The following is a 55460-nucleotide window of genomic DNA, read 5'->3' on the forward strand; positions in this document are numbered from 1 at the left end:
AATTTTGTAGAGCAATTTCAAACAACTGGGTTTAATCAAAGGATCTGGGAAGTACTTCTTTACTGTATATTTACTGAAAATGACTGTGTTTTTGATACTTCATTCAATGCTCCAGATTTTAATTTATCCTATATAAATGGATTCAACAGCATACCATTCTCAATCGAGGCGACTACTGTCAATAAACCGGTAGATCGTACAGGTCAACCAATCCCAATGCCAGAAGTAAACAGAGAAAACATAGATGAATACAATAATCTTTTGGTAAATTACTTTCCAACTCGATATTCTGGCCCTTTGCTTGCAAAACTAAAAAAGAAATATTGGGAGCAAGAGCATGTTTCTGGAAGACCATTTGCAATCGCTATAGCTGATTGTCAATTCAAAGGTGCTGGTAATGTTAGTCATGACGCATTGCCATTATACCTTTATGGTTTTCAACAAAAAGTTACATCCAATGGTGTTGAACAACGTGAAAATATTGGTCATCATATCTGGGGAACAAAAGAAGTTCCATCGGGTTTTTTTGAGTTAGAAGGGGCTGAAAATATTAGCGCAATATTCTTTTCCCCATCGAATGATATTGACAAATTTAACCGGATGGGATTGAAAGATGGTTTTAATGACAATAATTATAAAATCAGACGCACAGTAAAGTCGCCTAATATTCACACTTGGGAATTTGAACTCATTACAAAAATAGTTCCGACCCCAGAATATATCGAGACTTGGGATGAAGGTTTTGTCGTTTATCATAACCCTAATGCTTTATACCCTTTCCCAATAGATATATTACCAAATGCAACTCATTATCATGTAATTGATGGTAGACTAGTGGTGGAATTTAATACTCCCCCTATAACAGAAGACACGTCAGAAATTATAATATGAAAATGCTTTAATTTTTCATGAGCGTCCGCTTCTCGCTCACAGCGGACCTTTAGCTCCATTAGCTTGCCCACTCTGTGCCAGAAGCGGACATCGCGGACGTTATGGCACGTTAGGTCAGATATCTAAAAGCGCATAGTCCACTTAGGTGAGAGATTTACAGCAGAACTCCTTGCTTGAGGCTGTTGCTGTTCCAACGATCTAAAAATCGAGAATGTCGTTTGCTCTCAACCCAAGCCACCTTTCTAGATGCCTAAGCAGCACTCGCAGGGCTTCTTCGTGCTCAGGGAACTGGTCAGGATTAATCGAGTCAATCCTAGCCTTAGCAACATCAATACCGATAAAATCGTCAATTGTTTCTTTGTTGAAACTATTGTGGGGCGTAGAGACCCTATCACCATACGTGTGGCTTGTACCACGGCTCATCAAGCGTGTGACCATGGTTGCGAAGCCCTGGTCGGTTTGAATTGCATTCATCATCCACTCTCGTGGTTCGTCCATTGAATCGGTATAGTTTTTCCAGCGATAGAGCAGGTATATGAGATCCGGTTCAGCAATCAGCGCATCGCCGTCTGCTGCGTGGATCCTTATCAACCGTAGCCATTCAGTCTTCATTGCCACAACGGTGTTAAGATCTAACGCTGGCTCGAACGCTCTACTCTCGCCCTCATTCCGATCGGTGGGATCGGTGGGATCGCTGAGATGAATCAGGATTGAGGCAACGGATAGCGCTTCACTTTTACGGAGTGCTTCAAGAGCCAAACCGCCTCGAACATCCTCAGGAATCCGCTTCAGGTACCAACTTGTTGCACGCCATGCTGCCACATATGACGAATTGAAGGTGCCGCTGTTCTTGCCTGCAAGTTTTTCAGCGAGTCCGAACATCCCCGGGAGCAGAACAGCAGCGTTCTCGGTCGGTAATCGGTCGACGGATTCGTCGAGCCTCGCAACGAGCGAATTCAGCAGGCCGTCAGCTTCGACGGCAGCGATTGCCGCAGAGAGCTCGTCCTCTGTCGCTGTAGCATCGAGAAAGTCAACGAAGCGGCGCTCAGATATTTCTCCGACTGTCGTCTGGAGTTCGAAGTAACGTGGGAAGTATCGCGATGTGCACACTCGTTTCTCCGTTAACCACTGACGATGAAAACCGTCTGCATAATTCATCCCCCCATATGCCCATTCGAGGGGAGGGAATAAGTCTTTAAGCGCGTCACGAACAATATCACGGCGCTGCTCCGACACAATCTCAAGAAGTACCTTCGCTGATTCCTGGTCTATCTTCCGTCGGCTATCACGGGAGTAGCGCCCTTCCTGGAGAACCAATCCTCGCTCACGGAACAGTGCATCATGGAGGTCTGGCTCAAAGACCCTGAGTGTCTCCAGAAGCAGAAAATCAACAATGTTCACCTCGAATACGTTGCCGACCACATGCAGTGGCATATGTATAGCAATGGACGAGATGAGACGGCGAGCGTCGCGTATATTGCGAAGCATAGGCTGGATGCAGCCAATGAAAGCGTTACCCCAACGTCTCTGAGAGAACCCGTTGGCCTCAGTCGCGTAGGGACCCGCTATTTCAGAGAGTTCCTCCTCGAACATACGATGCACGAAAGATGTCGGTACGGCCGGTAAATCAAAGCTAGTCTGCACGACCTTTTCAAGGAAGGCTCGGCCGTCGTTGTCGGCAACCGGATCTAATGCTCGTTCTACGATACTGGGCTGGAACAGGAGCACAAAAACAATATTCGGTAGATTAGCATTCGCTTTTACCTGCCGAAGCAGCATCCTGATCTGCTCAGGCTCGAGCCGGTCGATGTCGTCAACGAAGACAACCAGCGGCCGGTCAAGTTCGCGAAGACGAGCTTCAAGCGCTCTACGTACCTTGTCGAGAGACTCGCCGCTATGGTCACGCCCGAGATGCGATAGTACGCGTCCGAGAAGAGGTACTCCGACCGAGAGAAAAGCGAGAACAGCCGCGACCTTTGCGACCGTCGGAAGGTCGTATCCAATTGCCGACGCGATCGCTATAACCGAGGCATTTGTTAGCACCGTCGAGATTAGAAGGCCTGAACTCCCAGCCTCTTTAAGAGGTTTACTGACCCCGGTAAGGATCGCGCCGTAGCGTCGCAGTGCTTCGGCACGGTCGAGTGCTGCTTTCGAATGCTCGCCTCCCAAGCGATCTGCTATCTGGCCAAATAGCGCGCGAGCGATTGCGTCGCCATCCCCCCATTGCCAGGGGTTAAAGTCGAGCCAGTCCGCTCCGCTGCTCTTGGCATCGAGCCGTTCGGTGATGAGGTTTTTCAGTGATGATTTGCCAAAGCCCCATCCCCCACGAATAGCGAACACACGCCCTTCGCGCAAACTAAGCTCCGAAAGTACGTCGGCTATGCGAACCGCGAATTCAGCCCTTCTAAGGCGATCTTCGGATGCTGTCCGAATCGGAGCTTCAGCCCCAATCCCTCTGTCCGGCCGCTCGTTCCTTACGGCATCAGCATTAGGCTTAGCGCGACGACGAGCGCGCCATGCCGCCAGACGGAACAACAGCTTATTCATCGCACACCATCTCCCAAGGATGCAGGTATTAATCGTCCTATTGCTAGAAGCTTCACTGGTTGAACTTTGTCTACGCCAGCTAACTGAAGATAGCTCGCTGCTGCAATTGCAAGCCAGTATAGCGGTTTTGTCTTCTCAACATGAATGGAGATCGGGCAACTACATCAACTAAGCGAGAATACTAAGGAGAAGCTGGCAAGTGTAAGTTAGCACCAGTGACCTACTCTCTATAGCTCAAGATACTTCAATGTAAGTATGCATTCCGAACTTCCGCTTCTCGTTCAAAGCTGCCCACCTGTTCTACCTTTAGAACCTGCCACCCCAGCCCTGAACCAACCCCCTCCCCCCCTCACCGATAACGCTCCCGGATCTTCGCTTTGAATATAGCCATTCGTTTTTCTACCTCCGAATGGCTGAGATAAACCGCGGTGCCGTTTCTTAAGCGTTCAAGGGCGGCATCCACCCTTTCACGCAACGCTTGCTCCAGCAACATCGCCTCTACGTCCATTTCAAGTTTATTCCGCTGTTCCATTTCCATCTCCTCCATTGAGACAGCATCAGGCCACACATCAGCAGCGGCAAGTTACACCAACCCCATCCCCACCACGCCGGTCAGCACGCCGCACAGCGCCACCAGCGCCGCCGTCAGGCGCAGCGCCCGGGCGGAGAAGGCTTTGTTGAGCATCAGCAGCGAAGGTAGGCTGACCGCCGGCAGGGTCATCAGCAGCGCCAGCGCCGGGCCGGCGCCCATGCCCGCCAGCATCATGGTCTGTACGATCGGGATTTCCGCCGCGGTGGGGATAACAAACAGGCAGCCGACGATCGCCAGGCCGATGATCCACAGCAGGCTATTGTCGACGGCGCCGTCGGCGTGCGGGAACAGCCAGACCCGCGCCGCGCCCAGCGCCAGCACCGCCAGCACGTAGATCGGGATGGTTGACCAAAACAGCGCCCACAGCGCTTTGCCCCAGCGGGCGAGAAACGGCCGCTCGTCGCTCTGCGCCGTCATCAGCGGCGGCTGCGGCGCGGCGGGCTGCGGATCGTTGGCGGTCACGCGCTGCACCAGCCAAGCGATGCCCAGCACCATCACCACGCCCGCCACCAGGCGGATGGCGGCGAACGGCCAACCGAGCACAAATCCCATAAACACCAACGTCGCCGGGTTCAATACCGGGTTGGCGAGCCAAAAAGCCAGCGCGGCGCCGCTGGACACCGACTGGCGGCGCATGCCGGCGGCGACCGGTGCGGCGCAGCAGGTACACATCATGCCCGGCAGCGCGATCAGCGCCCCCAGCACGGTGCCGGAAAAACGCCGGTGGCCGAGCGTGCGCGCCAGCCAGTCGCGCGGGATCAGCACCTGCACCAGCGAACCTAACAGCACCCCGAGCAGCGCGGCCTTCCACACCGCGGTGAAGTAGACCAGCGCGTACTGCCAGGCCGCCAGCCAGGGGCTCGCGGCGCCATCGGCCAGGATCGATTTGCCGATCGAGTGGCTGTCCGCCGCCACGAAGGCCTTGCCGTAGTAAGGCTGCCATTTGACGTAGTAGAGGCCGACGGCCACCACCAGCAGAAACAGGATCGGTTTCCACAGCGGCCAGGCGCGTGGGGCGGGTTCAGGGGCGTTCAGAGGTTGCGGCATGGTAGCGGCCAGAGTCAGTCAACAGTGGCGCCAGCATAGCGCGCCGCCGCCGCCCGTGCACGCCCGGGCTGTCCTAAATAGTTCATCTGTTCGCCACCGATGCGTAACGCGATTGTCATCTGCGCCCGGCACCATGATGCCAACTTGAAAACCACAGGGTAGACGCACGATGAAACGCACCGCTTCCGCCTTCATCGCACAGCCATCGGTATGACGAGGTTTTTATTATGATGGAGTTATCTAGACATCCGACCACTTACCCCACCCGCTATCAGCAGATCGCCGCGCAGCTGGAACAGGAGCTGCGCACGCAGTACCGCTGCGGCGACTACCTGCCTTCGGAACAGCAGCTGGCCGAACGTTACCAGGTCAATCGCCACACCCTGCGCCGCGCGGTGGATCAGCTGGTAGAGCGCGGCTGGCTGCAGCGCCGCCACGGCGTCGGCATTCTGGTGCTGATGCGGCCTTACGACTACCCGCTGCACGCCAATACCCGCTTCAGCCAGAACCTGTTCGAGCAGGGCAGCCACCCCACCAGTGAGCGCTTACTCGCTGTCTTGCGCCCGTGCAACGGGCATGTCGCCAGCGCACTCTCGCGTGAAGAAGGCGAAATGGTGATCCACCTGCGCACCCTGCGCCGGGTCAACGGCGTGCCGATGAGCGTGATCGACCATTATCTGCCCGATCTGGACTGGTGGCCGGCGCTGCAGCAGTTCCACAGCGGTTCGCTGCACCAGTTTATCGAACAGCACCTCCAGCAGCCGCTGACCCGTCGCCAGACGCGCATCAGCGCGCGCCGCGCGCAGGCCAAAGAGAGCCGGCTGCTGGAAATCGCCACCCACGCGCCGCTGCTGTGCGTGCGCACCCTTAACGTCCGTAGCGGCGGCGAAGACGTGGCGGAATACTCCGTCAGCCTGGCCCGCGCCGACATGATTGAACTGACGATGGAGCACTGAATGCAAGCCTTAGAGTCGAGACAACGCTGGATGTCGGTGCTGGCGCACAGCCGGCCCGAGCAACTGCGCAGCCACTGGCAGGCGCTGAACCTCAGCCCGGGTTACCGCAGCATCCGCGCGCCGGAGATCGGCCTGGCCCAGCTGCAGGGGCGCATGGGCGCCACCGGCCGCCGCTTCGTGCTGGGGGACATGACGGTCACCCGCGCGGTGGTGCAGCTGGACAACGGCGGCTACGGCTACAGCTATATCGCCGGGCGCGACAAGGCGCACGCCGAGCTGTGTGCGCTGGCCGATGCGCTGCTGCAACAGCCGGAACACGGCGAGCGCCTGCAACAACAGCTGATCGCGCCGCTGGCCGCGCTGCAGCACGAACAGCGCCAGCTGCGCGCCCGGGCGATCGCCGCCAGCCGGGTGGACTTCTTTACGCTGGTGCGAGGGGATTAAGCCATGAGTTTATTGACCGGTTTTGAGCAACCGATAGACCAATCGCAGCACGCTTTTCGTTTGATTCTTAAAGCTTTGAGCGAACCGGGCCACCGGGTGACGCTGCCGAACGGCCCGGCCTGGGCACCGCTGAACGCCGCCAGCACCGCCGCGCTGCTGACGCTGGCCGATCAGGAAACACCGCTGCAGCTGTGCGCGGCGCTTAAAAGTGAGCAAGTGCTAACAAACATTCGTTTTCACAGCGGCGCGCCGCTGGCCGCCACGGCGCAAGAGGTCTGTTTTGCCCTGTTCGATGAGCAGCTGCAGGCCGCCGATCTGCAGGCGTTGCCGCACGGCACGGAAATCTCACCGGAGTTTGGCGCCACGGTCATCGTGCAGCTCGGCGAGCTGGAGAACGGCGCCGCGCTGCGCCTGACCGGCCCCGGCATCGAGAGCCAACGCCTGATCGCGCCACGCCTGCCGCCGGCGCTGCTGGATTACCTGGTCAACCGCCCGCAGCGCTTCCCGCTGGGGCTGGATATTTTGCTGACCTGCGGCGATCGCCTGCTGGCGATCCCGCGGACCACCCGCGTGGAGGTGTGCTGATGTACGTAGCGGTAAAAGGGGGCGAAAAAGCCATTGAGGCCGCCCATCAGCTGCAGGAACAGCTGCGGCGCGGCGACGACGCGCTGCCGGCGATCGGCGCGGAACAAATCGAACAGCAGCTGGGGCTGGCGGTGGATCGGGTGATGACCGAAGGCGGCATCTACGATCGCGAGCTGGCGGCGCTGGCCATCAAACAGGCCAGCGGCGATCTGGTGGAGGCGATCTTCCTGCTGCGCGCCTATCGCACCACCCTGCCGCGCCTGGCGGTCAGCGAGCCGCTGGCCAGCGAAAACATGCGGCTGGAGCGGCGCATCTCGGCGGTTTACAAGGACTTGCCCGGCGGACAGGTGCTGGGGCCGACCTACGACTACACCCACCGGCTGCTGGACTTCGCGCTGCTGGCGGAAGGCGAGGCGCCGCGTGCGCCGCAGGCCGACGAACCGCTGCCGGACAACTGCAGCCACGTGTTCGATCTGTTGTGTCGCCAACAGCTGGCGCGGGAGGAACAGGACGACGGCAGTACGCCGGACGACATCACCCGCAACCCGCCGGTTTACCCCTGCTCGCGCTCGGCGCGCCTGCAGCAGCTGGTGCGCGGCGACGAAGGTTTTCTGCTGGCGCTCGGCTACGCCACCCAGCGCGGCTACGGCCGCAACCACCCGTTCGCCGGCGAGATCCGCACCGGCCACGTTTCGGTGGAGATCGTGCCTGAAGAGCTCGGTTTCGCCATCGATATCGGCGAAATCCTGCTGACCGAGTGCGAAATGGTCAACGGCTTCATCGATCCGCAGGACCACCCGCCGCACTTCACCCGCGGTTACGGGCTGGTGTTCGGCCGCGCCGAACGCAAGGCGATGGCGATGGCGCTGGTGGACCGCGCATTGCAAAGCCCCGACTACGGCGAAGGCGTCGCCGGCCCGGCGCAGGACGAAGAGTTCGTGCTGGCCCACGCCGACAACGTCGAGGCCGCCGGGTTCGTCTCCCATCTCAAGCTGCCGCACTACGTCGACTTCCAGGCCGAACTGGAACTGCTCAAGCGGCTGCGACAGGAATACAGCGAGCGTCAGGAGGCCCGCGATGAGTGAAGTATTGACCGGCTATAACCTCGGCTATCTGGACGAGCAGACCAAGCGCATGATCCGCCGCGCCATCCTCAAGGCGGTGGCGATCCCCGGCTATCAGGTGCCGTTCGGCGGCCGCGAGATGCCGATGCCCTACGGCTGGGGCACCGGCGGCATTCAGCTCACCGCCAGCGTTATCGGCCGCGCCGACGTGCTGAAGGTGATCGACCAGGGCGCCGACGACACCACCAACGCGGTGTCGATCCGCCGCTTCTTCCAGCGTGTCGCCGGGGTGGAAACCACCGAGCGCACGCCGGAGGCCACGCTGATCCAGACCCGTCACCGCATTCCGGAAACCGCACTGCGCGAAGACCAGATCCTGATCTATCAGGTGCCGATCCCGGAGCCGCTGCGCTTTATCGAACCGCGCGAAACCGAGACCCGCAAGATGCACGCGCTGGAGGAGTACGGCGTGATGCAGGTGAAGCTGTATGAAGACATCGCGCGCTACGGCCATATCGCCACCACCTACGCCTACCCGGTGAAGGTCAACGATCGCTACGTGATGGATCCGTCGCCGATCCCGAAATTCGACAACCCGAAAATGCACATGATGCCGGCGCTGCAGCTGTTCGGCGCCGGGCGCGAGAAACGCATCTACGCCCTGCCGCCGTTCACCAAGGTGGAGAGCCTGGACTTCGACGACCACCCGTTTAGCGTGCAGCAGTGGGACGAACCCTGCGCGCTGTGCGGTTCGCGCCACAGCTACCTGGACGAGGTGGTGCTCGACGATCGGGGCAACCGCATGTTCGTCTGTTCGGACACCGACTACTGCCGGCAGCAGCTGGCGCAATCTTCGCAAGAGGCGCAGCACTGATGACTTCCACCCCTTTGAGCACCACCCCGCTGCTGTCGGTGAACCGGCTCACCCACCTGTACGCCCCCGGCAAGGGCTTCAGCGACGTGTCGTTCGACATCTACCCCGGCGAAGTGCTGGGCATCGTCGGCGAATCCGGCTCCGGCAAAACCACGCTGCTGAAATCGATCTCGGCGCGGCTGGCACCGCAGCGCGGGCAGATCCTTTACCGCCCGCAGGCGGGCCAGGAACAGGATCTGTACGCCATGGCGGAGAGCGATCGCCGCCGCCTGCTGCGCACCGACTGGGGCGTAGTGCACCAACACCCGCTCGACGGGCTGCGGCCGCAGGTCTCCGCCGGCGGCAACATCGGCGAACGGCTGATGGCCATCGGCCAGCGCCACTATGGCGACATTCGCCGCCAGGCCGGCCAGTGGCTGGAAGACGTCGAAATCCCGCTGTCGCGCCTCGACGATCTGCCGACCACCTTCTCCGGCGGCATGCAGCAGCGGCTGCAGATCGCCCGCAATCTGGTGACCCACCCCAAGCTGGTGTTTATGGATGAGCCGACCGGCGGACTGGACGTGTCGGTGCAGGCGCGCCTGCTCGATCTGCTGCGCAACCTGGTGGTGGAAATGCAGCTGGCGGCGGTGATCGTCACCCACGATCTCGGCGTAGCGCGGCTGCTGGCCCACCGCCTGCTGGTGATGAAACAGGGCGAAGTGGTGGAGAGCGGCCTGACCGACCGGGTGCTGGACGATCCGCACCACCCCTACACCCAGCTGCTGGTTTCTTCGGTGCTGTCGTAACCCAAGGCGATAACAGATGACTATGCAAATCCGAGTTGAACATCTCAGTAAAACCTTTGTGCTGCACCAGCAGTACGGCACCCGCCTGCCGGTGCTGCACGACGCCAACCTGACGGTCCACGGCGGCGAATGCGTGGTGCTGCACGGCCACTCCGGCAGCGGCAAATCCACCCTGCTGCGCTCGCTGTACGCCAACTACCTGCCGGACAGCGGCCATATCTGGATCAACCACCAGGGCGACTGGCTGGACATGGTCAGCGCCGATGCGCGTCAAATTCTGGCGGTGCGCCGCCATACGCTGGGCTGGGTCAGCCAGTTCCTGCGGGTGATCCCGCGCATCAGCGCGCTGGAGGTGGTGATGCAGCCGCTGCTGGAACAGGGCGTCGAGCGCGCCGAGTGCCGTGACCGCGCCGAAGCGCTGCTCGCAGCGCTCAACGTGCCGCCGCGCCTGTGGCCGCTGGCGCCGTCCACCTTCTCCGGCGGCGAACAGCAGCGGGTGAACATCGCGCGCGGCTTTATCGTCGATTACCCCATTCTGTTGCTGGACGAACCGACCGCCTCGCTCGACAGCCGCAACAGCGCGGCGGTGGTGCAGCTTATCGAACGCGCCAAGGCGCGCGGCGCGGCGATCGTCGGCATTTTTCACGATGAAGGCGTCCGCCAACAGGTCGCCGACCGGCTTTATGACATGCAGGCGCCGCAGGCGCTGGAGGCCCTCTGATGATCGTCAATAACGTTAAGCTGGTGCTGGATGACCAGGTGGTGCAAGGCTCGCTGGAGATGCAGGACGGCGTGATCCGCAGCTTCGCCGACGGCCCGAGCCGGCTGCCGCAGGCGCTGGACGGCGACGGCGGCTGGCTGCTGCCGGGGCTGATCGAGCTGCATACCGACAACCTGGACAAGTTCTTCACCCCGCGCCCGAACGTCGACTGGCCGGCCCATTCGGCGATGAGCAGCCACGACGCGCTGATGGTGGCCAACGGCATCACCACGGTATTGGACGCGGTGGCGATCGGCGACGTACGCGACGGCGGCCACCGGCTGGAAAACCTGCAGAAGATGATCGACGCGGTGATCCACAGCCAGCGCGCCGGGGTGAACCGCGCCGAGCACCGGCTGCACCTGCGCTGCGAGCTGCCGCACGAGAGCACCCTGCCGCTGTTCGAACAGCTGATGGACAAGCCGGGCGTGTCGCTGGTGTCGCTGATGGACCACTCGCCGGGCCAGCGCCAGTTCGCCTCGCGCGAAAAATACCGCGAATATTATCAGGGCAAATATCACCTCAACGACCAGCAGATGAGCGAGTACGAGGAGCAGCAGGTCGCCCTGTCCGCCCGCTGGGCCGCGCCGAACCGCGAGGCGATCGCCGCCCATTGCCGCGCGCGCCGCATCTCGCTGGCCAGCCATGACGACGCCACCGCCGCGCACGTGGCCGAGTCCTGCGCGCTGGGCAGCGCCATCGCCGAGTTCCCCACCACCGAGGCGGCCGCCCGCGCCTCGCACCAGCAGGGCCTGCAGGTGCTGATGGGCGCGCCGAACATCGTGCGCGGCGGCTCCCACTCCGGCAACGTGGCGGCGCACCATCTGGCGGCGCTGGGGGTGCTGGATATCCTCTCTTCCGATTATTACCCGGCCAGCCTGCTGGACGCGGCGTTTCGCCTCGCGGCGGACGAACGCAACGCCTACGATCTGCCCCAGGCGGTGCGCATGATCACCCGCAACCCGGCGCGGGCGCTGGATCTGCAGGATCGCGGCACCCTCGCCGAAGGGCTGCGGGCGGATCTGGTGCTGGCGCGGCCGCACGGTGAGCACGTTTACGTGCAGAACGTGTGGCGTCAGGGCAGGCAGGTGTTCTGATGGCGCGGCTCATCTACCTGATGGGGCCTTCCGGCGCAGGCAAGGACAGCCTGCTGGCCGCGCTGCGGGCCGACGCCGACCGCGCGCCGCTGGTGGCGCACCGTTACATCACCCGGCCGGCGGACGCCGGCTGCGAGAATCACATCGCGCTGAGCGAACCGGAATTTCTGCGCCGCCGCGCCAAGGGGCTGTTCGCGCTCGACTGGCAGGCCCACCAGCAGCGCTACGCGTTCGGGATCGAAGTGGATCTTTGGCTGCTGCAGGGGATCGACGTGGCGGTCAACGGTTCGCGCGCCCACCTGCCGCAGGCGCAGCAGCGCTATGGCGCGCAGCTGCTGCCGGTGTGCCTGCAGGTCAGCGCCGCTATCCTGCGCCGCCGCCTGCAGGATCGCGGACGAGAAAGCGCCGAACAGATCGAGCAGCGCCTGGCGCGGGCGGCGGAATATCAGCAGAGTCTGCCCGCCGGCTGCCGGGTGCTGCACAACGACGGCCCACTCGACGACACCCTGGCGGCGCTGCTGGCGCTGCTGCCTACCGCCACCCGACAAGCTCAGGACGCGACGCCATGAACGACTTTGCCCAGCCGAAAATCGGCGACAACGTGACCCTTAACCGCACCCGGCTCGGCCAATATGTGCATCTGGCCGACGATGCGATCCTGGAAGAGGTGGAGATGGGGGACTACTCCTACACCGCCGGGCACAACCAGATCTTTTACGCCACTATAGGCAAGTTCGTCTCCATCGCCTCCTATGCGCGCATCAATCCCGGCAACCACCCGACCTATCAGCGCGTCGCGCAGCACCACTTCACCTACCGCGCCGCCGAATACGGGCTGGGGGAAGACGACGCGGCGTTCTTCGACTGGCGGCGCGAGCACCACGTCACCGTCGGCCACGACGTGTGGATCGGCCATAACGCCATCCTGATGCCGGGCGTCAGCATCGGCAACGGCGCGGTGATCGGCAGCGCGGCGGTGGTCACCAAGGACGTGGAGCCCTACAGCATCGTCGCCGGCGTGGCGGCCAAGAAGATCGGCATGCGCTTTGACGACGCGCTGATAGAACGCATCGAACGCAGCCAGTGGTGGCACTGGGATCACGCCACGCTGCAGGCGCGGCTGGCGGATTTTCGCGACATCAACCGCTTTGCCCAGAAGTACCTTTAACGGAGGGGAGCGATGCAACTGACCTTTCTCGGCACCGGCGGCGCGCAGCAGGTGCCGGTGTTCGGCTGCGACTGCCTGATCTGCCAACGGGCGCGGCGCGAACCGGCATTTCGGCGGCGAGCGTGCAGCGCCATGCTTAACTATCAGGGGGAAACGACCTTATTGGATGCGGGATTGCCGGCTTTGGAGCGGCGATTTTCGGCGGGGCAAATTCAACGTTTTTTACTGACACATTACCACATGGATCACGTTCAGGGGTTATTTCCTTTGCGTTGGGGGTGCGGAAATTCCATTCCGGTGTATGGCCCGCCGGATGAACAGGGCTGCGATGACCTGTTCAAACACCCCGGCATTCTGGCGTTTCAGCCGCCGCTGGCGCCCTTTGCCACCGTCGAGCTGGGCGGCATGCGCATCACTCCGCTGCCGCTGCAACACTCCAAACTGACCCACGGCTATCTGATCCAGGCGGCGGGCGCTGCGCTGGCCTACCTGACCGACACCGTCGGCCTGCCGCCGGCCACCGCCGACTATCTGCAAAACGTGGCGCTGGATCTGCTGGTGCTCGATTGCAGCCTGCCGCCTCAGCCGCAGGCGCCGCGCAACCACAACGACCTGACCCGCGCGCAGGAGACGCAGCGGTTGCTGCAGCCCAAACGCACGCTGCTGACGCACATCAGCCATCATCTCGATCTGTGGCTGCTGGACAACGAACTGCCCGCCGGGCTGGAGCTGGCGTTCGATCACCTCAGCGTCAGCCTCGGTAGCAGTGCAGCCGATCCGACTCCAGCACCCTGACCCCTTCGCCCGGCGTGAACGCCTGTTGCAGCAGCGTATGCGCCACGTCTTTGGCGGAGACGGCGCGCCATTTACCGGGCAGCAGCCTGAACAGCGGCAGCGTGAGACGCTCCATCAGGCGCGGCGCGTGGCGATTCCCCACCAGCATGGAAGGCCGCACCAGCGTCAGGCGCGGCCAGTGCTGTTCGCGCAGCGCCTGCTCCATCTCGCCTTTGGTGCGGTTATACAGGAAGGTGGAATCCGCGTTGGCACCCAACGCGCTCACCACCAGGCAGTGCTGCGCCCCCAAGCGGCGGCCGGTCAGCGCGCTCTCCACCACCAGTTGATAATCGACGTAGCGGAAGGCATCGGCGCTGCCCGCCGCCCGGCGGGTGGTGCCCAGGCAGCAGAACACCAGATCAACCGGTTGCTGTAGGCTACTCAGCAACTCGAACAGCGCATCGCCGATCGGATTGGTCAGCTTGCCGTGCGGTGGCAGCGGCGTGCGCGTCGGCGCCACGATGGCCGTTATCTGCGGATCGCTTTGCAACAACTGCAACAACTCGCGCCCCACCAGCCCGGTTGCGCCGACTAACAGTGCTCGCGCCATGCAATCTCCCGTTGTAATCAATACGTCGACTTAAAGTATAGACCGCGCCCAATGCAGCTTCTTGCCGAAGCCGAGGGTGTTGTCGGTCATCTTCACCTCGTGCAGATCCAGCCGCCAAACCGAGGCCTTCATCGCCCTGGCGATCGGGAAGCGCTTGCAGTAACGCGTGCGCGCCGCCTCGGCTTCTTCGCCGCTCAGCAGCACCGCCTCGGCGCGGTACTGCACGCCGCGGATCAGCGCGATGCTTTTCGGCTTCGGCGCGATGGTGCCGACCACCCGGCCGTTGTTCAGCATCAGCCCGCCGTGGCGGGTGTGCGGTTCGGTCATCAGCCACAGCGCCATCATCGCGGCGTCGAACACGTAAAAACAGTTGGCGCACCACATGTCGAGACCGTCGCCGGCGCACAGCGTCAACACGTGCTGTTTGCCGATGAAATCCGCAATCTGCTGCCGTTGTTCTGGGGTATTCAAGGTTACTCGCCTCCCTGTTCACTCACTTCATCTTACCCTGCGTTGTTGAGGCGAGTCACAAATAACGATAATCATCAAAAACTAAAAATGAATATAAAAACACAATAAATGCATTTTTATCAATTTAAGCCCAAAGCGGCTTTATAACATAAAAAATACAAGACGGATTTATTTGATCGTTATGCAACCGGTTAATCGAGCGATTTTATTGTTCCCATCCTGATGGTACGTAAATTTAGTGCCCCCGTCCGGAGCCGATTATCAATTCGTTTACATGCCCGCTAGCCCGCCAGAACGCTGTTTATGCAACTCATTGCATAACAGGTGAATAGTTATTTATAAATACCGGCATTTATGTGACTACCATCACGATTTTTAGCCCACCTTGCGTTAAAATAGCGCCATCTTTTCACTCAGCAAGGTGGATTAGAAAATGGAAAACAATAACCGCAAAATGGCGCATATCAGGCGCACAACCCATATTATGATGATGGCTCATCGCAGCTGCTTTAGCTTCGCATTCTTCAACTACAGATAACCCTCCCCCCTCGCTCTTACGCCGTTAATAAGAGTGTCATTGCGTTTTTATTTATTCTCCGCACGCCGGTGATAATACCTCTTTCTCGCTAACCGGGAAGGACACGCAATTCATTCTTAATTTCGGCCAAGCGCATCCAAGCTAAATAAAACAGCGAACACAGTTAATGCCTTTCGGCATCACTGGGTTCTCGCACACTTTTATTTTCGTGAAGGCGTTAGCGGCAAATGGAATTATTTGCCGGCGGACGGCCTTTGCCTGAAGAATGAGAAAAATGAAAAAATTAAAAATTGCCGCCAACACCCAAACCCTCGGCTGCTTTGAAACTGAACGCGACATCGTCGACGTGCATCACAGCGATTTCAATGACGTCGCCGCCATCGTGCTGTCGGTAGATGATGTCACGCAAGGTATGTTGGCGCGCATCGAAGAACACGGCCTGAACATTCCGCTGTTCGTCGCTGTCTGCTGCGAAGAAGAGCTGGATAACGCCGTATTGCCGGCGCTGCACGGCGTGTTTGAGCTGTGCGGCAAGAATACCCAGTTCTACGGCAAACAGCTGGAGGCCGCCGCCGCCAAATATGAGAGCGAGCTGCTGCCGCCGTTCTTCAACACGCTGACGCAGTATGTGGAAATGGGCAACGCCACCTTCGCCTGCCCCGGCCACCAGGGCGGCGAGTTCTTCCGCAAACACCCGGCGGGCCGCCAGTTCTTTGACTTCTACGGCGAAACGCTTTTCCGCTCCGACATGTGCAACGCCGACGTCAAACTGGGCGATCTGTTGATCCACGAAGGCGCGCCTTGCGCCGCTCAGCAGCACGCCGCCAAGGTGTTCAACGCCGACAAGACCTACTTCGTGCTCAACGGCACCTCGGCCTCGAACAAGGTGGCGACCAACGCCCTGCTGACGCGCGGCGACCTGGTACTGTTCGACCGCAACAACCATAAATCCAACCACCACGGCGCGTTGATCCAGGCCGGCGCTACGCCGGTTTACCTGGAAACCGCCCGCAACCCGTTCGGCTTTATCGGCGGCATCGACGCGCACTGCTTCGACGAAGGCTACCTGCGCCAACAGATCCGCGAAGTGGCGCCGGAACGCGCCAACGAAGCCCGCCCGTTCCGCCTGGCGATCATCCAGCTCGGCACCTACGACGGCACCATCTACAACGCCCGCCAGGTGGTCGACAAGATTGGCCACCTGTGCGACTACATCCTGTTCGACTCCGCCTGGGTGGGCTATGAGCAGTTCATTCCGATGATGAAAGACTGCTCGCCGCTGCTGCTGGAACTGAACGAGAACGATCCCGGCATCATCGTCACCCAGTCGGTGCACAAACAGCAGGCCGGCTTCTCGCAAACCTCGCAGATCCACAAAAAAGACAGGCACATCAAGGGCCAGAGCCGCTACTGCAACCACAAGCGCTTCAACAACGCCTTTATGCTGCACGCCTCCACCAGCCCGTTCTATCCGCTGTTCGCCGCGCTGGACGTCAACGCCAAGATGCACGAGGGCAAAAGCGGCCAGCGCCTGTGGCAGGAGTGCGTGCGCGTGGGGATCGAAGCGCGCAAAATGCTGCTGGACACCTGCACGATGATCAAACCCTTCGTGCCGGATCAGATCGACGGCAAACCGTGGCAGGCCTATGACACCGCGGCGATGGCCAACGATCTGCGCTTCTTCAACTTCGTGCCCGGCGAGAAATGGCACGCCTTCGAGGGCTATGCCGAATCGCAGTACTTCGTCGATCCGTGCAAACTGCTGCTCACCACGCCGGGCATCGATACCGCGACCGGCAGCTACAGCGAATTCGGCATCCCGGCGACCATTCTGGCCAACTACCTGCGTGAAAACGGCATCGTGCCGGAAAAATGCGATCTCAACTCGATCCTGTTCCTGCTGACGCCGGCGGAAGACATCGCCAAGATGCAGCATCTGGTGGCCCTGATCGCCCGCTTCGAGAAGCACATCGAGCAGAACTCCCTGCTCAGCGAGGTGCTGCCTGCGGTCTATAAAAACCACCAGCAGCGCTACAAAAACTACACCATCCGCCAGCTGTGCCAGGAAATGCACGACCTTTACGTCAGCTACGACGTTAAAGAGCTGCAAAAAGAGATGTTCCGCAAAAGTTATTTCCCGCGCGTGGTGATGAATCCGCAGGACGCCAATACCGAGTTCGTGCGCGGCAATGTGGAATTGGTCTCGCTGGCTAAAGCCGAGGGCCGCATCGCCGCCGAAGGCGCCCTGCCTTACCCGCCTGGCGTGCTGTGCGTCGTGCCCGGTGAAATTTGGGGTGGCGCCGCGCAGCGTTATTTCCTGGCATTGGAAGAAGGCATCAACTTATTGCCGGGATTCGCACCGGAATTGCAGGGCGTTTATATCCAACAGGATGAGGACGGCTGGAACCGCGCTTACGGCTACGTCATGAAAAATTAATCACCTTACGGGGCGGCGATTATTCTCGCCGCCCGGATCGCATCCTAAAAGAGAAAATGATCATGAGTAAGTCCAATAATAAAATGGGGGTCGTGCAATTAACGATCCTGACCGCCGTGAATATGATGGGTTCCGGCATAATTATGCTGCCGACCAAGCTGGCCGAAGTGGGCACGATTTCGATCGTTTCCTGGCTGGTGACCGCCGTCGGCTCGATGGCGCTGGCCTACGCGTTCGCCAAATGCGGCATGTTCAGCCGTAAATCCGGCGGCATGGGCGGCTACGCCGAATACGCCTTCGGCAAATCAGGCAACTTTATGGCGAACTACACCTACGGCGTTTCGCTGCTGATCGCCAACATCGCCATCGCCATTTCCGCCGTCGGCTACGGCACCGAGCTGTTTGGCGCTACGCTTAGCCCGCTTGGGATCTGTATCGCCACCATCGGCGTGCTGTGGCTGGCGACCGTCGCCAACTTCGGCGGTGCGCGCATCACCGGCAAAATCAGCGGCATCACCGTCTGGGGCGTGATCATTCCGGTGGTGGGCATCTCGGTTGTCGGTTGGTACTGGTTCAGCGGCAGCGCCTACGTCGCCGCCTGGAACCCACATCAGGTGCCGACCTTCGAAGCCATCGGCGCCTCGATCTCGATGACCCTGTGGGCGTTTCTCGGGCTGGAATCCGCCTGCGCCAACACCGACGTGGTGGAAAACCCGGAGCGCAACGTGCCGATCGCCGTACTGGGCGGCACCCTCAGCGCGGCGGTGATCTATATCATTTCGACCAACGTGATCGCCGGCATCGTGCCGAACATGGATCTGGCCAACTCCACCGCCCCGTTCGGGCTGGCGTTCTCCCACATGTTCAACCCGACGGTCGGCAAGATCATCATGGCGTTGATGGTCATGTCCTGCGTCGGCTCGCTGCTCGGCTGGCAGTTCACCATCGCTCAGGTGTTCAAATCCTCCGCCGACAGCGGCTTCTTCCCGAAAATCTTCTCCAAGCTGAGCAAGGCCGACGCGCCGGTTAAAGGCATGCTGACCATCGTCGTCATCCAGAGCGGCCTGTCGCTGATGACCATCAGCCCGTCGCTGAACAAGCAGTTCAACGTGCTGGTGAACCTGGCGGTGGTGACCAACATCATCCCTTATATCCTGTCGATGGCGGCGCTGGTCATTATTCAAAAAGTGGCGAAAGTGCCGGACAACAAGGCGCGCATCGCCAATATCATCGCCGGCATCGGCGCGCTGTACAGCTTCTACGCGCTCTACAGCTCCGGTGAGGAAGCGATGATGTGGGGCGCCATCGCCACCTTCCTCGGCTGGACGCTGTACGGCATCGTTTCGCCGCGCTTCGAGCTGGCGGGAAAAAAGGGGTAAAGCGGTAGGGCACCGGCGGCCGGGGATGGGATTGTGATGGCGAACATGCCATCATACGCCGACCCTGGCCACCGAAACGGCGTACGATGACCGACACTTCCCCCACTCTCTGGCACCTCTACATGCTGCGTTTACCGAGCGGCATGCTGTATACCGGCATCACCACCGACGTGGCGCGCCGCCTGGCGCAGCATCAGGCCGGCAAAGGCGCCAAGGCGCTGCGCGGCAAAGGGGTATTGACGCTGGCGTTTCACTGCCAGGTGGGAGATCGCTCAACGGCGCTGAAGCTGGAATACCGCGTCAAACAGCTGAGCAAAATACAAAAAGAGCGGCTGGTGAGTCACCCGCCGCTGTCGTTGGAGTATCTATTACCCGTCGTCGTTAAAAGCGATTAAACGGCGCCGAAAAAGCCACTTCGCCGCTGACGCCATTCAGGGCATCTTCCGCCAGCGGATACACCTGGAACGCGCTTTCCGTGTCCGGCCAGCGGCAGTGCAGGCCATAGGCGGCGGCCGGTTTAAAGCCGAAGCGGCCGTAGTAGGCCGGCTCGCCCAGCACCACCACTGCGGCGTAGCTGAATTCGTTCAGCGAATCCAAGCCTTCATACACCAGCTTTTCAGCCAGCCCCTGACGGCGCAGGCTTTCATCTACCGCCAGCGGTGCCAGCGCCACCCATTGGCGGTCTTCGCCGGCCACGTCCACCGGGCTGAACGCGGCGTACCCCACCACCCCGCCTTCGTCGTCAGTGGCGACCACGCCCAGCGTCAGCAGGCCGTCTTCCCGCAGCTGCTGCACCAGATCGGCTTCGTCGTCGCGGCCAAAGGCGCGGCGCAGCAAGGCGTCGATGCCCGCCGCGTCTACCGGGATCTCTACGCGGATCAGCATGATACCGCCACACGGGAAGCCGACGCCGTGCCCTCCTGCAACCCTGCTTCGACAAAATCAGCCAACTGCAACAGCCCCATGCGCAGCGGCGCGGGCATGCTTTCCAGCTCGATGGCGTCCATCAAATTTTTCACATACAGGCCCAATTCGGTATCCCCTTCAATCTGCAGCCGACGCTGAAAGAACAGCGTATCCGGATCTTGCTTGCGCGCCGCGATCAGGATCAGATCGTTGGCGTCACCGCTGAAGCTGACGTCCGCTTCGGCGTGCTGGCTGACCACCAGTTTGTCGTTTTCTACCGTCATAAACCATTGTAGCGCCAGATCGCGAACTTCGATCTTCAGCCAGCGCGATTCGAGAAATTCCAGATCCCCATCCGCCAACGCCTGGCGGAACTGCCAGCTCAGCACCTGTTGCAACAGCTGGCGCTGCAGGGCGAACGGCGTGAATTTCAGCGGGATGCGCAGCAGCGACGGCCCCTGGCGCACAAGGCGTGCTCGTAGTTGTTCCAACACGGTCATCCACTCCTTTCAATACGGACTACCGCTATTTTGCCACACTGGCGCGCGGCTTCAGCGGTCTATATCAACAAATAGTGCATTTCACCGCCATGTTTATCAATACGCCATAAGCTGCCTCAAATCAAAACCTGTGTGCGCCCCTTTGCCTAAAATGGCCTCCCCGATTCGCGTTTGCCGGCGGAACACCGCCGTCGGCAACCTTTAAAAGACAGCGTGCGCCCGGCCGGGCGCACGGCTAAGCCAGGATAAATCTATGGAGCTGCTTTGTCCCGCCGGCAACCTGCCGGCCCTGAAGGCCGCGGTGGATAACGGCGCCGACGCCGTTTACATCGGCCTGAAAGACGATACCAACGCGCGCCACTTCGCCGGCCTCAACTTCACCGAGAAAAAGCTGCAGGAAGCGGTCGATTACGTACACCGCCACGGCCGCAAGCTGCATATCGCCATCAACACCTTCGCCCATCCCGACGGCTACGCCCGCTGGCAGCGCGCGGTGGATATGGCGGCCCAACTGGGCGCCGACGCGCTGATTCTGGCGGATCTGGCGATGCTGGAATACGCCGCCCAGCGCTACCCGCAGCTGGAGCGCCACGTTTCGGTGCAGGCCTCCGCCACCAACGAGGAAGCGATCCGCTTCTACCAACGCAACTTCGAGGTGGGCCGGGTGGTGCTGCCACGCGTGCTGTCGATGCATCAGGTGAAACAGCTGGCGCGCACCAGCCCGGTGCCTCTGGAAGTGTTCGCCTTCGGCAGCCTGTGCATCATGGCCGAGGGGCGCTGCTATCTCTCTTCCTACCTGACCGGCGAGTCGCCGAACACCGTCGGCGCCTGTTCGCCGGCGCGCTTCGTGCGCTGGCAGCAAACCCCGCAGGGCATGGAGTCGCGCCTGAACGACGTGCTAATCGACCGCTATCAGGATCATGAAAACGCCGGTTACCCGACGCTGTGCAAGGGCCGCTATCTGGTGGACGACGTGCGCTACCACGCGCTGGAAGAGCCCACCAGTCTCAATACGCTGGAGCTGCTGCCGGAGCTGCTGGCCGCCAACATCGCCTCGGTGAAGATCGAAGGCCGCCAGCGCAGCCCGGCTTACGTCAGCCAGGTGGCACGCGTCTGGCGCCAGGCGATCGACCGTTGCCAGGCCGATCCGGCCGCCTACCGCGCCGACGCCGCTTGGATGGAGACGCTGGGCGCGATGTCCGAGGGCACCCAAACCACGCTGGGCGCCTATCACCGCAAATGGCAGTAGCCGGAGGAAGCATGAAATACGCACTGGGGCCGGTACTCTACTACTGGCCGAAAAACGACATCGCGGCGTTCTATCAACAGGCGGCGGAGAGCAGCGCCGACATCATTTACCTCGGCGAGAGCGTCTGCACCAAGCGGCGCGAAATGAAGGTCGGCGATTGGCTGGCGCTGGCACGCGAGATCGCCCGCAGCGGCAAGCAGGTGGTGATCTCCACGCTGGCGCTGCTGCAGGCGCCGTCCGAGCTGAATGAGCTGAAACGCTATGTGGAGAACGGCGAATTCCTGTTTGAAGCCAACGATCTGGGCGCGGTCAACATGGCGGCGGAACGCGGTCTGCCGTTCGTCGCCGGCCATGCGCTGAACTGCTACAACGCCTATACCCTGCGCCTGCTGCGCCGCCAGGGCATGATGCGCTGGTGCATGCCGGTCGAGCTGTCACGCGATTGGCTGGCCAACCTGCTGACGCAGTGCGACGAGCTGGGTTTCCGCCACGACTTTGAGGTGGAGGTGCTGAGCTACGGCCACCTGCCGCTGGCCTATTCGGCGCGCTGCTTCACCGCCCGCTCGGAAAACCGCGGCAAGGACGAGTGCGAAACCTGCTGCATCAAGTATCCGCAGGGCCGCATGATGCATTCGCAGGAACAACAGCAGGTGTTCGTGCTCAACGGCATCCAGACCATGAGCGGTTACTGCTATAACCTCGGCAACGAGCTGCCGAGCATGCAGGGGCTGGTGGACATCGTGCGGCTGTCACCGCAGGGCGCCGAGACGCTGGCGCAAATCGATGCCTTCCGCGCCAACGAGCGCGGCGAGCAGCCGCTGGCCTTGACCGACCACGCCGACTGCAACGGCTACTGGCGCCGCGTGGCGGGGTTGGCGTTGGTGGGGTGAAGCCCCCTTACATTCAACAAATGGGCACCCATTGTGGTGCTCATTAGATCTGCCTGTACGGCAGTGAACCACAACGAAGTTATCCGCAAATCCACCAGCCATTTCTAAGCTACCTGTACGGCAGTGAACTGCTAAGGTGTGAACGTGCTCTCATAACGTCCTTTCTAAGCTGCCTGTACGGCAGTGAACGGGCTATTTATCATGATGGCCGCTATCAACACTTTCTAAGCTGCCTGTACGGCAGTGAACAATTCATCGTGATGTTTTCGGCAAAGTGGGATTTTCTAAGCTGCCTGTACGGCAGTGAACGTTCAACTGCAGAGCGCATGGCTGGCACGCTTTTTCTAAGCTGCCTGTACGGCAGTGAACAACATGCCTGTAGAGCGCTGCACGATGCGCAATTTCTAAGCTGCCTGTACGGCAGTGAACACAAACAAATTTTGTATACTGAGGTGCTATATTTTCTAAGCTGCCTGTACGGCAGTGAACTGTTAGCAAGTTTCTCTAACCTGCTGAGAAAAAAAAGATAATCGTCCTTACTCACCCCAGAACCCTTTTTCCGGCAGAGAATGCATTTTATTGAAATTAAAAGCATTAATTATAGTCGCCAAAAAAAGGGTCAATGAGGGGATCAACTCGCCCGCCGCTTCCTGAACATCCCGCGCAGCGCCACGCTGTTGCGCAAGAAGCCGACGCCAAAGCCCAGCAGGGTGTAGACCACGCCGAGCACCAGCATCATCATCACGTCTCCCCACACTTCGTTCAGCGACAGCCCCATCTGGTTGACGCCGGCGATCGCCTTGGTGCCCCAGGTGGAAGGAATGCTGTACGAGATGGCGCGCACCCAGGCCGGCATCGACTGCAGCGGCCAGATGGTGCCGGACAGGTAGAAGATCGGCGTGGTGATGAACGCCAACGTCAGGTAGATCATTTCGACGCTGCGCAGGCACTCGGTCACCAGCTTGCCCAGCCCCAGTACCGCCAGCAGGAACGGGAAGGTCAGCAGCAGCAGTTCGGCGATGTTCGCCGTCTGCCGATAGCCCAATACCCACGGCCACAGCACGAACAGCACGATCGACAGGAACAGCCAGATCGGCAGCAGCGCCGTCAGCCCGCCGAGGTGCGCCGCCAGCGGCGCCTTGCCGCCGGGCATGCTCTTCATGGCGATGTTGACGCGGATACAGGCGATCAGCAGCGAATGCTGCAACAGCATCACCAGCAGGCCGGGGAAAATGATCGCCGCGAAGCTGATGCCGGGGTTAAACACGTCCAGCGTTTGCCCCAGTATCGGCGTCAGCAGTATCTGCGCCTGCCGTTCGCTGAAGCCGCTGCGCAGCAGCAGGCCGTTATTGTACTCCGTCAGCAGCTGTTGGTAGGCCGCCACCACGTCCTGTTGGATCTGGCCGTTGGCCAGGCGGTTGGTGGCATCGCCGTACACCGGCACCACGATGTTCTGCCCGCTGAGGATCTTCTTCTCCAGATCCACCGGCATGATGATCACCGCAAACAGCTTGCGCCAACTGAGATCGCGCTGCGCCTGCTCCAGGCTGTCGTAGGTTTCAATCGCGATCTTGGAGGTGGCGTCCAGCTGGCGGATCAGCTGCCGGCTGGCGGTGCTGTGATCCTGATCGACCACCCCCACCGGCAGATCCCACACCGTGCGATTGGCGTACACCATGCTCATGATGCACAGCGACAGGATCAGCATCAGCCACACCGGCCGCTCGAGCATGCCGAGCAGCACCTTAACGAAGGTTTGCCAATAGAGCTTCATCCGGCGTTCCCCTCTTTTGCCAGCCGCGCCGGCAGGCGATTACGCACCAGCAGCGCGGCCACCAGCGGATAGACCGCCAGCAGCGCACACACGCTGAAGATGGCGCTGGCGTGCACCTGCCGCAGGAACACGTCGAACATCGCGTACAGCGCGTGGGTCAGCGGCTCGATGTTGGAAATGATACGCGCCGGCAGCGGCATCGACAGCTCAGGCACCGCCATGCCGGAGAAGGTCATCGCGATACTGACCAAAATACCGATCAGGCTGTAAGCGGTGATAGTGCTGCCGGTAAAGGTATACAGCAGCAGGCCGATGCTCTGCGCCGCCATCACGTAAAACAGGCCGATCATCAGCATAAACAGCGGATTGCCGCTGACGCGGGCGTCAAAGATGCCCACCAGCGCCGCGATCTCCACCATCAGCAGGGTGGTGAAACACAGCGTGTAAGGCGCCAGCTTGCCGAGCAGCGCCAGGCTGAACGGCTTGGCCTGCAGCAGCGACTTGCTGCGCGCCAGCACGTAGATCATGCAGGTCACCGCGAACAGCTGCAGCAAATGGATGGTGGCGGCGAACTGCTGGTAATAGATATAGCTGCCGCTGGCGTTGAACAGGCTGCCATAGGAGAGCGTCACGTCCGCCAAGGGCGGCAGCGTTTTGCCCATCTCGGTGGCGATGATGCTGCGGGTGCTGGCGTTGATTTCGTTCATCAGGCCGCCAAAGTCCTGGGTGGAGTACAGCCCGGCGCCGTAGAACAGCGCATTGTAGTACATCACCACGCTCGGCTGTTTGCCCGACAGCGCGTTGGCCTCAAAGTCCGGCGGGATGTACAGCAACGCGTAATCCTGTGCGCTGCGCAGGCGGCTCAGCGACTCCGGCAGCCCACCGCCGTAGGCCTCGACGTGGGCGTGCGACCCGGCGTCCAGCCGCCGCGTCAGCGATTTGGAGAGCGGGCTATGATCGCTGTCCACCACCGAGACCGGCAGATCGAGCAGCGTGCCTTCGGAGAAGTTGCTGCTGATCAGCCCAAACAGGATCAGCGGAAAGATCCAGCTCAGCCAGTGCACTACCGGGCTGCGAAAGGCGACGCGGCACTCTTTATCGAACGCGTGACTGAAGCAGCGCCAGCCGGCCCTTACTCTTTCCATTGCCATAAGGTGCTCATCCCCGGACGCAGGCCGTCCACCGGCTGTGACGGATACAGGCGCACTTCGAAGGTTTTCAGGTCGAAGTCGCCGGTGGCGCGGGTGGCGCGTTTGGTGGCGTAATCCCCCAGCGGCGCGATGTAGCGCACCTCGGTGTCGATCATTTTATCCTTCAGCGCCGGCACCCGCAGCTTGACCTTGTCACCTTTGCGCACGTGGGCCAGGATGTCTTCGCGCAGGTTAAACACGAAATAGGCATCCGGTACCCGGATCAGCGTCACCAGCGGGCTGCCGGCGTTCAGCAGCTCGCCCACTTCGGCCGGAATCGGCCCCACTTCGCCGTCCACCGGCGCTTTCACCTGCAGATCGTCGCTCTGCGCCTGGATCTGCAGCAGGTTCTCTTCCGCCGCCCGCAGCGCCGCCGCATATTGCTGCCGCTGCTCGACGCGGTCGCCGTTAATGCCTTCATCCAGGTTAGCCTTGGCGGCCTGCACCTGCTGGAAAGCGGTGTCGCGCGCCCGGCGCGAAGCGTCCAGCTCGGACTTCGAGATATAGCCCTTGCCGGCCACGCTCAGATTGCGGTTGTAGTCGTTTTGCGCATTGCGGTACTGCGCCTCGGCCTGCGCCAGGTTGGCGCGCAGGTTGCGGATGCTCTCTTCACGGGTGCCGTGCAGCGACAGCTCAAGCTGCGCCTTGGCCTCGTCGCGCGTGGCCTGCGCGGAACGCAGCTGCGCCATCAGTTCGGGGCTGTCGAGCTGGATAATCAGTTGGCCGCTTTTCACGTCGTCGCCGCGTTCAATCAGGCGTTCAACCACCCGGCCTTTCGCCTTGGAAGCGACGATCACTTCGGGGGCATCCACTTCACCCTGCAGTAACAGATCCTGATTGTGTGCGCGGAACAAGATCGCCAATGCGATCGCCACCATCATCAGCAACAGGGTAAACAGCGTCTTTTTTTTCATTATGTCGGCTCCCGGAACGGTAAGCGGCGGGCGGGGATCATCATTTCCATGTCTCAAATTGCTCCAAAAAACACCATTGCTCTCATGAGGATATCACAAGCACATATCTCCTCTTTTATAACTATAAATTGGATTATGCTTTTAACACTAAAAAGCATCATTTTCGGCTTTTTGGTATGCAGACTCCTGCAATCGCCCTTTAAGCGATCCACTCTCTGATGGACGATGTCATGACTGAAAACACTGCCGTACCGCTGTCGGTACTGGATTTATCGCCAATCCCGCAAGGGGCCAAAGCGCGCGACGCTTTCCACTGTTCGCTGGATTTGGCGCAGCATGCCGAACGCTGGGGCTACCGGCGCTACTGGCTGGCCGAGCATCACAACATGACCGGCATCGGCAGCGCCGCCACCTCGGTACTGCTGGGCTATCTGGCCGCCGGCACCCAGAGCATTCGCCTCGGCTCCGGCGGCGTGATGCTGCCGAACCATGCGCCGCTGGTGATCGCCGAGCAGTTCGGTACGCTGGAGTCGCTCTACCCCGGCCGCATCGATCTGGGGCTGGGCCGCGCGCCCGGCACCGATCAGCGCACCATGATGGCGCTGCGCCGCCACCTGTCCGGCGATGTGGATACCTTCCCGCGCGACGTGCAGGAGCTGCAAAACTACTTCTGCGACGCGCAGCCCGGTCAGCCGGTGCAGGCGGTGCCGGGCCAGGGGCTGCACGTGCCGCTCTGGCTGCTCGGCTCCAGCCTCTACAGCGCGCAGCTGGCGGCGCAGCTCGGCCTGCCGTTCGCCTTCGCCTCGCACTTCGCCCCGGATATGCTGTTCCAGGCGCTCCAGCTGTACCGCGAGAACTTCAAACCGTCCAAACAGCTGGCGCAGCCGCACGCCATGGTGTGCGTCAACGTGATCGCCGCCGACAGCGATAGCGATGCGCGCTTCCTGTTCAGCTCGATGCAGCAGCAGTTCATCAACCTGCGCCGCGGTTCGCCCGGCCCGCTGCCGCCGCCGGTGGATAACATCCACGCGCTGTGGACCGCCGGTGAGCAATACGGCGTCGAGCAGGCGCTACGGATGTCGATCGTCGGCGATGAAAAAACCGTGCGCCACGGGCTGCAAACGCTGCTGCGTGAAACCGATGCCGACGAGATCATGGTCAACGGCCAGATCTTCGATCATCAGGCGCGGCTGCGTTCGTTCGAGATTGTCGCCGGGGTGCAAGGCGACATCGTGAAGGGGTAAAACGCGAAAAGGCGGTGGGGAGCCCCACCGCCTCGGCGTTAACGCTGGATCAGGTAGCGGATGGTCGGCCCGTCCTGCTGGATATCCAGCACCTTGTAGCCGTGGTTGCGCGCGTCGAGCGGAATGTTGTTGATCGACTGCGGGCAATCGCTGATCACCTCCAGGATTTCCCCCGGCTTCAGCTGCGGCATCGCCTCCAGCGTCGCCACCGCCGGGTACGGGCAAGGCTCGCCCAGCATGTCCAGCCGGTAGTCCGGCACTATCGTCGTCTCTTTCATGGCAGGCTCCTCAAATTCACCACCTGCGCCTCAGGCCGGGCGCGGAAAAAGCGTTTCTCCCACCACAGCATGGCGGCGAAGGCCAGCGCCAGCAGCAGGTAGGTCACCAGCAGGCCACCAATTGGGCCGAAGGTGTCGAGCAGGTTGATCTTGTCGTAGTCGGTCGCCAGCGCCGGCGCCAGATCGTCCCAGTAATAGGCCAGCAGCGTAGCGCCGATGATGTTGCCCAGCCCCACCCACCAGTAGTGCACCTGCCCTTCCACCGCGCGGTACATCCAGCCGGTCTCGCAACCGCCGGCCAGCACGATGCCGAAGCCGAACAGCAAGCCGCCCAGCACCGCATTCGGGCCGGCCCACATGATCTTCGGCGCCACGCCGAGCTGCACATAGCTGAATATGCCGATGGCGCTCACCGCCATGCCGATGATGATGGCTTTCGCCATGTGGGTGCGGCCGGTGATCCACAGATCGCGGAACGCCGAGGTGAAGCAGATCTGCGCGCGTTCGATCAGCAGACCGAAGCCGATGCCGAACAGCATGGCGATGCCGAGCTTCGGCGCATCGAACAGCGTCCACAGCGACCAGGCCACCGCCAGGCCGAAGACCGCCATGCCCAGACGGAAGCGGCGGCGCGCCTGCTCAGGCTTCTGCGTCAGCGGTGCGGCAGCCTTCACCTTTTGCAATTTGACCGGGATGCGGAACATCGGCAACAGCGTGAATTTAGCGCCGAAGTAGGAGCCGGCGGCGGTCGCCAGCGCGAAGAACCAGGCGTGCAGCGAAAACTGTGGAATGCCGGTGAAGAACGCCGCCAGGTTGCACCCCATCGCCAGGCGCGCGCCGAAACCGGCGATGATGCCGCCCAACAGCGCCTGCACGATGCGAATGCGGTGCTGCGGCTGGCGCAGCTTGATGTTGTTGGCCCACAGTGCGGCGGCGATGCAGCCGGCAAACATACCGATGATCATGCGCCCGTCGATGCGCTCCAGCGGCGTACCCTGCAGGCCGATAACCTTGAAATAGCCCCACTGCTCGGGGTGCAGGCCGAACCACTGCAGCACATGGCCGCCCCAGCGGGTGAACTCGCCGGTCACCGCCCAGAAGGTGCCGGTCATGCCGAAGTAGTAGGTAGAAAGGATCCCGGCGGCGATCACCGCCGGCAGCGGCGCCCAAAAGCGCACCAGGTATTGAGATTTGAACTGCTGCCAACTCATGGCATCTCCCGTGCATATCATCCGTAAGAAAAAACCTTATGAATGATACGCCATTCAGGGACGTTTGACGGCAACTTTCAGGCATAAAAAAACCAGCCCGCAGGCTGGTTTTTCAGAGCGCTTCATTCATCGCGAACGATGAGTCGGCAATTACGCGTCGCCGAAACGACGACGAGGTGCAGCAGGTGCTGCGTCATCACGGCGTGGTGCCGGCTTGCCGTCACGGTTGAAGTTACCGCCACGACGCTCGCCGCCGTTACCACCTTCACGACGTTCGCCGAAGGAACGACGTGGGCCGCCTTCGCGACGTTCGCCGTTGAACGGACGACCGTTACCGTTGCCGCGACGTTCGCCACCGTTGCCACCGTCACGACGCTCGCGACGTTCGAACGGCTGTGCATCGCCCAGCAGCTGCATGTTCATCGGCTTGTTCAGGATGCGAGTGCGAGTGAAGTGATTCAGGATCTCGCCCGGCATGCCTTTTGGCAGCTCGATGGTGGAGTGGGAAGCGAACAGCTTGATGTTACCGATGTAACGGCTGCTGATGTCGCCTTCGTTAGCGATCGCGCCAACGATGTGACGGACTTCTACGCCATCGTCACGGCCCACTTCGATGCGGTACAGCTGCATTTCGCCAACGTCACGACGTTCGCGACGCGGACGGTCGCCGTCACGGCTATCGCGGCTGTCGCGACGGTCGCCACGATCACCGCGACGATCGTCACGGTCGTTGAACTCGCGGCGCTGGCGCGGTTTGAAGACCGGATCCGGCGGCAGGATCAGCGGACGTTCACCCTGTGCCATTTTCAGCAGCGCTGCGGCCAGGGTTTCCATATCCAGCTCTTCTTCCGGCTGCAGTTTGGTCAGCAGTGCGCGGTACAGATCCAGATCGCTGCTTTCCAGCTGCTGCTGAACTTTCGCGGCGAACTTGGCCAGACGACGCTCGCCCAGCAGTTCTGCGTTCGGCAGTTCCACTTCCGGGATGGTCAACTTCATGGTGCGTTCGATGTTGCGCAGCAGGCGGCGTTCGCGGTTTTCCACGAACAGCAGCGCGCGGCCGGCGCGGCCCGCACGACCGGTACGGCCGATACGGTGAACGTAAGACTCGGAGTCCATCGGGATGTCGTAGTTAACAACCAGGCTGATGCGCTCAACGTCCAGGCCACGGGCCGCAACGTCGGTCGCGATCAGGATATCCAGACGACCGTCTTTCAGGCGCTCCAGGGTCTGCTCACGCAGCGCCTGGTTCATGTCACCGTTCAGCGCGGCGCTGCTGTAACCACTGCGCTCCAGCGCTTCGGCCACTTCCAGGGTCGCGTTCTTGGTACGGACGAAGATGATCGCCGCGTCAAAGTCTTCAGCTTCCAGGAAACGCACCAGCGCTTCGTTTTTACGCATGCCATACACCGACCAGTAGCTCTGGCTGATGTCCGGACGGGTGGTCACGCTGGACTGGATGCGCACTTCCTGCGGCTCTTTCATGAAGCGGCGGGTGATGCGACGGATCGCTTCCGGCATGGTGGCGGAGAACAGCGCGGTCTGATGTTCAGCCGGGATCTCAGCCATGATGGTTTCTACGTCTTCGATAAAGCCCATGCGCAGCATTTCGTCGGCTTCATCCAGCACCAGACCGCTCAGGTTAGAGAGGTTCAGGGTGCCGCGCTTCAGGTGGTCCAGCAGACGGCCTGGGGTACCCACAACGATTTGCGGGCCCTGACGCAGAGCGCGCAGCTGCACGTCGTAACGCTGGCCGCCGTAAAGGGCTACCACGTTGACGCCGTTCATGTGTTTGGAGAAATCGGTCATCGCTTCGGCAACCTGAACCGCCAGTTCGCGGGTCGGTGCCAGCACCAGGATCTGAGGTGCTTTCAGGTCTGCCTGCAGGTTGTGCAGCAGCGGCAGCGAGAACGCTGCAGTTTTACCACTACCGGTCTGTGCCATGCCCAGCACGTCGCGGCCGTTCAACAGGTGAGGAATACACTCAGCCTGGATCGGAGATGGTTTTTCATAGCCCAGATCGTTCAGGGCGGAAATGATTGGAGCAGACAGCCCCAGATCAGCAAAAGAGGTTTCAAACTCAGTCGTCATGTACACGTGCCTCATTAATAATGGCAGCCAGTCTACATAACTCGTCGAGAAAATTTTCAGTCATTTTCATTGAAAAGTGTGAACCGGCTCAAATTAGATTATAAAACGAACAAAAAAGCCCTCACCCGTTAAGGCGATAACTTTGGTTAAAAACCAATGTTCATCAGGCTGATTGGTGTTCGTCAGCTATTGCTGGTCCGATTCCGATAGGTCGTCTTGCTCTTGGCCCAAAAGCGCCAATTCCAACAATGCATAGCGGTGCTCAACGAAGTTGTGAACGTTGTTAGACACCGTCAGTTTGAACAGCGCCGAAGCGGTGTCCTTGTCCCCCAGACTCAGGTAGTGTTTACCCAAATAGAAGTCAGTTTCACTGAGATGCTCAGCGAGCGAAGTGTTATCCGTTGCATCTGCCTTGAGGCGTTCCATCAGCGTTTTTTCGCTGATCTTGCCCAGGTAGAATTCGACAATATTCCATCCCCATTGCCCTCTGTCCGCTTTGTCATAGCGCTGCTGAAGCGCTACCTCGGCCTTCTTGGGATCGATTTCTCGCTCCACCAGATACAGCCATAACGAACGGAAGGGATCGTTTGGGTCGTCTTGATAAAACGCCTGCAGATCATCCTGCGCCAACGGGAAGCGGCCGCCATAATACAGTGCGATGCCCCGGTTTAAACGCGCGTAATTGTAAGTTGGATCAAGCTCTAGTACAGAATCAAACGCTTCATAGGCAGCATCAAAATTGCCTGCCTGCGTTAAGTAAATGCCCAGGTAGTTGAAAACTTCCGGCATGTCGGGACGTATCGCCAGCGCCTGCGAGAAATCATTGCGCGCTAATGCACGTAACCCGAGGCTATCATACAGCACACCGCGCTCATATAAAAGCTGTGCGCGTTCGTCGTCCGTCAGTGCCCGACTGGCAAGAATTTGTTCCATGCGCGCCAGGATCACTTCCTGCTGCAACGTAGGCTGCAACGGGATTGCCAAAACTTCGTCTTTACGCCAATCATGGTTGCTGCATCCTGCCAGCATGAGTGCTGTCGCAACGTAACACCAGCGCAAGAAAGGCTTCATTTCCCACTCCCGAAGACAAACATTGGATGAACGTCCTGTCCTCCGTTTGCTAATACGCGGGCATCCTACCCGCGCGATACGAACAGCTCCCAACCCCGTGGCGGGGAGCTGTAAAACTATCTATACAGTTATTCTGCTTCAGGCGCAGGTGAACCCGCTTCTGGCGCCATCGCTTCTTTGATGCTCAGACGCACGCGGCCCTGACGGTCAACTTCCAGTACCTTAACCGGCACTTCCTGACCCATCTGCAGATAGTCGGTCACTTTCTCGACGCGCTTGTCGGCGATCTGAGAAATGTGTACCAGACCTTCTTTACCACCGCCGATGGCGACGAATGCGCCGAAATCAACGATACGGGTCACTTTACCCTGGTAGATACGGCCCACTTCGATCTCTGCCGTGATCTCTTCGATACGACGGATAGCGAATTTCGCCTTCTCACCGTCGGTCGCAGCGATTTTAACTGTACCATCATCTTCGATTTCGATGGTAGTGCCAGTCTCTTCGGTCAGCGCGCGGATAACGGAACCGCCCTTACCGATCACGTCTTTGATTTTATCCGGGTTGATGCGGATAGTATGAATACGCGGTGCGAATTCGGAGATATCGCCGCGCGGGGAGCTGATAGCCTGTTCCATCACGCCCAGGATGTGCAGACGCGCGCCCTTGGCCTGGTTCAGAGCCACCTGCATGATTTCGCGGGTGATGCCTTCGATTTTAATGTCCATCTGCAGCGCGGTGATACCGTCGCGGCTACCGGCCACTTTAAAGTCCATGTCACCCAGGTGATCTTCGTCACCCAGAATGTCTGACAGAACCACAAAGTTATCGGCTTCTTTCACCAGGCCCATCGCGATACCCGCAACGGCAGCCTTGATTGGCACACCGGCGTCCATCAGCGCCAGAGACGCGCCGCACACGGAAGCCATGGAAGAAGAACCGTTGGATTCGGTGATTTCAGACACTACGCGAACCGTGTACGGGAAATCTTCCGGTTTAGGCATCATAGCCAATACGCCGCGTTTCGCCAGGCGACCGTGACCGATTTCACGACGCTTAGGAGAACCGACCATGCCGGTTTCGCCTACGGAGTACGGAGGGAAGTTGTAGTGGAACAGGAAGCTGTCGGTCTTCTCGCCCATCAGCTCGTCCAGGTTCTGCGCGTCGCGCGCGGTGCCCAGGGTCGCGGTAACCAGCGCCTGAGTTTCACCACGGGTGAACAGCGCGGAACCGTGGGTGCGCGGTAGTACGCCGGTGCGCACGTCCAGGCCACGGATCATGTCTTTTTCACGGCCGTCGATACGCGGCTCGCCACGCAGTACGCGGCTACGCACCACGTTCTTCTCGACGTTGCCCAGGATGTCCTGGATTTCGCCGGCGTCCAGCGTTTCGTCCTGCGCCAGCAGGGTTTCAACAACGCTGTCTTTGATCGCGTCAACCTGAGCGTAACGCTCTTGTTTTTCGGTGATGTGGTAAGCGTCGCCCAGGCGAGCTTCAGCCAGTTCAGCCACGCGCGCGTGCAGCGCTTCGTTGACCGCTGGGGCCTGCCAATCCCACTTCGGCTTGCCGGCTTCGGCAACCAGGGAGTTGATGTTTTCAATAACCACTTGCTGCTGGTCGTGGCCGAACACCACGGCGCCCAGCATCTGATCTTCGCTCAGCACTTCCGCTTCGGATTCAACCATCAGCACCGCGCCGGCAGTACCGGCAACCACCAGGTCCAGACGGCTTTCTTTCAGCTCGTCAGTCGTCGGGTTCAGCACGTACTGATCGTTGATGTAACCTACGCGCGCTGCGCCGATTGGGCCGTTGAACGGAATGCCGGACAGGCTCAGGGCGGCAGAGGCGCCGATCATCGCAACGATGTCCGGGTTCACCTGCGGGTTAACGGAAACCACGGTCGCGATCACCTGAACTTCGTTCAGGAAGCTGTCCGGGAACAGTGGGCGGATCGGACGGTCAATCAGACGGGAAGTCAGCGTCTCGCCTTCGCTCGGACGGCCTTCGCGACGGAAGAAGCTGCCTGGGATACGGCCGGCGGCGTAAGTACGCTCTTGGTAGTTAACGGTCAGCGGGAAGAAGCTCTGGCCCGGCTTGGCTTTTTTCTGGCCAACGACGGTAACGAATACGGCGGTGTCATCCATGCTCACCATAACGGCGGCGGTGGCCTGACGAGCCATCATACCGGTTTCGATGGTGACGGTATGCTGGCCATACTGGAATTTGCGAATGATCGGTGTCAGCAAAATTATATCCTTGATTAGCGGCGCGCAATCGCATTGACGACTCGACACGCCTGTGACTCGATTTGCCTTCTCACTACATCCTCGCGACTAATGACAATCCTTATCTCAGGCGGGAGATAAAGCCTCTCATTAGCCGCGCGAACCTCTGTAACGGAAGAACCTGTTTGGAAACATCAGTAATACATTAACCTGATTTGCTTATGCTTCCTAGAAGAAAGGGGCCAAAATAGGCCCCTTTCCACTGAAACTTGCTAGATTAGCGACGCAGACCCAGACGCTCGATCAGGCTGGTGTAACGTGCTACATCTTTACGCTTCAGGTAGTCCAGCAGCTTACGACGCTGAGAAACCATACGCAGCAGACCACGACGGCTGTGGTGATCTTTTTTGTGCTCGGAGAAGTGGCCTTGCAGATGGTTGATCTGCGCAGTCAGCAGGGCAACCTGAACTTCGGTAGAACCGCTGTCGTTAGTACCACGACCGAAATCAGCTACGATTTGAGCTTTAGCTTCAACACTTAGAGACATTGTAATACTCCAGATTATAGATAATAAAAACAGGCGCCGATCTCTAATTCAGCAACCCAATGCATAAGCTGCGCCATTCTACTCTTAGCGCAGTGCGATCGCAAGGCGACGCAGTGCCCCGCCGTCAGTCGAAATGCTCGACCACCAGGCGGCGCGGCGCCACGCGACCATCCTCGGCGATGTCGCCAACGCCGATGAATTTTCGCTCTTCACCCTCGGTGATGCGCACCAGGCCGGAAGCCGGCGCGCCGGCCACTTGCACCGGTTGCCCCTGCTTGACGTAGCCCGCTACCACCGGCAGCAAATTCACTTCCGGATAGTTCTCAACCGGGCTGTCCATCGGCATCAGCAGCGGATCGAGCAGCTCGCCGGGCGCGATCGCCTGTTCCTGCGCCTGCGCCAGCAAGGCGTTCAGCTGTTCCAGCGTCACCATGCGCGCGATCGGGTAAGTCGCCACCTGCAGGCGGCGCAGATAGATCACGTGTGCGCCGCAGCCCAGCAGCTCGCCGAGATCGTCGGTGATGGTGCGGATGTAGGTGCCTTTCGAGCAGTGGATCTCCAGCTCCAGCTCATCCCCTTCCCAGCGGATAAACTGCAGCTCGTACACCGTGATGCTGCGCGCTTCGCGCGGCACTTCAATGCCCTGGCGCGCATACTCGTAGAGTTTCTTGCCCTGGTATTTCAGCGCCGAATACATCGACGGCACCTGCTGGATATCACCGCGGAAGGTGTCCAGCGCCGCATCGAGCTGCGCCTGGGTGAAATTCACCGGGCGCTCCTGCACGATCTGGCCGTCGGCGTCGGAGGTATCGGTACGCTGCCCCAGCTTGGCGATCACCCGATAACGCTTGTCGGAATCGAGCAGGTATTGCGAAAACTTGGTCGCTTCGCCCAGGCAGATAGGCAGCATGCCGGTCGCCAACGGATCGAGCGCGCCGGTATGGCCCGCCCGGTTGGCGTTGTACAGGCGTTTTACTTTTTGCAGCGCATCGTTGGACGACAAACCCTGTGGCTTGTCCAGCAACAGCACGCCGTGGATATCACGGCCGCGGCGACGAGGGCGACTCATTAATCCTCCTTGTCATCGCCTGAGGCGGAACGGCGCTCGGCGTCGTTCTTCACCACGTTGGTCACCAGGTTGGACATGCGCATGCCTTCCACCAGGGAGTTGTCGTAGGCGAAGGTCAACTCCGGCACCACGCGCAGGCGCATCGCTTTGCCCAGCAGGGTGCGGATGTAACCGGAAGCGTCCTGCAACGCTTTAATGCCGTTGGTGACCAGATCCGGATCGTGGTTCTCGGTCAGCACGTTCAGGAAGGTGACGTAAACCTTGGCATACGCCAGGTCACGGGACACTTCCACGCCGGAAACGGTCGCCATGCCGACGCGCGGATCTTTCACTTCACGCTGCAGAATGATCGCAATCTCTTTCTGCATCTCTTGCGCCACGCGTTGACCGCGGCTGAATTCTTTTGCCATTTTGGATTCTCCAGACAAATCGGGGGGCACAAAGGCCCCCCGTAAACAGATATAAGCAGATGTGCAATCGTTAAGCGATGGTGCGTTGGATCTCAATGATTTCGAACACTTCGATCATGTCGCCGACGCGCACGTCGTTATAGTTCTTAACGCCGATACCACATTCCATGCCGTTACGGACTTCGTTAACGTCATCCTTGAAGCGGCGCAGGGATTCCAGCTCGCCTTCATAGATAACCACGTTGTCGCGCAGTACACGGATTGGGTTGTGACGCTTGATGGTCCCTTCGGTAACCATACAGCCGGCGATAGCACCGAACTTAGGCGATTTGAACACGTCGCGCACTTCGGCCAGGCCGATGATCTGCTGCTTGTATTCCGGCGCCAGCATACCGCTCATCGCCTGCTTCACTTCGTCGATCAGGTTATAGATCACGGAGTAGTAACGCAGATCCAGGCTTTCCGCTTCGATTACGCGGCGCGCAGAAGCGTCGGCACGCACGTTGAAGCCCAGGATGATGGCGTTGGATGCCGCAGCCAGCGTCGCGTCGGTTTCGGTGATACCACCTACGCCGGAGCCGACAATCTTCACCTTCACTTCGTCGGTGGAGAGTTTCAGCAGCGAGTCGCTGATCGCTTCGCAAGAACCCTGTACGTCGGACTTCAGTACGATGTTCAGCTCGGACACTTCGCCGTCGGTCATGTTGGCGAACATGTTTTCCAGCTTGGACTTCTGCTGACGCGCCAGTTTGACTTCGCGGAATTTGCCCTGACGGTACAGCGCCACTTCACGCGCTTTCTTCTCATCACGCACCACGGTCGCTTCGTCACCCGCTGCAGGCACGCTGGACAGACCCAGGATTTCCACAGGGATAGACGGACCGGCGGAAGTCACGTCACGGCCCAATTCGTCGCGCATCGCACGCACACGGCCGTATTCGAAGCCGCACAGAACGATATCGCCCTTGTTCAGCGTACCTTCCTGAACCAGCACGGTAGCCACAGGGCCACGGCCTTTATCCAGGAAGGACTCGATCACCACGCCGCTCGCCATGCCGCTGCGAACTGCTTTCAGTTCCAGAACTTCGGCCTGCAGCAGGATAGCCTGCAGCAGCTCGTCGATACCGGTACCGGCTTTCGCGGACACGTGGACGAACTGCGCTTCGCCGCCCCACTCTTCCGGCATAACGCCGTACTGAGACAGTTCCTGCTTAACGCGGTCCGGATCGGCTTCCGGCTTGTCGATTTTGTTCACCGCAACCACCAACGGCACCTGCGCCGCTTTCGCGTGCTGGATAGCTTCGATGGTCTGTGGCATCACGCCGTCGTCGGCCGCCACCACCAGAACCACGATGTCAGTCGCCTGAGCACCGCGAGCACGCATCGAGGTAAACGCGGCGTGGCCCGGAGTATCCAGGAAGGTGATCATGCCGTTCTCGGTTTCTACGTGGTAGGCACCGATGTGCTGGGTAATGCCGCCGGCTTCGCCCGCCGCCACTTTGGTGGAGCGGATGTAGTCCAGCAGAGAGGTTTTACCGTGGTCAACGTGGCCCATGATGGTCACAACCGGCGCGCGCGGCTCGGCCGCAGCGCCCGTATCACGGTCGCTCATCAGCGCTTCTTCCAGCTCGTTTTCACGGCGCAGGATAACTTTGTGGCCCATCTCTTCGGCAACCAGCTGTGCGGTTTCCTGGTCGATAACCTGGTTGATGGTGGCCATGGCGCCCAGCTTCATCATCACTTTGATGACCTGAGAACCTTTTACCGCCATCTTGTTGGCCAGCTCGGCCACGGTGATGGTTTCGCCGATCACCACGTCACGGTTAACCACCTGCGCCGGCTTGTTGAAGCCCTGCTGCAGAGCGCTAGGCTTGCGTTTGCCTTTACCGCCACGGGTAACGGCACGCGCCTCTTCACGATCCGCTTTGGACTCGGACAGCTTGTTGCCTTTCTTCTGCTTGGTGGCTTTGCCGCCGCGGGTGCGGCTGCGACGATCGCCTTCAACTTTGGCGTCGTTTTCGTCTTCAGCGGCACGGGCGTGCTGAGAGGTGGTCACGTGATAGTCGGCGCTTTCAACCGCGGCGCTTGCCGCGTCTGCCTGGGCCCACTTCTCGCCGTTCTCTTCGGCCATGCGGCGGGCTTCTTCCGCCACGCGCTTGGCTTCCTCTTCAACCTTGCGGCGCACTTCCTCTTCCGCTTTGCGTTTCAGTTCCGCGGCTTCGGCTTCACGGCGTGCTTTTTCCGCCTGAGCTGGCTTGGTCATTTCGTCGGTATGTTGATTGGTCACTTTTTCTTTTTCCGCTGAATTACGCTTAGCAATCTCCGCGGCCTCACGTTTGGCTTGCTCTTCGGCTGCGCGCTTCGCTTCCGCTTCGCGTTTTGCGAGCTCTTCCGCTTCGCGCCGTGCCTGCTCTTCCGCTTCACGCTGTGCCTGCTCTGCCGCTTCAGCCAACTGGGCTTCCTGCGTATCGCGATTTACATAAGTGCGTTTCTTGCGGACCTCAATTTGCACCGATTTACTTTTACCGCCGGTGCTCGGAATATTCAAGGTGCTGCGCGTTTTGCGCTGCAAAGTGAGTTTACCCGGCGCGCTGCCGTGTTCACGGTTCAGGTGCGCCAGCAATGTTTCTTTTTCTTGCTGGGTAACAGAGTCCGACTCGGACTTGTTGATCCCTGCATCAGCAAACTGCTGTACCAGGCGATCAACCGGAGTCTGAATCTCTGCTGCCAGCGATTTTACGGTTACATCTGTCGTCATGCTGTTCCTTCCTGCTACAGTTATTACGCGTTGTCGCCAAACCAACAGATATTGCGTGCAGCCATGATCAGCTCACCGGCTTGCTCGTCGCTAAGCCCTTCAATATCAGCCAGATCGTCAACACCCTGCTCGGCAAGATCTTCCAGCGTACAAACCCCACGCGCGGCCAGTTTAAAGGCCATGCTGCGCTCAAGACCCGGCAGGTTGAGCAAATCGTCGGCCGGTTTGTTGTCGCCCAGGCTTTCTTCTTGTGCCAGGGCCAGCGTGGTCAATGCAGCTTTGGCGCGTTCGCGCAATGCTTCAACCGTATCTTCATCCAGACCGTCGATTTCCAACAGCTCTTTGATCGGCACGTAGGCCAGTTCTTCCAGCGTGGAGAAGCCTTCTTCAACCAGTACGGTGGCGAAATCTTCGTCGATATCAAGATACTTGGTGAAGGTATCAATAGCGGCATGAGCCTCGGCCTGGTGCTTGGCCTGCAGGTCGTCCGCCGTCATCACGTTCAGTTCCCAACGATCGTCGCCGCGGTGTTGTTTCAGCAGCTGGGAAGCCAAACGCACGTTTTGGCCGTTACGGCCGATCGCCTGTGCCAGGTTGCTGGCTTCAACGGCGATATCCATGGTGCAGTTATCTTCATCTACCACGATCGACGCGACGTCGGCCGGCGCCATGGCGTTGATGACGAATTGCGCTGGGTTATCATCCCACAGGATGATGTCGATGCGTTCGCCGCCGAGCTCGCTCGACACGGCCTGAACGCGCGCACCGCGCATACCTACGCAGGCGCCGACCGGGTCGATGCGCTTGTCGTTGGTTTTCACTGCAATTTTCGCGCGGGAGCCTGGATCGCGGGCTGCCGCTTTAATTTCGATCACTTCTTCGCCGATTTCCGGCACTTCGATGCGGAACAGTTCTTTCAGCATTTCCGAGCTGGAACGGCTGACAAACAGCTGCGCGCCGCGAGCTTCAGGACGCACGGCGTACAGTACGCCGCGAATGCGGTCGCCCGGACGGAAGTTTTCGCGCGGCAGCATGTCTTCACGGCCAATCACCGCTTCAGCGTTGTTGCCCAGATCCAGCGCGATGCTGTCACGGTTCACTTTCTTCACCACGCCGGTGACGATCTCACCTTCGTGCTCACGGAAAGCGTCGACCACCATCGCACGCTCGGCTTCACGCACTTTCTGCACGATAACCTGCTTGGCGGTTTGGGTGGTGATACGGTCAAAGGTCACGGATTCGATCTGATCTTCGACGTAGCCGCCGAGCTCGATGCTCGGATCTTCAAACTGAGCGGCTTCCAGCGTGATTTCACGCGTTGGCTGAGTCACCTCGTCTACGGCGACCCAACGGCGGAAGGTGTCGAAATCGCCGGTTCTGCGGTCAATGCTGACGCGCACGTCGATTTCCTGCTCGTATTTTTTCTTGGTTGCGGTGGCTAATGCAGTTTCCAGCGCTTCGAAAATCTTCTCGCGCGGAAGGGATTTTTCATTGGAAACTGCTTCAACAACAGCCAGAATCTCTTTGTTCATCCTAGTTGCCTCTTCCAAACTTTAAAAGTGGGGTACCAGGTTCGCTTTCTGGATGTTGCTCAGCGCGAACACTTCATCTTTCCCTTCCACAGTAACCGTGATCATCTCGCCTTCGACAGACTTGATAATACCCTGCCACTTGCGACGGTTCTGTACCGCCATGCGCAGGACCAGGCTGACTTCTTCACCGAGGTAACGCGTATAGTGTTCTGCGGTGAACATCGGGCGATCAAGGCCAGGAGAGGAGACTTCCAAGTTGTAAGCGACCGTGATTGGATCTTCGACGTCCAATACAGCGCTGACCTGGTGGCTGACATCAGCGCAATCATCAACATTGATGCCGTTATCACTATCAATATAGATGCGGAGCGTCGATTGGCGCGCACGAATGAATTCGATGCCTACAAGCTCAAAGCCCAACGCTTCTACCGGTGCCGAAAGCATCTCTGTTAACTGTTGCTCTAATGTGGACAAGCCCACCCCCAAGACATAAAAAAAGGGCTAAATAGCCCAGTGATTCTGTTGCCAAATAACAAAAAACCCCGAAAAATCGGGGCTTTATGCAACTGGACCCTGTTTGCCGCTAGGCGGCCTCGGTACAACTTTCGAGCAAGTGTCATTTTCAAATGTTGATCGAGAAAAGCGGATTTCAATCGAAAAGTGTATTTGAAAATAAACACTTAAAGGAAAGTGGTTGCGGGGGCCGGATTTGAACCGACGACCTTCGGGTTATGAGCCCGACGAGCTACCAGGCTGCTCCACCCCGCGTCCGAAAACGTGGCAAATACTACGCCGATAATCGCAAAATTGCAAGTTATCTCTGGGATTTGGTACCGAGGATGGGACTCGAACCCACAAGCCCGTTAGGGCACTACCACCTCAAGGTAGCGTGTCTACCAATTCCACCACCTCGGTACTGATTCTTACTGCTAACGGCCGTTGTTTTTTCGAGTTCACAACCACCGTTTACAAACTTTTTTGCGGCTTACTGCGGGATGTCGCTGCTCGGCTTGGCAGGTGCTGCCGGCGCGGTTGTCTGCTCAGTTTTCACTGGCTGACCCAGGTTTTCCCACTCGCTGCCTTTCTTGCTTTGGTTGCTGCTGAGGTTGCCCAGAATCAGGCTGATGACGAAGAACAGCGTCGCCAGCACAGCAGTCATGCGGGTCATAAAGTTACCGGAACCACTCGAACCGAACAATGTGCCTGATGCACCTGCTCCGAAAGAGGCTCCCATGTCAGCGCCTTTACCTTGCTGCAACATAATCAGAGCAACCAGCCCGATTGAAATCAGCAGGAAAATTACCAGAAGAGCTTCGTACATAGTAGTACCCGTATCCTTGCGGCCTCACCGCATGCCAAATGCTTCACACTCATCAAGCAGGCGTTTTTATAAACTGCCTACTGAAGCGGGTGTGAATACTAACCAAAGCCGCCAACCCGCGCAAGGGCAATTTGCAGCCGCCGGCGCGTTTGCGGAAAAAAACGCCAACAATCGCCTCTCCGGGCTCAGCTTCGCCGAGCCCGGCGGCTAACTGACTGTTTTAACCGGCGGATTTCACCGCGTCGGCGATGCGATGCGCCAGCGTGGTCACCTGCTGCTCGTCCTCGCCTTCCACCATTACGCGGATCAGCGGTTCGGTGCCCGATTTGCGCAGCAGCACCCGGCCGCGGCCGGCCAGTTCGGCTTCCACCTGCTCGGTGACTTTACGCACCGCTTCAGACTCCAGCGGATTGTGATCGCCGGCGAAGCGCACGTTGACCAGAATCTGCGGCAGCAGCTTCATGCCGCTGCACAGGTCATGCAGGCTCATGTGGTTGCGCACCATGGCGGTCAGCACCTGCAGCCCGGCCACGATGCCGTCGCCGGTGGTGGTTTTGTCCAGCAGGATCACATGGCCGGAGTTTTCCGCACCGATGCGCCAGCCCAGCTCCTGCAGCTTCTCCAACACATAGCGGTCGCCCACTTTGGCGCGAGCGAACGGAATGCCCAGCTGTTTCAGCGCCAGCTCCAGCCCCATATTACTCATCAGAGTGCCGACTGCGCCGCCGCGCAGCTGGCCCTGACGCAGGCCTTCACGGGCGATGATGTACAGGATCTGATCGCCGTCCACCTTGTTGCCCAGGTGATCCACCATCATCACGCGGTCGCCGTCGCCGTCAAACGCCAGGCCTACGTGCGCTTTTTCCTGCAGCACGCGCTCCTGCAGCTGACGCACGTCGGTAGCGCCGCATTTTTCGTTGATATTCATGCCGTCCGGCTCAACGCCGATGGCGATCACCGTGGCGCCCAGCTCGCGCAGCACGCTCGGTGCGATGTGGTAAGTCGCTCCGTTGGCGCAGTCGACCACAATTTTCAGCCCCTTCAGGCTCAGCTCGCTCGGGAAGGTGCCTTTGCAGAATTCGATGTAGCGGCCGGCGGCGTCGATGATGCGGCTGGCTTTACCCAGCTCGGCGGACTCCACGCAGGTCAGCGGCTTTTCCATCTCGGCTTCGATAGCTTCTTCGACGTTGTCCGGCAGCTTGGCCCCGTCGATCGAGAAGAACTTGATGCCGTTGTCATAAAACGGGTTATGCGAAGCGGAGATGACGATGCCCGCTTCAGCGCGGAAAGTGCGCGTCAGATAAGCCACCGCCGGGGTTGGCATCGGCCCGGTGAAAGAGGCGGACAACCCTGCGGCCGCCAGGCCGGCTTCCAGAGCGGACTCCAGCATATAGCCGGAGATGCGCGTATCCTTACCGATGATGATCTTGCGGGAACCGTGACGCGCCAGCACTTTACCGGCCGCCCAGCCCAGCTTCAGCACGAAGTCCGGCGTGATGGGGCTGTCCCCGACCTTGCCACGGATGCCGTCGGTGCCAAAATATTTGCGCTCGCTCATGTCTCTACTGTCCCTTAGCTGAAAGTGTTGCCTCGACGACACGCATCGCCTCGACGGTTTCTTTAACGTCATGCACTCTGACAATCTGCGCGCCCTGCATCGCCGCGATTACCGCACAGGCCACGCTGCCGATAACCCGTTGATCCGGTGGTACGTTCAGCAGTTGTCCTACCATCGATTTGCGCGACATGCCGACCAACAGCGGCAAACCGAAACGATGAAACTCCGACAACCGTGCCAGAAGCTGATAGTTGTGCGCCAAATTTTTACCGAAACCGAAGCCTGGGTCGAGCAGCAATTTCTGATTTGTTATCCCCGCCTCGTTACAGCGCCGGATATGGTGCTCGAAAAACGCCTGAACGTCGGCAATCAGGTCATTGTAGTGCGGCGCCTGTTGCATGGTGCGCGGCTGCCCTTGCATATGCATCAGACAGACCGGCAGCTCGCTTTCCACCGCCGCTGCCAGGGCACCCGGCTCCTGCAGCGAACGAATGTCGTTGATTAGATGTGCGCCGGCATGCGCCGATTCGCGGATCACGCCCGCTTTCGAGGTATCGACAGAGATAAAGACTTCAAAACGCTGCGCCAGCGCTTCCACCACCGGCACGACCCGCTCAAGCTCCTCCTCTTCGCTCACTTCCGCCGCCCCCGGCCTTGTCGATTCACCGCCGATATCGATCATCGTGGCGCCGGCCGAAATCAGCGCATGCGCATGCAGCAGTGCCTGGTTCAGGGTGTTGTGGCGGCCGCCGTCGGAAAACGAATCCGGCGTCACGTTGAGGATACCCATCACCTGCGGATGGGAGAGATTGAGCGTCATGTCGCGCACGGTTAACTGCATGGTTGGTCCACCTTACTGTTGCCTGGTTCACTGCCCGCCGGGCAAAAAAAACCCCGGCATGCCGGGGTTTGATGTTATTACACAGCCGCTGTTACTTGTCGAGCTGTTCGGACATGGTGTTGCCCGGCGTTGGGGTGCGAGGCTCATCTACCGGCGTCGGGGCTTTCGGGGTGCCACCGTTGTCAGAGCTGTTGCCTTTGTTCGCATCGTCCCAGCCCGCCGGCGGACGCACGTCTTTGCGGTTCATCAGATCGTCGATCTGCGGCGCATCGATGGTTTCATACTTCATCAGCGCATCCTTCATCGAGTGCAGGATGTCCATGTTTTCCATCAACAGCGAGCGAGCACGCGTGTAGTTACGCTCGATCAGCGACTTCACTTCCTGGTCGATAATACGCGCGGTTTCATCCGACATGTGCTTCGCCTTGGCCACGGAACGGCCCAGGAACACTTCGCCCTCTTCTTCCGCATACAGCAGCGGCCCCAGCTTCTCGGAGAAGCCCCACTGGGTCACCATGTTACGGGCGATGGAGGTCGCCACTTTGATGTCGTTCGACGCACCGGTAGAGACTTTTTCCGGCCCGTAGATGATCTCTTCCGCCAGACGACCGCCGTACAGGGTAGAGATTTGGCTCTCCAGCTTCTGACGGCTGGCGCTGATCGCATCCCCTTCCGGCAGGAAGAAGGTCACGCCGAGCGCACGGCCACGAGGAATGATCGTCACCTTGTGTACCGGATCGTGTTCGGGAACCAGGCGGCCAATGATGGCGTGGCCCGCTTCGTGATACGCGGTCGACTCTTTCTGCGCTTCGGTCATCACCATGGAGCGGCGTTCCGCACCCATCATGATCTTGTCTTTGGCTTTCTCGAACTCCACCATCGACACCACGCGCTTATTGCCACGGGCGGCGAACAGCGCCGCTTCGTTGACCAGGTTAGCCAGGTCAGCACCGGAGAAGCCCGGCGTACCGCGCGCAATGACGGAGGCGTCGATGTCTGCGGCTAACGGCACGCGGCGCATGTGCACCTTCAGGATCTGCTCACGGCCACGCACATCCGGCAGCCCGACCACGACCTGACGGTCGAAACGGCCCGGGCGCAGCAGCGCCGGGTCAAGCACGTCCGGACGGTTGGTAGCCGCGATGACGATGATGCCCTCGTTGCCTTCGAAACCGTCCATCTCAACCAGCATCTGGTTCAGAGTCTGCTCGCGCTCATCGTGACCGCCACCCAGGCCGGCGCCACGCTGGCGGCCGACGGCGTCGATTTCATCGATGAAGATGATGCACGGCGCGGCTTTCTTCGCTTGTTCGAACATGTCGCGCACGCGGGATGCACCCACGCCGACGAACATTTCGACGAAGTCGGAACCGGAAATGGTGAAGAACGGTACCTTCGCTTCGCCGGCGATCGCTTTCGCCAACAGCGTTTTACCGGTCCCCGGCGGGCCAACCATCAACACGCCTTTCGGGATCTTGCCGCCCAATTTCTGGAAACGGCTCGGTTCGCGCAGGTATTCCACCAGTTCGCTCACCTCTTCTTTCGCTTCGTCACAACCGGCGACATCGGCGAAAGTGGTCTTGATCTGGTCTTCCGTCAGCATGCGGGCCTTGCTCTTGCCGAAGGACATCGCGCCCTTGCCGCCGCCGCCCTGCATTTGCCGCATAAAGAAGATCCAGACCCCGATCAGCAACAGCATCGGGAACCAAGAGATAAAGATAGAAGCCAGCAGGCTCGGCTCTTCAGGCGGCTCGCCGACAACTTTCACATTCTTCGTTAACAACGTATCCAGCAACTTAGGATCGTTGACAGGGATGTAGGTCGTGTATTTGTTACTGTCTTTCTTGGTAACGTTAATTTCACGTCCGTTGATTCGCGCTTCGCGAACCTGATCTTGGGTCAGTTCGGACATGAAGGTAGAGTAATCCACCCTACGGCCATTCGACTCGCTGGGCCCAAAGCTCTGGAATACAGACATCAACACTACCGCGATGACTAACCAGAGAATTAGGTTTTTCGCCATGTCACTCAAGGGATTAACCTCATCTTACAACTGTGTTAACAAACAGCGTTAGGGTACTACAGTTTGCGCCCTGTCGCTACAATGTACACTTCGCGCGAACGAGCGCGGGAAGCGTCTGGCTTACGAATCTTAACCTTCGTAAACAGGGAGCGAATTTCCCGTAGGTACTCGTCAAAGCCATCTCCCTGGAACACCTTCACCAGGAAACTTCCACCTGGTGCGAGGACATCACGACACATATCCAGCGCCAACTCCACCAGATACATCGACCTTGGAATATCGACCGCCGGGGTGCCACTCATATTCGGGGCCATATCGGACATGACCACCTGAACCTTACTCTCGCCTACTCGTTCCAACAGCGCCTTCAGCACCAGTTCATCACGAAAATCGCCCTGAAGGAAATCGACGCCAACGATAGGATCCATTGGCAAAATATCACAGGCGATGATACGCCCGGTACCGCCGATTTGGGTGACCACATACTGCGACCAGCCACCCGGCGCGGCACCGAGATCAACCACGGTCATGCCCGGTTTGAACAGTTTGTCGCTCTGCTGTATTTCATCAAGTTTAAACCAGGCACGGGAACGCAGTCCCTTTTTCTGCGCCTGCTGTACATATTTATCGCTAAAGTGTTCTTGTAACCAGCGACTGGAGCTAGCCGAACGCTTTTTATTAGCCATCTCGTTTTCCAACTATCATAAAAAGAGTCTTATGTCAGGGTCGCTGCTCACGTAGACTCACACCGGTGAAGACCGATTTGGTGATATACATGAGATGGCGGTAGAATGTACCGTTTTCAATCCCAACTTAAGCAAAAAAGACAATGAATCTGAATAATAAACAAAAACAGCACCTGAAAGGCCTGGCGCATCCGTTAAAACCGGTGGTGATGCTGGGCAATAACGGTCTTACCGAAGGGGTGCTGGCTGAAATTGAACAGGCTCTGGAGCATCATGAGCTGATCAAGGTAAAAATCGCCGCTGAAGATCGCGAAACCAAAACCCTGATCGCCGATGCTATCGTGCGTGAAACGGGCGCCTGCAATGTGCAAGTTATCGGCAGTACGCTTATTCTTTACCGCCCGTCGAAAGAGCGCAAGATCAGTCTACCGCGTTAATAACCATCAGGTTAACGAAAAGGTGCCATGCGCCTGACCAAGATAAAAGGCCGCTCGCGGCCTTTTTCCTATCTTTACAAAACGTTGGCGCATTAGTGACCAACGGCCTCGATCAGAGATACTCGACCTTCAGGATCTCATACTCAACGTCGCCGCCGGGGGTTTTGATCACCACTACGTCGTCTTGCTCTTTGCCGATCAGGCCGCGCGCCATCGGCGAGTTTACCGAAATCAGATTTTTCTTGAAATCGGCCTCATCGTCACCAACGATGCGGTAAGTCACTTCTTCTTCACTGTCCAGATTCATCACCGATACGGTGGCTCCGAAGATCACTCGGCCGGTGTTCGGCATCTTGGTGATATCGATCACCTGAGCATTGGACAGCTTGGCTTCGATTTCCTGAATGCGGCCTTCGCAGAAACCCTGCTGTTCGCGGGCGGCGTGGTACTCGGCATTCTCTTTCAAATCGCCGTGCTCACGGGCGTCAGCGATATCCGCAATGATTTTCGGGCGGCGCACGCTTTTCAGATATTCGAGCTCTTCGCGCAGTTTTTCAGCGCCAAACAAGGTCATCGGAATTTGGTTCATCGTATAAATACCTCTAAATCTTTCCTGTTCAAATAACCGTCATCCTGACGTATTCGTATGAAAACACGGTTGGCATACCGCCACCCGCCTCCAGGCGACAAACAAAAGAAACCTGACTCGGAACGAGGCCCAAGCCAAGATTGGTTTTGCATTTTGATACGCATTTTAGCCTAGAGTTCCTTGAGGGTCATCGTTTACTTTTTCCCTGATTGCACCGTAGTATGACGGCACGTTATCCAGCTGTTATCCCGAGATTATGCGTTTTTCACGAATTGTCAGTGCATTGGCTTGCGCATTTGTTCTGAATGCGAATGCGGCCCCGGTTGAAGAGTACACACAATATCTGCCTGATGGGGCCAACCTTGCCCTGGTCGTTCAGAAAATCGGTGCCGGCGCGCCGACGATCGATTATCACTCTCAGCAGATGGCGCTGCCGGCCAGTACCCAAAAAGTGCTGACGGCGCTGGCGGCATTGCTGCAACTCGGGCCCGATTACCGTTTCACCACCACGCTGGAGAGCCAGGGCGATATCCGCGACGGCGTGCTGCGCGGCAACCTGATCGCCCGCTTCAGCGGCGATCCGACCTTCAAACGCCAGAGCCTGCGCAATATGGTGGCCGTCCTGAAGAAACAGGGCGTGCGCCAAATCAGCGGCGACGTGCTGGTCGACACCTCGGTCTTCGCCAGCCATGACAAGGCGCCCGGCTGGCCGTGGAACGATCTAACGCAGTGCTTCAGCGCACCGCCGGCCGCCGCCATCGTCGATCGCAACTGTTTCTCGGTCTCGCTCTACAGCGCGCCGAATCCGGGCGACATGGCGTTTATCCGCGTCGCCTCCTATTATCCCGTCAATATGTTTAGCCAGGTGCGCACCCTGGCGCGCGGCTCTGCAGACGCGCAGTACTGCGAGCTGGACGTGGTGCCGGGCGAGCTGAACCGCTTTACCCTGACCGGCTGCCTGACGCAGCGCAGCGAACCGCTGCCGCTGGCCTTCGCCATCCAGGACGGCGCCAGCTATGCGGGCGCCATCTTGAAAGACGAACTGACGCAGGCCGGTATCCAGATCGACGGGCATTTGAAACGCCAGACGCGCCCTGGCATCACCGGCACGGTGATCGCGCAAACCCAGTCGGCGCCACTGCACGATCTGTTGAAGATCATGCTGAAGAAATCGGACAACATGATCGCCGATACCGTCTTCCGCACCATCGGCCACGAGCGCTTCGGCGTACCGGGCACCTGGCGAGCGGGTTCCGATGCGGTGCGGCAGGTGCTGCGCCAGAAGGCCGGCATCGATCTGGGCAATACCATCATCGCCGACGGTTCCGGCCTGTCGCGCCACAACCTGCTGGCGCCGGCGACCATGATGCAAGCGTTGCAGTACATCGCGCAGCACGACAACGAGCTGAACTTCATCTCGATGCTGCCGCTGTCCGGCTATGACGGCACCTTGCGCTACCGCGGCGGCCTACACGAAGCCGGCGTCGACGGCAAAGTGTCGGCCAAAACCGGCGCGCTGCAGGGCGTGTACAACCTGGCGGGCTTCATCACCACCGCCAGCGGCCAGCGCATGGCCTTCGTGCAGTATCTTTCCGGTTATGCCGTACCGCCGGAAGATCAGAAACAGCGCCGCGCACCGCTGGTACGCTTCGAAAGCCGCCTGTATCGGGATATTTACCAAAACAACTGAGGATCGCCATGAAGCTGCTGGTCGTTGAGGATGATGAACTGCTGCAACAGGGGCTGGCGCTGGCGCTGACCGGCGAAGGCTACGTCTGCGACTGCGCCGCTACGGCGGCGGAGGCCAACAGCCTGCTCATCACCAGCCAATACAGCATGGTGATCCTGGATCTCGGCCTGCCGGACATGGACGGCGCCGCGCTGCTGCGGCAGTGGCGCCGCCAGCAGATCGATCTGCCGGTGCTGATCCTGACCGCCCGCGATGCGCTGGAAGACCGCGTCGACGGGCTGGATGCCGGCGCCGATGACTACCTGGTCAAACCCTTCGCGCTGGTCGAGCTGCAGGCGCGCGTGCGCGCCCTCCTGCGGCGCTACCAGGGCCACAGCGACAATCTGATGCAGGTGGATGACCTGCAGTTGAACCTCTCCAGCCAGCAGGTCTATCTGCAGCAGCAACCGGTGGAGGTCACGCCGAAAGAATTCGCCATTCTGGCGCGTCTTATCATGCGTGCCGGCCAAACGGTCAACCGTGAACTCCTGCAGCAAGATCTCTACACCTGGCAGGACGACTTGGGTTCCAACACGCTGGAAGTGCACATCCACAACCTGCGCCGCAAACTGGGCAAGGATCGCATCCGCACCGTGCGCGGCATCGGCTACCGCCTGGAACCCTCGTCATGATCAGCATGCGCCGCCGCCTGCTGCTGATGCTGGCGCTGATCCTGCTGGTCACGCAACTCATCAGCGCCTTCTGGCTGTGGCACGAAAGCCAGGAGCAGATCAGCTTCCTGGTGGACGAAACCCTGTCCGCCAAAGTGCGTACCGAACGCGTCGATACCGAGATCGCCGAGGCCATCGCGTCGCTGCTGGCGCCTTCGCTGATCATGATGGTCGTCACGCTGCTGGCGTCGTTTTGGGCCATCAGCTGGATCATCCGCCCGCTAAACCAATTGCAGCAGCGGCTGGAAAAGCGCTCTGCCGATAACCTGACGCCGCTGCCAATCACCAGCGACAGCCAGGAAATGGTGGCGGTCACCAATGCACTCAATCAGCTGTTTTCACGGCTGGATAACACCATTCAACAGGAACGCCTGTTCACCGCCGACGCCGCCCATGAGCTGCGCACGCCGCTGGCCGGCATCCGCCTGCATCTGGAACTGATGGAAAAGCAGGGCGTCAAGGGCAGCCAGGCGCTGATCGCCCGCATCGATCAGCTGATGCACACCGTCGAGCAGTTGCTGATGCTGTCGCGCGCCGGGCAAGACTTCGCCAGCGGCCATTATCAGCATTTCGATTGGGTAGCCGATGTGATTCAACCGCTGCGTGAAGAGCTCGACGAAATGACCGCCCAACGCGGGCAGACGCTGGATTGGCAATTGCCGGCCGTCGCCGCGGTGAACGGCGATCCGGTGCTGCTGCGGCTGCTGCTGCGCAACCTGGTCGAAAACGCCCACCGTTACGGCCCGGAAGGCGGGGCGATACAGGTGCGGTTAACACCGCAAGACAACGGCTATCTGCTGCAGGTCATCGACGATGGCCCAGGTATCAAGGAGGAGATGGTCGGGGAGCTGACACAGGCGTTTCGCCGCATGGATCAACGCTACGGCGGCAGCGGACTGGGCTTGAATATCGTGATCCGCATCGCGCAACTGCATCAGGGCCGTTTGACGCTGGAAAATCGCCGCGATGTGCGCGGCCTGAACGCCCAGTGTTGGCTACCGGAAAAGGCGCTTAAATAACAAGGGCCCAGCGTTGCTGAGCCCTTTATCACCGAATCACTTCTGGTAAATGATTTCGACGCCTTCGTCGTCGTCTTCGTCCCAGTCATCATCCCAGTCATCTTCCGCTTCGGCTTCCACTTCCGCGATTTGCTCGCGGTGGTAGTCATCCCACATGAATTCGACTTTTTCCGGTGCGCTTTCTTCGATCGCCATCGCTTTCGGCTGAGTGTTGATGAAGTTCATCACGTCCCAGCACAGCGCGTTGACGCCTTCGCGGTTGGCGGCGGAGATCATGTAGTACTTCCCTTCCCAGCCCATGCCTTCCACAATCGCTTTGGCGCGTTCGGCGGCTTCTTCCTCACCAATCACATCAATTTTGTTGAACACCAGCCAGCGTGGCTTCTGCGCCAGATTTTCGCTGTATTGGTTCAACTCGTTGATGATCACTTTGGCGTTTTCCACCGGATCGGTTTCGTCGATCGGCGCGATATCCACCAGGTGCAGCAGCACGCGGCAACGCTCCAGGTGTTTCAGGAAGCGAATGCCCAGGCCCGCGCCTTCGGAGGCACCCTCGATCAACCCCGGAATGTCGGCAACCACAAAGCTCTGCTCGTGGTCCATGCGCACCACGCCCAGGCTCGGCACCAGCGTGGTAAACGGATAATCGGCCACCTTCGGCTTGGCGGCGGACACCGCGCGGATGAAGGTCGATTTACCGGCGTTCGGCAGCCCCAGCATGCCTACATCGGCCAGCAGCAACAGCTCCAGCAACAGGTCGCGCGCTTCGCCGGCGGTACCCAGCGTCTTCTGACGCGGTGCACGGTTGACCGAAGATTTGAAACGGGTGTTGCCCAGGCCGTGCCAGCCGCCTTTGGCGACCATCAGCTTCTGCTCATGGCGGGTCATGTCGCCGAGGATCTCGCCGGTGCCCTGATCCTTCACGCGCGTGCCGACCGGCACCTTGATGATGACGTCTTTACCGCGTTTACCGGTACAGTCGCGGCTCTGGCCATTCTGGCCGCGCTCGGCGCGGAAAGACTTCTCAAAACGGTAGTCGATCAGGGTGTTGAGGTTCTCGTCCGCCAGCAGGTAGACGTCGCCGCCGTCGCCGCCGTCGCCACCATCAGGCCCACCGTTGGGGATATATTTTTCGCGGCGGAAGCTGACGCATCCGTTACCGCCGTCGCCTGCAACGACCAGAATCGCTGCTTCATCTACAAACTTCATTTACCGTCTCCGTAAATCATTCACCGGGCTGCTTCAAAGGAGCAACCAGGGGGGGGTCTGCCCGTCGCGGCCACCACCGGTGACCAATTGCGGAAAACATGGCGCCCGCCACAACCACAAACGCACCGACATAGCCGACGATGTTCAGCGTCGGCGCGGCGAAAGTCTGGGGCCAGGCCAGCGCCAATAAATCTGAAAACAGCAGGGTAAACAGCGGGGTCAGCGTAACCAACGCGCTCACCTGCGCCGCCTGCCAGCGCGCCATCGCCTCTGCCAGCGCGCCATAGCCGATCAGCGTGTTGGCGCCGCAAAACAGCAGGCACGACAATTGCCAGCCGCTCAGCTGGAAAATCACCTCGGGTTTGGCCAGAGGGAACAACGCTATCGCACATAAAGTGTACAACATAACCAGGATCTGCGGCGAAGCCAGTCGGCGCAGCAACACCTTCTGGGCCACGCCGTAGCTCACCCAGACCATCGCCGCGCACACGCCCAGCATGACGCCCAGCGTGTAGTCCGTCAGCCGGGTGAAGATCTCTATCAGACTGACGTTGAAAAACAGCATCAGTCCGCAAATCAGCATCAGGGCGCCAATGACCTGGGTGATACGCATGCGTTCTTTTAAAATCAGCACGCTGGCGAACATCATGCCGACCGGCGACAGCTGGCCAATCACCTGCGACGCCGTCGGGCTCAGGTATTGCAGCGAGGAACTGAAGAACACAAAGTTGCCCAGCAGCCCCGCCGTCGCGATCGCCAACAGCAGCAGCCAACGCGGCTGGCGGAACATCGTCAGCGGCGGCAGCTTGCCGCGCACCGCGAGGATCACGCCCAAGCCGATGGCGGCCATGGTAAAGCGATACCAGACAACGGTAAACGGCTCCATCACCACCAACACTTCTTTCATCGCGATCGGCAACGCGCCCCAGCAAACCGCCGTGGTTAACGCCAGAGAAATGCCAACGCCGACCTGCTGCTTCGTATCCATATCACCTTCGCCAACGCTGACGGGCCTGCCCTCAGGCAACCCATAAATGTAAAAAGCCCCGCAACGAATTGCGGGGCTTACATCTATTTCGTAAGGCTCGAAAAATTATTCAGCTTCGATGCTGATGAATTTACGATTGCTCGGGCCTTTAACTTCGAATTTGACTTTACCGTCTTTCAAAGCAAACAGAGTGTGGTCTTTGCCGCAACCCACGTTGGTACCAGCGTGGAATTTGGTGCCGCGCTGACGAACGATGATGCTGCCTGCCAGTACTGCTTCGCCGCCAAAGCGTTTTACGCCCAGACGTTTAGCTTCTGAATCGCGACCGTTACGAGTCGAGCCGCCAGCCTTTTTGTGTGCCATTAATCCGCTCTCCTAACTTAAGCGCTGATGCCGGTGATTTTAACGTCAGTGAACCACTGACGGTGGCCCTGCTGCTTACGGTGGTGTTTACGACGACGAAACTTAACAATTTTAATTTTCTCGCCACGACCGTGAGCAACAACTTCAGCTTTGATCTTGCCGCCATCGACGAAAGGAACGCCGATTTTGATATCTTCGCCATTAGCGATCATCAGAATCTGGTCAAACTCAACCGCTTCACCAGTTGCGATGTCCAGCTTTTCCAAGCGAACGGTCTGACCTTCGCTTACTCGGTGTTGTTTACCACCACTTTGGAAAACCGCGTACATATAAAACTCCGCTTTCCGCGTGCCCGACTGTGTTAGTTCAGAGCGCGCTATAAATATTCACAATAGGGCGCGAATTCTACGCAAAAAAGCAGCGCATGACAAGAGCAGAATAAGACCAGAACAAGAAAAAAGAAGAAAAAAAGCGCAGTTTCTTTCGTGGCGTTTATCTGAACCGTTTTTCAAGTACAATCATAGGGACAGTTACCGCCATGTACCGATGTGAGCAGCGATCTCAACGCGGTGAAGAGAAACACAGCTGAAAAAAACACAATGAACCTAGAGCAAATTACCGAGTTAACCGCGCAAGATATGGCGGCCGTGAACGCAACAATTCTCGAACAGCTGAATTCCGATGTCACGCTCATCAATCAGCTTGGCTATTACATTATCAGTGGTGGCGGTAAGCGCATCCGGCCGATGATCGCCGTTCTGGCGGCGCGGGCGTTGGGCTATGAAGGCAACAAGCACGTCACCGTGGCCGCCCTGATCGAATTTATCCATACCGCCACGCTGCTGCATGACGACGTCGTCGACGAATCGGACATGCGCCGCGGCAAAGCCACCGCCAACGCGGCGTTCGGCAACGCCGCCAGCGTGCTGGTCGGCGACTTTATCTATACCCGCGCCTTCCAGATGATGACCAGCCTGGAATCCCTGCGCGTGCTGGCGCTGATGTCGGAGGCGGTCAACGTCATCGCCGAAGGTGAAGTGCTGCAGTTGATGAACGTGCACGATCCCGACATCACCGAAGAAAGCTATATGCGGGTGATCTACAGCAAAACCGCCCGCCTGTTCGAGGCGGCGGCGCAATCGTCGGCG

Annotated in this window: 56 protein-coding genes, 2 tRNA genes and 1 CRISPR repeat array (2 of these 59 running past the window's edge); of the genes, 24 read left to right on the forward strand and 34 right to left on the reverse strand. The window is 59.4% G+C overall.

Annotated features, from left to right (window positions below; genetic code table 11):
- Positions 1–891, forward strand: the 3' portion of a protein-coding gene (locus ACYF6X_RS18055) for a hypothetical protein (RefSeq protein ID WP_130017455.1). 468 nt of this gene lie to the left of the window's left edge; only the last 891 of its 1359 coding nucleotides appear in the window; its start codon lies beyond the left edge, outside the window; its stop codon occupies positions 889–891.
- A gap of 198 nt (positions 892–1089) precedes the next feature.
- On the opposite strand, the gene ACYF6X_RS18060 is transcribed toward ACYF6X_RS18055, so the two are convergent.
- From ACYF6X_RS18060 to ACYF6X_RS18070, 3 genes are all read right to left on the reverse strand, one after another.
- On the reverse strand, positions 1090–3438 hold the full coding sequence (locus tag ACYF6X_RS18060) for a KAP family P-loop NTPase fold protein (protein ID WP_130017454.1): 2349 nt from the start codon (positions 3436–3438) through the stop codon (positions 1090–1092).
- 349 nt (positions 3439–3787) lie between these two features.
- The gene (locus ACYF6X_RS18065; RefSeq protein ID WP_130017369.1) at positions 3788–3970 is read right to left on the reverse strand and encodes a hypothetical protein; all 183 of its coding nucleotides are present in this window, start codon (positions 3968–3970) and stop codon (positions 3788–3790) included.
- A 51-nt stretch (positions 3971–4021) separates the two neighbouring features.
- Positions 4022–5077, reverse strand: a complete 1056-nt coding sequence (locus ACYF6X_RS18070) for a permease (protein WP_130017368.1) — start codon at positions 5075–5077, stop codon at positions 4022–4024.
- 227 nt (positions 5078–5304) lie between these two features.
- Between ACYF6X_RS18070 and phnF the strand changes: the two genes are divergently transcribed.
- The 11 genes from phnF to phnP are packed head-to-tail and all read left to right on the forward strand — an operon-like array spanning position 5305 to position 13608.
- Complete coding sequence (gene phnF / locus ACYF6X_RS18075) at positions 5305–6033, forward strand: phosphonate metabolism transcriptional regulator PhnF (RefSeq protein WP_015376439.1); 729 nt, start codon at positions 5305–5307, stop codon at positions 6031–6033.
- On the forward strand, positions 6034–6477 hold the full coding sequence (gene phnG / locus ACYF6X_RS18080; RefSeq protein ID WP_019453314.1) for a phosphonate C-P lyase system protein PhnG: 444 nt from the start codon (positions 6034–6036) through the stop codon (positions 6475–6477). It begins immediately after the preceding gene.
- Between the two features lie 3 nt (positions 6478–6480).
- On the forward strand, positions 6481–7062 hold the full coding sequence (gene phnH, locus ACYF6X_RS18085; protein WP_060428780.1) for a phosphonate C-P lyase system protein PhnH: 582 nt from the start codon (positions 6481–6483) through the stop codon (positions 7060–7062).
- Positions 7062–8147, forward strand: a complete 1086-nt coding sequence (locus ACYF6X_RS18090; RefSeq protein ID WP_130017367.1) for a carbon-phosphorus lyase complex subunit — start codon at positions 7062–7064, stop codon at positions 8145–8147. The genes phnH and ACYF6X_RS18090 overlap by 1 nt, the downstream gene beginning before the upstream one ends.
- Positions 8140–9000, forward strand: coding sequence for an alpha-D-ribose 1-methylphosphonate 5-phosphate C-P-lyase PhnJ (locus ACYF6X_RS18095; protein ID WP_004933420.1), 861 nt, complete (start codon positions 8140–8142; stop codon positions 8998–9000). Before ACYF6X_RS18090 ends, ACYF6X_RS18095 begins: the two co-directional genes overlap by 8 nt.
- Positions 9000–9788, forward strand: coding sequence for a phosphonate C-P lyase system protein PhnK (phnK, locus tag ACYF6X_RS18100; RefSeq protein ID WP_038879071.1), 789 nt, complete (start codon positions 9000–9002; stop codon positions 9786–9788). Before ACYF6X_RS18095 ends, phnK begins: the two co-directional genes overlap by 1 nt.
- A gap of 16 nt (positions 9789–9804) precedes the next feature.
- A complete protein-coding gene (gene phnL, locus ACYF6X_RS18105; RefSeq protein ID WP_130017366.1) occupies positions 9805–10509 on the forward strand; it encodes a phosphonate C-P lyase system protein PhnL in 705 nt (234 codons plus the stop codon).
- The gene (phnM, locus tag ACYF6X_RS18110; protein WP_015376433.1) at positions 10509–11645 is read left to right on the forward strand and encodes an alpha-D-ribose 1-methylphosphonate 5-triphosphate diphosphatase; all 1137 of its coding nucleotides are present in this window, start codon (positions 10509–10511) and stop codon (positions 11643–11645) included. Before phnL ends, phnM begins: the two co-directional genes overlap by 1 nt.
- Complete coding sequence (gene phnN / locus ACYF6X_RS18115) at positions 11645–12214, forward strand: ribose 1,5-bisphosphokinase (protein WP_033636843.1); 570 nt, start codon at positions 11645–11647, stop codon at positions 12212–12214. Before phnM ends, phnN begins: the two co-directional genes overlap by 1 nt.
- A complete protein-coding gene (locus ACYF6X_RS18120) occupies positions 12211–12813 on the forward strand; it encodes a DapH/DapD/GlmU-related protein (RefSeq protein WP_130017365.1) in 603 nt (200 codons plus the stop codon). Before phnN ends, ACYF6X_RS18120 begins: the two co-directional genes overlap by 4 nt.
- 12 nt (positions 12814–12825) lie before the next feature.
- Complete coding sequence (gene phnP / locus ACYF6X_RS18125; RefSeq protein ID WP_033641671.1) at positions 12826–13608, forward strand: phosphonate metabolism protein PhnP; 783 nt, start codon at positions 12826–12828, stop codon at positions 13606–13608.
- On the opposite strand, the gene ACYF6X_RS18130 is transcribed toward phnP, so the two are convergent.
- Both ACYF6X_RS18130 and ACYF6X_RS18135 read right to left on the reverse strand, forming a co-directional pair.
- Complete coding sequence (locus tag ACYF6X_RS18130) at positions 13565–14197, reverse strand: NAD(P)H-binding protein (protein ID WP_130017364.1); 633 nt, start codon at positions 14195–14197, stop codon at positions 13565–13567. The two genes, phnP and ACYF6X_RS18130, sit on opposite strands and share 44 nt — an antisense overlap.
- A gap of 30 nt (positions 14198–14227) precedes the next feature.
- Positions 14228–14668, reverse strand: coding sequence for a YhbP family protein (locus tag ACYF6X_RS18135; RefSeq protein WP_130017363.1), 441 nt, complete (start codon positions 14666–14668; stop codon positions 14228–14230).
- A 433-nt stretch (positions 14669–15101) separates the two neighbouring features.
- Here ACYF6X_RS18135 and speFL point away from each other — a divergent pair, with 433 nt between their 5' ends.
- The 4 genes from speFL (at position 15102) to ACYF6X_RS18155 (ending at position 19417) form a co-directional block, all read left to right on the forward strand.
- A complete protein-coding gene (speFL, locus tag ACYF6X_RS18140; protein WP_004933443.1) occupies positions 15102–15206 on the forward strand; it encodes a leader peptide SpeFL in 105 nt (34 codons plus the stop codon).
- Between the two features lie 274 nt (positions 15207–15480).
- Positions 15481–17643, forward strand: a complete 2163-nt coding sequence (speF, locus tag ACYF6X_RS18145) for an ornithine decarboxylase SpeF (protein ID WP_130017362.1) — start codon at positions 15481–15483, stop codon at positions 17641–17643.
- A gap of 62 nt (positions 17644–17705) precedes the next feature.
- A complete protein-coding gene (gene potE, locus ACYF6X_RS18150; RefSeq protein ID WP_063991656.1) occupies positions 17706–19022 on the forward strand; it encodes a putrescine-ornithine antiporter in 1317 nt (438 codons plus the stop codon).
- Positions 19023–19108: 86 nt separating this feature from the next.
- Positions 19109–19417, forward strand: a complete 309-nt coding sequence (locus tag ACYF6X_RS18155) for a GIY-YIG nuclease family protein (RefSeq protein WP_165384360.1) — start codon at positions 19109–19111, stop codon at positions 19415–19417.
- Here ACYF6X_RS18155 and ACYF6X_RS18160 read toward each other — a convergent pair.
- Both ACYF6X_RS18160 and ubiT read right to left on the reverse strand, forming a co-directional pair.
- Positions 19404–19907 carry a GNAT family N-acetyltransferase gene (locus ACYF6X_RS18160; protein ID WP_049201571.1) on the reverse strand — a complete coding sequence of 168 codons (504 nt, stop codon included), beginning with the start codon at positions 19905–19907 and terminating at the stop codon, positions 19404–19406. The two genes, ACYF6X_RS18155 and ACYF6X_RS18160, sit on opposite strands and share 14 nt — an antisense overlap.
- Positions 19901–20422, reverse strand: a complete 522-nt coding sequence (gene ubiT, locus ACYF6X_RS18165) for a ubiquinone anaerobic biosynthesis accessory factor UbiT (protein WP_039567957.1) — start codon at positions 20420–20422, stop codon at positions 19901–19903. Before ubiT ends, ACYF6X_RS18160 begins: the two co-directional genes overlap by 7 nt.
- 259 nt (positions 20423–20681) lie before the next feature.
- On the opposite strand from ubiT, the gene ubiU reads away from it, so the two are divergent.
- Both ubiU and ACYF6X_RS18175 read left to right on the forward strand, forming a co-directional pair.
- Positions 20682–21677, forward strand: coding sequence for a ubiquinone anaerobic biosynthesis protein UbiU (gene ubiU / locus ACYF6X_RS18170; RefSeq protein WP_015376422.1), 996 nt, complete (start codon positions 20682–20684; stop codon positions 21675–21677).
- A gap of 11 nt (positions 21678–21688) precedes the next feature.
- On the forward strand, positions 21689–22567 hold the full coding sequence (locus tag ACYF6X_RS18175; protein WP_130017361.1) for a U32 family peptidase: 879 nt from the start codon (positions 21689–21691) through the stop codon (positions 22565–22567).
- 101 nt (positions 22568–22668) lie between these two features.
- A CRISPR array of direct repeats spans positions 22669–23056; the repeat unit is 28 nt; unit sequence TTTCTAAGCTGCCTGTACGGCAGTGAAC.
- A gap of 142 nt (positions 23057–23198) precedes the next feature.
- Here the strand turns inward: ACYF6X_RS18175 and ACYF6X_RS18180 are convergent.
- Genes ACYF6X_RS18180 through ACYF6X_RS18190 form a run of 3 tightly spaced genes read right to left on the reverse strand, consistent with a single transcriptional unit; the run spans position 23199 to position 26445 of the window.
- Positions 23199–24341 (reverse strand): ABC transporter permease, encoded by a 1143-nt coding sequence (locus ACYF6X_RS18180; protein ID WP_123893223.1) that lies wholly within the window; start codon positions 24339–24341, stop codon positions 23199–23201.
- Positions 24338–25492, reverse strand: coding sequence for an ABC transporter permease (locus tag ACYF6X_RS18185; protein WP_060422719.1), 1155 nt, complete (start codon positions 25490–25492; stop codon positions 24338–24340). The genes ACYF6X_RS18180 and ACYF6X_RS18185 overlap by 4 nt, the downstream gene beginning before the upstream one ends.
- Positions 25474–26445 carry an HlyD family secretion protein gene (locus ACYF6X_RS18190; protein ID WP_049277639.1) on the reverse strand — a complete coding sequence of 324 codons (972 nt, stop codon included), beginning with the start codon at positions 26443–26445 and terminating at the stop codon, positions 25474–25476. The genes ACYF6X_RS18185 and ACYF6X_RS18190 overlap by 19 nt, the downstream gene beginning before the upstream one ends.
- 230 nt (positions 26446–26675) lie before the next feature.
- On the opposite strand from ACYF6X_RS18190, the gene ACYF6X_RS18195 reads away from it, so the two are divergent.
- Entirely contained in the window at positions 26676–27689 is a 1014-nt protein-coding gene (locus ACYF6X_RS18195; protein ID WP_175089862.1) for a luciferase-like monooxygenase, read from the forward strand.
- Positions 27690–27727: 38 nt separating this feature from the next.
- On the opposite strand, the gene yedF is transcribed toward ACYF6X_RS18195, so the two are convergent.
- From yedF to rlmE, 19 genes are all read right to left on the reverse strand, one after another.
- A complete protein-coding gene (gene yedF, locus ACYF6X_RS18200) occupies positions 27728–27967 on the reverse strand; it encodes a sulfurtransferase-like selenium metabolism protein YedF (RefSeq protein ID WP_004933486.1) in 240 nt (79 codons plus the stop codon).
- The gene (gene yedE / locus ACYF6X_RS18205; protein ID WP_033648664.1) at positions 27964–29178 is read right to left on the reverse strand and encodes a selenium metabolism membrane protein YedE/FdhT; all 1215 of its coding nucleotides are present in this window, start codon (positions 29176–29178) and stop codon (positions 27964–27966) included. Before yedE ends, yedF begins: the two co-directional genes overlap by 4 nt.
- A gap of 150 nt (positions 29179–29328) precedes the next feature.
- Positions 29329–31266, reverse strand: a complete 1938-nt coding sequence (locus ACYF6X_RS18210) for a DEAD/DEAH family ATP-dependent RNA helicase (protein ID WP_063991603.1) — start codon at positions 31264–31266, stop codon at positions 29329–29331.
- The gene (gene yrbN / locus ACYF6X_RS18215) at positions 31256–31336 is read right to left on the reverse strand and encodes a protein YrbN (protein WP_099032700.1); all 81 of its coding nucleotides are present in this window, start codon (positions 31334–31336) and stop codon (positions 31256–31258) included. Before yrbN ends, ACYF6X_RS18210 begins: the two co-directional genes overlap by 11 nt.
- Positions 31337–31452: 116 nt before the next feature.
- Entirely contained in the window at positions 31453–32337 is an 885-nt protein-coding gene (gene nlpI / locus ACYF6X_RS18220) for a lipoprotein NlpI (RefSeq protein ID WP_004933495.1), read from the reverse strand.
- A 128-nt stretch (positions 32338–32465) separates the two neighbouring features.
- Positions 32466–34583, reverse strand: a complete 2118-nt coding sequence (gene pnp / locus ACYF6X_RS18225) for a polyribonucleotide nucleotidyltransferase (RefSeq protein ID WP_025305055.1) — start codon at positions 34581–34583, stop codon at positions 32466–32468.
- A 256-nt stretch (positions 34584–34839) separates the two neighbouring features.
- The gene (gene rpsO / locus ACYF6X_RS18230) at positions 34840–35109 is read right to left on the reverse strand and encodes a 30S ribosomal protein S15 (RefSeq protein WP_004933502.1); all 270 of its coding nucleotides are present in this window, start codon (positions 35107–35109) and stop codon (positions 34840–34842) included.
- A 124-nt stretch (positions 35110–35233) separates the two neighbouring features.
- Positions 35234–36178: a tRNA pseudouridine(55) synthase TruB gene (gene truB, locus ACYF6X_RS18235; RefSeq protein ID WP_039567792.1), complete on the reverse strand. Its 945-nt coding sequence runs from the start codon at positions 36176–36178 to the stop codon at positions 35234–35236.
- On the reverse strand, positions 36178–36588 hold the full coding sequence (rbfA, locus tag ACYF6X_RS18240; protein ID WP_004933508.1) for a 30S ribosome-binding factor RbfA: 411 nt from the start codon (positions 36586–36588) through the stop codon (positions 36178–36180). Before rbfA ends, truB begins: the two co-directional genes overlap by 1 nt.
- Before the next feature lie 70 nt (positions 36589–36658).
- A complete protein-coding gene (infB, locus tag ACYF6X_RS18245) occupies positions 36659–39346 on the reverse strand; it encodes a translation initiation factor IF-2 (protein WP_033652759.1) in 2688 nt (895 codons plus the stop codon).
- A gap of 23 nt (positions 39347–39369) precedes the next feature.
- The gene (gene nusA, locus ACYF6X_RS18250; protein ID WP_019453340.1) at positions 39370–40878 is read right to left on the reverse strand and encodes a transcription termination factor NusA; all 1509 of its coding nucleotides are present in this window, start codon (positions 40876–40878) and stop codon (positions 39370–39372) included.
- A gap of 21 nt (positions 40879–40899) precedes the next feature.
- On the reverse strand, positions 40900–41352 hold the full coding sequence (gene rimP, locus ACYF6X_RS18255; protein ID WP_004933515.1) for a ribosome maturation factor RimP: 453 nt from the start codon (positions 41350–41352) through the stop codon (positions 40900–40902).
- Positions 41353–41569: 217 nt separating this feature from the next.
- Positions 41570–41646 (reverse strand) — tRNA-Met (locus ACYF6X_RS18260).
- Positions 41647–41706: 60 nt separating this feature from the next.
- Positions 41707–41793, reverse strand: a tRNA-Leu gene (locus ACYF6X_RS18265).
- A gap of 70 nt (positions 41794–41863) precedes the next feature.
- The gene (gene secG, locus ACYF6X_RS18270; RefSeq protein WP_004933519.1) at positions 41864–42199 is read right to left on the reverse strand and encodes a preprotein translocase subunit SecG; all 336 of its coding nucleotides are present in this window, start codon (positions 42197–42199) and stop codon (positions 41864–41866) included.
- A gap of 220 nt (positions 42200–42419) precedes the next feature.
- Positions 42420–43757 carry a phosphoglucosamine mutase gene (gene glmM / locus ACYF6X_RS18275; protein WP_063991606.1) on the reverse strand — a complete coding sequence of 446 codons (1338 nt, stop codon included), beginning with the start codon at positions 43755–43757 and terminating at the stop codon, positions 42420–42422.
- Positions 43758–43761: 4 nt separating this feature from the next.
- Positions 43762–44598, reverse strand: coding sequence for a dihydropteroate synthase (gene folP / locus ACYF6X_RS18280; RefSeq protein WP_130017359.1), 837 nt, complete (start codon positions 44596–44598; stop codon positions 43762–43764).
- 91 nt (positions 44599–44689) lie between these two features.
- Positions 44690–46621, reverse strand: a complete 1932-nt coding sequence (ftsH, locus tag ACYF6X_RS18285; RefSeq protein WP_004933529.1) for an ATP-dependent zinc metalloprotease FtsH — start codon at positions 46619–46621, stop codon at positions 44690–44692.
- 56 nt (positions 46622–46677) lie between these two features.
- Positions 46678–47307 carry a 23S rRNA (uridine(2552)-2'-O)-methyltransferase RlmE gene (rlmE, locus tag ACYF6X_RS18290; protein ID WP_004933533.1) on the reverse strand — a complete coding sequence of 210 codons (630 nt, stop codon included), beginning with the start codon at positions 47305–47307 and terminating at the stop codon, positions 46678–46680.
- Between the two features lie 143 nt (positions 47308–47450).
- Between rlmE and yhbY the strand changes: the two genes are divergently transcribed.
- Positions 47451–47744 carry a ribosome assembly RNA-binding protein YhbY gene (gene yhbY, locus ACYF6X_RS18295; RefSeq protein ID WP_004933536.1) on the forward strand — a complete coding sequence of 98 codons (294 nt, stop codon included), beginning with the start codon at positions 47451–47453 and terminating at the stop codon, positions 47742–47744.
- Between the two features lie 112 nt (positions 47745–47856).
- On the opposite strand, the gene greA is transcribed toward yhbY, so the two are convergent.
- A complete protein-coding gene (greA, locus tag ACYF6X_RS18300) occupies positions 47857–48333 on the reverse strand; it encodes a transcription elongation factor GreA (RefSeq protein ID WP_025305051.1) in 477 nt (158 codons plus the stop codon).
- A gap of 256 nt (positions 48334–48589) precedes the next feature.
- Between greA and dacB the strand changes: the two genes are divergently transcribed.
- Genes dacB through pmrB form a run of 3 tightly spaced genes read left to right on the forward strand, consistent with a single transcriptional unit; the run spans position 48590 to position 51752 of the window.
- Positions 48590–50023, forward strand: a complete 1434-nt coding sequence (dacB, locus tag ACYF6X_RS18305; protein ID WP_025305050.1) for a serine-type D-Ala-D-Ala carboxypeptidase — start codon at positions 48590–48592, stop codon at positions 50021–50023.
- 8 nt (positions 50024–50031) lie between these two features.
- Complete coding sequence (gene pmrA / locus ACYF6X_RS18310; RefSeq protein ID WP_019453348.1) at positions 50032–50694, forward strand: two-component system response regulator PmrA; 663 nt, start codon at positions 50032–50034, stop codon at positions 50692–50694.
- Entirely contained in the window at positions 50691–51752 is a 1062-nt protein-coding gene (pmrB, locus tag ACYF6X_RS18315) for a two-component system sensor histidine kinase PmrB (RefSeq protein WP_063991608.1), read from the forward strand. The genes pmrA and pmrB overlap by 4 nt, the downstream gene beginning before the upstream one ends.
- 36 nt (positions 51753–51788) lie before the next feature.
- Here pmrB and cgtA read toward each other — a convergent pair whose 3' ends face one another.
- The 4 genes from cgtA to rplU all read right to left on the reverse strand — a co-directional run bounded on the left by cgtA (position 51789) and on the right by rplU (position 54641).
- Positions 51789–52961, reverse strand: a complete 1173-nt coding sequence (cgtA, locus tag ACYF6X_RS18320) for an Obg family GTPase CgtA (protein WP_025305047.1) — start codon at positions 52959–52961, stop codon at positions 51789–51791.
- Between the two features lie 16 nt (positions 52962–52977).
- Positions 52978–53949 carry a DMT family transporter gene (locus ACYF6X_RS18325; RefSeq protein WP_130017358.1) on the reverse strand — a complete coding sequence of 324 codons (972 nt, stop codon included), beginning with the start codon at positions 53947–53949 and terminating at the stop codon, positions 52978–52980.
- 105 nt (positions 53950–54054) lie between these two features.
- On the reverse strand, positions 54055–54312 hold the full coding sequence (gene rpmA / locus ACYF6X_RS18330; protein WP_004933559.1) for a 50S ribosomal protein L27: 258 nt from the start codon (positions 54310–54312) through the stop codon (positions 54055–54057).
- Between the two features lie 17 nt (positions 54313–54329).
- Complete coding sequence (gene rplU, locus ACYF6X_RS18335; protein ID WP_004933561.1) at positions 54330–54641, reverse strand: 50S ribosomal protein L21; 312 nt, start codon at positions 54639–54641, stop codon at positions 54330–54332.
- A gap of 270 nt (positions 54642–54911) precedes the next feature.
- Between rplU and ispB the strand changes: the two genes are divergently transcribed.
- Positions 54912–55460, forward strand: the 5' portion of a protein-coding gene (gene ispB, locus ACYF6X_RS18340) for an octaprenyl diphosphate synthase (protein WP_063991610.1). 423 nt of this gene lie beyond the right edge of the window; the window shows 549 of its 972 coding nt (coding positions 1–549); the start codon lies at positions 54912–54914; the stop codon falls past the right edge of the window.

This window comes from Serratia sp. ID 25-353 (genome assembly GCF_054792795.1).

Excerpts from the sequence above, each read along its gene's own strand:
- ACYF6X_RS18195 (WP_175089862.1), top strand. The coding sequence starts at position 26,676 with ATGACTGAAAACACTGCCGTACCGCTGTCGGTACTGGATTTATCGCCA.
- ACYF6X_RS18090 (WP_130017367.1), top strand. The coding sequence starts at position 7,062 with ATGTACGTAGCGGTAAAAGGGGGCGAAAAAGCCATTGAGGCCGCCCAT.
- yrbN (WP_099032700.1), bottom strand. The coding sequence starts at position 31,336 with ATGAAAATGACTGAAAATTTTCTCGACGAGTTATGTAGACTGGCTGCC.
- ACYF6X_RS18065 (WP_130017369.1), bottom strand. The coding sequence starts at position 3,970 with ATGGAACAGCGGAATAAACTTGAAATGGACGTAGAGGCGATGTTGCTG.
- phnG (WP_019453314.1), top strand. The coding sequence starts at position 6,034 with ATGCAAGCCTTAGAGTCGAGACAACGCTGGATGTCGGTGCTGGCGCAC.
- phnM (WP_015376433.1), top strand. The coding sequence starts at position 10,509 with ATGATCGTCAATAACGTTAAGCTGGTGCTGGATGACCAGGTGGTGCAA.
- ACYF6X_RS18175 (WP_130017361.1), top strand. The coding sequence starts at position 21,689 with ATGAAATACGCACTGGGGCCGGTACTCTACTACTGGCCGAAAAACGAC.
- yedF (WP_004933486.1), bottom strand. The coding sequence starts at position 27,967 with ATGAAAGAGACGACGATAGTGCCGGACTACCGGCTGGACATGCTGGGC.
- rpmA (WP_004933559.1), bottom strand. The coding sequence starts at position 54,312 with ATGGCACACAAAAAGGCTGGCGGCTCGACTCGTAACGGTCGCGATTCA.
- ACYF6X_RS18180 (WP_123893223.1), bottom strand. The coding sequence starts at position 24,341 with ATGAAGCTCTATTGGCAAACCTTCGTTAAGGTGCTGCTCGGCATGCTC.
- ACYF6X_RS18070 (WP_130017368.1), bottom strand. The coding sequence starts at position 5,077 with ATGCCGCAACCTCTGAACGCCCCTGAACCCGCCCCACGCGCCTGGCCG.
- ACYF6X_RS18120 (WP_130017365.1), top strand. The coding sequence starts at position 12,211 with ATGAACGACTTTGCCCAGCCGAAAATCGGCGACAACGTGACCCTTAAC.
- speF (WP_130017362.1), top strand. The coding sequence starts at position 15,481 with ATGAAAAAATTAAAAATTGCCGCCAACACCCAAACCCTCGGCTGCTTT.
- pmrA (WP_019453348.1), top strand. The coding sequence starts at position 50,032 with ATGAAGCTGCTGGTCGTTGAGGATGATGAACTGCTGCAACAGGGGCTG.
- rplU (WP_004933561.1), bottom strand. The coding sequence starts at position 54,641 with ATGTACGCGGTTTTCCAAAGTGGTGGTAAACAACACCGAGTAAGCGAA.
- ftsH (WP_004933529.1), bottom strand. The coding sequence starts at position 46,621 with ATGGCGAAAAACCTAATTCTCTGGTTAGTCATCGCGGTAGTGTTGATG.
- phnP (WP_033641671.1), top strand. The coding sequence starts at position 12,826 with ATGCAACTGACCTTTCTCGGCACCGGCGGCGCGCAGCAGGTGCCGGTG.
- ACYF6X_RS18155 (WP_165384360.1), top strand. The coding sequence starts at position 19,109 with ATGACCGACACTTCCCCCACTCTCTGGCACCTCTACATGCTGCGTTTA.
- potE (WP_063991656.1), top strand. The coding sequence starts at position 17,706 with ATGAGTAAGTCCAATAATAAAATGGGGGTCGTGCAATTAACGATCCTG.
- ACYF6X_RS18190 (WP_049277639.1), bottom strand. The coding sequence starts at position 26,445 with ATGAAAAAAAAGACGCTGTTTACCCTGTTGCTGATGATGGTGGCGATC.
- phnH (WP_060428780.1), top strand. The coding sequence starts at position 6,481 with ATGAGTTTATTGACCGGTTTTGAGCAACCGATAGACCAATCGCAGCAC.
- cgtA (WP_025305047.1), bottom strand. The coding sequence starts at position 52,961 with ATGAAGTTTGTAGATGAAGCAGCGATTCTGGTCGTTGCAGGCGACGGC.
- greA (WP_025305051.1), bottom strand. The coding sequence starts at position 48,333 with ATGAACCAAATTCCGATGACCTTGTTTGGCGCTGAAAAACTGCGCGAA.
- yhbY (WP_004933536.1), top strand. The coding sequence starts at position 47,451 with ATGAATCTGAATAATAAACAAAAACAGCACCTGAAAGGCCTGGCGCAT.
- folP (WP_130017359.1), bottom strand. The coding sequence starts at position 44,598 with ATGCAGTTAACCGTGCGCGACATGACGCTCAATCTCTCCCATCCGCAG.
- nlpI (WP_004933495.1), bottom strand. The coding sequence starts at position 32,337 with ATGAAGCCTTTCTTGCGCTGGTGTTACGTTGCGACAGCACTCATGCTG.
- phnL (WP_130017366.1), top strand. The coding sequence starts at position 9,805 with ATGACTATGCAAATCCGAGTTGAACATCTCAGTAAAACCTTTGTGCTG.
- nusA (WP_019453340.1), bottom strand. The coding sequence starts at position 40,878 with ATGAACAAAGAGATTCTGGCTGTTGTTGAAGCAGTTTCCAATGAAAAA.
- rbfA (WP_004933508.1), bottom strand. The coding sequence starts at position 36,588 with ATGGCAAAAGAATTCAGCCGCGGTCAACGCGTGGCGCAAGAGATGCAG.
- phnK (WP_038879071.1), top strand. The coding sequence starts at position 9,000 with ATGACTTCCACCCCTTTGAGCACCACCCCGCTGCTGTCGGTGAACCGG.
- dacB (WP_025305050.1), top strand. The coding sequence starts at position 48,590 with ATGCGTTTTTCACGAATTGTCAGTGCATTGGCTTGCGCATTTGTTCTG.
- ACYF6X_RS18210 (WP_063991603.1), bottom strand. The coding sequence starts at position 31,266 with ATGACGACTGAGTTTGAAACCTCTTTTGCTGATCTGGGGCTGTCTGCT.
- ubiU (WP_015376422.1), top strand. The coding sequence starts at position 20,682 with ATGGAGCTGCTTTGTCCCGCCGGCAACCTGCCGGCCCTGAAGGCCGCG.
- ACYF6X_RS18130 (WP_130017364.1), bottom strand. The coding sequence starts at position 14,197 with ATGGCGCGAGCACTGTTAGTCGGCGCAACCGGGCTGGTGGGGCGCGAG.
- truB (WP_039567792.1), bottom strand. The coding sequence starts at position 36,178 with ATGAGTCGCCCTCGTCGCCGCGGCCGTGATATCCACGGCGTGCTGTTG.
- ACYF6X_RS18095 (WP_004933420.1), top strand. The coding sequence starts at position 8,140 with ATGAGTGAAGTATTGACCGGCTATAACCTCGGCTATCTGGACGAGCAG.
- glmM (WP_063991606.1), bottom strand. The coding sequence starts at position 43,757 with ATGAGCGAGCGCAAATATTTTGGCACCGACGGCATCCGTGGCAAGGTC.
- ACYF6X_RS18160 (WP_049201571.1), bottom strand. The coding sequence starts at position 19,907 with ATGCTGATCCGCGTAGAGATCCCGGTAGACGCGGCGGGCATCGACGCC.
- secG (WP_004933519.1), bottom strand. The coding sequence starts at position 42,199 with ATGTACGAAGCTCTTCTGGTAATTTTCCTGCTGATTTCAATCGGGCTG.
- yedE (WP_033648664.1), bottom strand. The coding sequence starts at position 29,178 with ATGAGTTGGCAGCAGTTCAAATCTCAATACCTGGTGCGCTTTTGGGCG.
- ACYF6X_RS18060 (WP_130017454.1), bottom strand. The coding sequence starts at position 3,438 with ATGAATAAGCTGTTGTTCCGTCTGGCGGCATGGCGCGCTCGTCGTCGC.
- infB (WP_033652759.1), bottom strand. The coding sequence starts at position 39,346 with ATGACGACAGATGTAACCGTAAAATCGCTGGCAGCAGAGATTCAGACT.
- pmrB (WP_063991608.1), top strand. The coding sequence starts at position 50,691 with ATGATCAGCATGCGCCGCCGCCTGCTGCTGATGCTGGCGCTGATCCTG.
- ACYF6X_RS18185 (WP_060422719.1), bottom strand. The coding sequence starts at position 25,492 with ATGGCAATGGAAAGAGTAAGGGCCGGCTGGCGCTGCTTCAGTCACGCG.
- speFL (WP_004933443.1), top strand. The coding sequence starts at position 15,102 with ATGGAAAACAATAACCGCAAAATGGCGCATATCAGGCGCACAACCCAT.
- phnN (WP_033636843.1), top strand. The coding sequence starts at position 11,645 with ATGGCGCGGCTCATCTACCTGATGGGGCCTTCCGGCGCAGGCAAGGAC.
- phnF (WP_015376439.1), top strand. The coding sequence starts at position 5,305 with ATGATGGAGTTATCTAGACATCCGACCACTTACCCCACCCGCTATCAG.
- ACYF6X_RS18325 (WP_130017358.1), bottom strand. The coding sequence starts at position 53,949 with ATGGATACGAAGCAGCAGGTCGGCGTTGGCATTTCTCTGGCGTTAACC.
- rpsO (WP_004933502.1), bottom strand. The coding sequence starts at position 35,109 with ATGTCTCTAAGTGTTGAAGCTAAAGCTCAAATCGTAGCTGATTTCGGT.
- rlmE (WP_004933533.1), bottom strand. The coding sequence starts at position 47,307 with ATGGCTAATAAAAAGCGTTCGGCTAGCTCCAGTCGCTGGTTACAAGAA.